At 70.2% G+C, this 57671-nt stretch carries 49 protein-coding genes, 2 tRNA genes, 1 pseudogene and 1 riboswitch; of the genes and pseudogenes, 44 read left to right on the top strand and 8 right to left on the bottom strand.

All coding sequences use genetic code 11. From position 1 onward, the window contains the following. The first annotated feature begins 317 nt into the window (after nt 1-317). The 3 genes from cimA to JGS22_RS00715 all read left to right on the top strand — a co-directional run bounded on the left by cimA (nt 318) and on the right by JGS22_RS00715 (nt 4291). The gene (gene cimA, locus JGS22_RS00725) at nt 318-1946 is read left to right on the top strand and encodes a citramalate synthase (RefSeq protein WP_211039607.1); all 1629 of its coding nucleotides are present in this window, start codon (nt 318-320) and stop codon (nt 1944-1946) included. A gap of 407 nt (nt 1947-2353) precedes the next feature. Next, nucleotides 2354-3937 carry an acyl-CoA carboxylase subunit beta gene (locus tag JGS22_RS00720; protein ID WP_211039608.1) on the top strand — a complete coding sequence of 528 codons (1584 nt, stop codon included), beginning with the start codon at nt 2354-2356 and terminating at the stop codon, nt 3935-3937. A gap of 144 nt (nt 3938-4081) precedes the next feature. Next, entirely contained in the window at nt 4082-4291 is a 210-nt protein-coding gene (locus JGS22_RS00715) for an acyl-CoA carboxylase epsilon subunit (protein WP_211039609.1), read from the top strand. A 108-nt stretch (nt 4292-4399) separates the two neighbouring features. On the opposite strand, the gene JGS22_RS00710 is transcribed toward JGS22_RS00715, so the two are convergent. Beyond that, the gene (locus JGS22_RS00710; RefSeq protein ID WP_211039610.1) at nt 4400-4582 is read right to left on the bottom strand and encodes a hypothetical protein; all 183 of its coding nucleotides are present in this window, start codon (nt 4580-4582) and stop codon (nt 4400-4402) included. 540 nt (nt 4583-5122) lie between these two features. Between JGS22_RS00710 and JGS22_RS00705 the strand changes: the two genes are divergently transcribed. From JGS22_RS00705 to JGS22_RS00650, 12 genes are all read left to right on the top strand, one after another. Beyond that, nucleotides 5123-8581 (top strand): sensor histidine kinase, encoded by a 3459-nt coding sequence (locus JGS22_RS00705; protein ID WP_211039611.1) that lies wholly within the window; start codon nt 5123-5125, stop codon nt 8579-8581. A 9-nt stretch (nt 8582-8590) separates the two neighbouring features. After that, the gene (locus tag JGS22_RS00700) at nt 8591-9004 is read left to right on the top strand and encodes a roadblock/LC7 domain-containing protein (RefSeq protein ID WP_211039614.1); all 414 of its coding nucleotides are present in this window, start codon (nt 8591-8593) and stop codon (nt 9002-9004) included. A 73-nt stretch (nt 9005-9077) separates the two neighbouring features. Then, complete coding sequence (locus JGS22_RS00695) at nt 9078-9491, top strand: DUF742 domain-containing protein (RefSeq protein ID WP_211039612.1); 414 nt, start codon at nt 9078-9080, stop codon at nt 9489-9491. Further along, the gene (locus JGS22_RS00690; protein ID WP_211039613.1) at nt 9472-10050 is read left to right on the top strand and encodes a GTP-binding protein; all 579 of its coding nucleotides are present in this window, start codon (nt 9472-9474) and stop codon (nt 10048-10050) included. Before JGS22_RS00695 ends, JGS22_RS00690 begins: the two co-directional genes overlap by 20 nt. A gap of 505 nt (nt 10051-10555) precedes the next feature. Beyond that, nucleotides 10556-14197 carry a nitrate- and nitrite sensing domain-containing protein gene (locus JGS22_RS00685; RefSeq protein WP_308405447.1) on the top strand — a complete coding sequence of 1214 codons (3642 nt, stop codon included), beginning with the start codon at nt 10556-10558 and terminating at the stop codon, nt 14195-14197. A 10-nt stretch (nt 14198-14207) separates the two neighbouring features. Further along, on the top strand, nt 14208-14621 hold the full coding sequence (locus JGS22_RS00680) for a roadblock/LC7 domain-containing protein (RefSeq protein ID WP_211039614.1): 414 nt from the start codon (nt 14208-14210) through the stop codon (nt 14619-14621). 113 nt (nt 14622-14734) lie between these two features. Continuing rightward, on the top strand, nt 14735-15355 hold the full coding sequence (locus tag JGS22_RS00675) for a DUF742 domain-containing protein (protein ID WP_211039615.1): 621 nt from the start codon (nt 14735-14737) through the stop codon (nt 15353-15355). After that, nucleotides 15336-15914 (top strand): GTP-binding protein, encoded by a 579-nt coding sequence (locus JGS22_RS00670; protein WP_211039616.1) that lies wholly within the window; start codon nt 15336-15338, stop codon nt 15912-15914. The genes JGS22_RS00675 and JGS22_RS00670 overlap by 20 nt, the downstream gene beginning before the upstream one ends. A 152-nt stretch (nt 15915-16066) precedes the next feature. Further along, entirely contained in the window at nt 16067-16849 is a 783-nt protein-coding gene (locus JGS22_RS00665) for a fumarylacetoacetate hydrolase family protein (protein ID WP_211039617.1), read from the top strand. Then, a complete protein-coding gene (gene gltX / locus JGS22_RS00660; protein WP_211039618.1) occupies nt 16776-18359 on the top strand; it encodes a glutamate--tRNA ligase in 1584 nt (527 codons plus the stop codon). Before JGS22_RS00665 ends, gltX begins: the two co-directional genes overlap by 74 nt. 341 nt (nt 18360-18700) lie before the next feature. Continuing rightward, a riboswitch (cyclic di-AMP (ydaO/yuaA leader) is annotated at nt 18701-18854 on the bottom strand. Between the two features lie 161 nt (nt 18855-19015). Next, nucleotides 19016-19087 (top strand) — tRNA-Gln (locus JGS22_RS00655). Nucleotides 19088-19113: 26 nt separating this feature from the next. After that, a tRNA-Glu gene (locus JGS22_RS00650) sits at nt 19114-19186 on the top strand. A 229-nt stretch (nt 19187-19415) separates the two neighbouring features. Here JGS22_RS00650 and JGS22_RS00645 read toward each other — a convergent pair. Next, on the bottom strand, nt 19416-20057 hold the full coding sequence (locus tag JGS22_RS00645) for a MerR family transcriptional regulator (protein ID WP_211040137.1): 642 nt from the start codon (nt 20055-20057) through the stop codon (nt 19416-19418). A gap of 247 nt (nt 20058-20304) precedes the next feature. Here JGS22_RS00645 and JGS22_RS25770 point away from each other — a divergent pair. Next, a pseudogene (locus JGS22_RS25770) lies at nt 20305-20481 on the top strand (monooxygenase family protein); the annotation flags it as partial. A 57-nt stretch (nt 20482-20538) separates the two neighbouring features. Here the strand turns inward: JGS22_RS25770 and JGS22_RS00635 are convergent. Beyond that, nucleotides 20539-21264: an IclR family transcriptional regulator gene (locus tag JGS22_RS00635; protein ID WP_211040135.1), complete on the bottom strand. Its 726-nt coding sequence runs from the start codon at nt 21262-21264 to the stop codon at nt 20539-20541. A gap of 161 nt (nt 21265-21425) precedes the next feature. Here JGS22_RS00635 and leuC point away from each other — a divergent pair, with 161 nt between their 5' ends. The 5 genes from leuC (at nt 21426) to JGS22_RS00610 (ending at nt 25195) form a co-directional block, all read left to right on the top strand. Further along, nucleotides 21426-22856: a 3-isopropylmalate dehydratase large subunit gene (leuC, locus tag JGS22_RS00630; RefSeq protein WP_211040134.1), complete on the top strand. Its 1431-nt coding sequence runs from the start codon at nt 21426-21428 to the stop codon at nt 22854-22856. A gap of 6 nt (nt 22857-22862) precedes the next feature. Next, nucleotides 22863-23456 carry a 3-isopropylmalate dehydratase small subunit gene (gene leuD, locus JGS22_RS00625; RefSeq protein ID WP_211040133.1) on the top strand — a complete coding sequence of 198 codons (594 nt, stop codon included), beginning with the start codon at nt 22863-22865 and terminating at the stop codon, nt 23454-23456. A gap of 234 nt (nt 23457-23690) precedes the next feature. Next, complete coding sequence (locus JGS22_RS00620) at nt 23691-23924, top strand: SCO5555 family protein (protein ID WP_211040132.1); 234 nt, start codon at nt 23691-23693, stop codon at nt 23922-23924. Between the two features lie 124 nt (nt 23925-24048). After that, nucleotides 24049-24678 carry an HU family DNA-binding protein gene (locus tag JGS22_RS00615; RefSeq protein WP_211040131.1) on the top strand — a complete coding sequence of 210 codons (630 nt, stop codon included), beginning with the start codon at nt 24049-24051 and terminating at the stop codon, nt 24676-24678. A 295-nt stretch (nt 24679-24973) separates the two neighbouring features. Continuing rightward, entirely contained in the window at nt 24974-25195 is a 222-nt protein-coding gene (locus JGS22_RS00610) for a hypothetical protein (protein ID WP_211040130.1), read from the top strand. Here the strand turns inward: JGS22_RS00610 and cofC are convergent. Beyond that, nucleotides 25167-25826, bottom strand: a complete 660-nt coding sequence (gene cofC / locus JGS22_RS00605) for a 2-phospho-L-lactate guanylyltransferase (protein ID WP_211040129.1) — start codon at nt 25824-25826, stop codon at nt 25167-25169. The genes JGS22_RS00610 and cofC overlap by 29 nt on opposite strands. Nucleotides 25827-25966: 140 nt before the next feature. Here cofC and JGS22_RS00600 point away from each other — a divergent pair, with 140 nt between their 5' ends. From JGS22_RS00600 to JGS22_RS00590, 3 genes are all read left to right on the top strand, one after another. After that, nucleotides 25967-26848, top strand: a complete 882-nt coding sequence (locus tag JGS22_RS00600) for a lysophospholipid acyltransferase family protein (RefSeq protein ID WP_211040128.1) — start codon at nt 25967-25969, stop codon at nt 26846-26848. Then, complete coding sequence (locus JGS22_RS00595) at nt 26845-27846, top strand: NAD(P)H-dependent glycerol-3-phosphate dehydrogenase (protein ID WP_211040127.1); 1002 nt, start codon at nt 26845-26847, stop codon at nt 27844-27846. Before JGS22_RS00600 ends, JGS22_RS00595 begins: the two co-directional genes overlap by 4 nt. A 158-nt stretch (nt 27847-28004) precedes the next feature. After that, nucleotides 28005-29150 (top strand): D-alanine--D-alanine ligase family protein, encoded by a 1146-nt coding sequence (locus tag JGS22_RS00590; protein WP_211040126.1) that lies wholly within the window; start codon nt 28005-28007, stop codon nt 29148-29150. 530 nt (nt 29151-29680) lie between these two features. Here JGS22_RS00590 and JGS22_RS00585 read toward each other — a convergent pair. After that, nucleotides 29681-29914 carry an Lrp/AsnC family transcriptional regulator gene (locus JGS22_RS00585; protein WP_211040125.1) on the bottom strand — a complete coding sequence of 78 codons (234 nt, stop codon included), beginning with the start codon at nt 29912-29914 and terminating at the stop codon, nt 29681-29683. 382 nt (nt 29915-30296) lie between these two features. Here JGS22_RS00585 and JGS22_RS00580 point away from each other — a divergent pair, with 382 nt between their 5' ends. After that, nucleotides 30297-31292: a thiamine-phosphate kinase gene (locus JGS22_RS00580; RefSeq protein WP_211040124.1), complete on the top strand. Its 996-nt coding sequence runs from the start codon at nt 30297-30299 to the stop codon at nt 31290-31292. After that, nucleotides 31289-32092, top strand: coding sequence for a bifunctional hydroxymethylpyrimidine kinase/phosphomethylpyrimidine kinase (gene thiD, locus JGS22_RS00575; protein ID WP_211040123.1), 804 nt, complete (start codon nt 31289-31291; stop codon nt 32090-32092). Before JGS22_RS00580 ends, thiD begins: the two co-directional genes overlap by 4 nt. Nucleotides 32093-32216: 124 nt before the next feature. On the opposite strand, the gene rpmB is transcribed toward thiD, so the two are convergent. Continuing rightward, the gene (rpmB, locus tag JGS22_RS00570) at nt 32217-32402 is read right to left on the bottom strand and encodes a 50S ribosomal protein L28 (protein WP_028426177.1); all 186 of its coding nucleotides are present in this window, start codon (nt 32400-32402) and stop codon (nt 32217-32219) included. A 409-nt stretch (nt 32403-32811) separates the two neighbouring features. On the opposite strand from rpmB, the gene JGS22_RS00565 reads away from it, so the two are divergent. From JGS22_RS00565 to mutM, 10 genes are all read left to right on the top strand, one after another. Beyond that, nucleotides 32812-34503 carry a DAK2 domain-containing protein gene (locus tag JGS22_RS00565; protein WP_211040122.1) on the top strand — a complete coding sequence of 564 codons (1692 nt, stop codon included), beginning with the start codon at nt 32812-32814 and terminating at the stop codon, nt 34501-34503. 78 nt (nt 34504-34581) lie between these two features. Then, complete coding sequence (recG, locus tag JGS22_RS00560) at nt 34582-36831, top strand: ATP-dependent DNA helicase RecG (protein ID WP_211040144.1); 2250 nt, start codon at nt 34582-34584, stop codon at nt 36829-36831. Between the two features lie 205 nt (nt 36832-37036). Then, nucleotides 37037-38167 carry a serine hydrolase domain-containing protein gene (locus JGS22_RS00555; protein WP_211040121.1) on the top strand — a complete coding sequence of 377 codons (1131 nt, stop codon included), beginning with the start codon at nt 37037-37039 and terminating at the stop codon, nt 38165-38167. Between the two features lie 74 nt (nt 38168-38241). Beyond that, nucleotides 38242-38868 (top strand): 16S rRNA (guanine(966)-N(2))-methyltransferase RsmD, encoded by a 627-nt coding sequence (gene rsmD / locus JGS22_RS00550; protein WP_211040120.1) that lies wholly within the window; start codon nt 38242-38244, stop codon nt 38866-38868. Between the two features lie 26 nt (nt 38869-38894). Beyond that, the gene (gene coaD / locus JGS22_RS00545; RefSeq protein WP_211040143.1) at nt 38895-39374 is read left to right on the top strand and encodes a pantetheine-phosphate adenylyltransferase; all 480 of its coding nucleotides are present in this window, start codon (nt 38895-38897) and stop codon (nt 39372-39374) included. Nucleotides 39375-39470: 96 nt separating this feature from the next. Beyond that, the gene (locus JGS22_RS26900) at nt 39471-40925 is read left to right on the top strand and encodes a cell division initiation protein (RefSeq protein WP_216814796.1); all 1455 of its coding nucleotides are present in this window, start codon (nt 39471-39473) and stop codon (nt 40923-40925) included. Between the two features lie 235 nt (nt 40926-41160). Beyond that, nucleotides 41161-41769 carry a YceD family protein gene (locus JGS22_RS00535; protein WP_211040119.1) on the top strand — a complete coding sequence of 203 codons (609 nt, stop codon included), beginning with the start codon at nt 41161-41163 and terminating at the stop codon, nt 41767-41769. 2 nt (nt 41770-41771) lie between these two features. Then, nucleotides 41772-41945, top strand: a complete 174-nt coding sequence (rpmF, locus tag JGS22_RS00530) for a 50S ribosomal protein L32 (RefSeq protein ID WP_211040118.1) — start codon at nt 41772-41774, stop codon at nt 41943-41945. A 19-nt stretch (nt 41946-41964) separates the two neighbouring features. Further along, complete coding sequence (gene rnc / locus JGS22_RS00525; RefSeq protein WP_236072982.1) at nt 41965-42786, top strand: ribonuclease III; 822 nt, start codon at nt 41965-41967, stop codon at nt 42784-42786. 166 nt (nt 42787-42952) lie between these two features. Next, nucleotides 42953-43831: a bifunctional DNA-formamidopyrimidine glycosylase/DNA-(apurinic or apyrimidinic site) lyase gene (gene mutM / locus JGS22_RS00520; RefSeq protein ID WP_211040117.1), complete on the top strand. Its 879-nt coding sequence runs from the start codon at nt 42953-42955 to the stop codon at nt 43829-43831. Between the two features lie 149 nt (nt 43832-43980). Here mutM and JGS22_RS00515 read toward each other — a convergent pair whose 3' ends face one another. Further along, nucleotides 43981-44886: a CAP domain-containing protein gene (locus JGS22_RS00515; RefSeq protein ID WP_211040116.1), complete on the bottom strand. Its 906-nt coding sequence runs from the start codon at nt 44884-44886 to the stop codon at nt 43981-43983. Nucleotides 44887-45215: 329 nt separating this feature from the next. Here JGS22_RS00515 and JGS22_RS00510 point away from each other — a divergent pair, with 329 nt between their 5' ends. The 5 genes from JGS22_RS00510 to ftsY all read left to right on the top strand — a co-directional run bounded on the left by JGS22_RS00510 (nt 45216) and on the right by ftsY (nt 52844). Further along, on the top strand, nt 45216-45479 hold the full coding sequence (locus JGS22_RS00510; protein ID WP_236073251.1) for an acylphosphatase: 264 nt from the start codon (nt 45216-45218) through the stop codon (nt 45477-45479). A 365-nt stretch (nt 45480-45844) separates the two neighbouring features. Continuing rightward, on the top strand, nt 45845-46051 hold the full coding sequence (locus tag JGS22_RS00505; protein WP_211040114.1) for a hypothetical protein: 207 nt from the start codon (nt 45845-45847) through the stop codon (nt 46049-46051). Between the two features lie 188 nt (nt 46052-46239). Further along, nucleotides 46240-49794, top strand: coding sequence for a chromosome segregation protein SMC (smc, locus tag JGS22_RS00500; protein ID WP_211040113.1), 3555 nt, complete (start codon nt 46240-46242; stop codon nt 49792-49794). 310 nt (nt 49795-50104) lie between these two features. Continuing rightward, on the top strand, nt 50105-51472 hold the full coding sequence (locus tag JGS22_RS00495) for a sugar porter family MFS transporter (RefSeq protein ID WP_211040140.1): 1368 nt from the start codon (nt 50105-50107) through the stop codon (nt 51470-51472). Nucleotides 51473-51632: 160 nt separating this feature from the next. Continuing rightward, nucleotides 51633-52844: a signal recognition particle-docking protein FtsY gene (ftsY, locus tag JGS22_RS00490; RefSeq protein ID WP_211040112.1), complete on the top strand. Its 1212-nt coding sequence runs from the start codon at nt 51633-51635 to the stop codon at nt 52842-52844. 54 nt (nt 52845-52898) lie between these two features. On the opposite strand, the gene JGS22_RS00485 is transcribed toward ftsY, so the two are convergent. Beyond that, a complete protein-coding gene (locus tag JGS22_RS00485; protein ID WP_211040139.1) occupies nt 52899-53588 on the bottom strand; it encodes a bifunctional DNA primase/polymerase in 690 nt (229 codons plus the stop codon). A 542-nt stretch (nt 53589-54130) separates the two neighbouring features. Between JGS22_RS00485 and nsdA the strand changes: the two genes are divergently transcribed. The 3 genes from nsdA (at nt 54131) to JGS22_RS00470 (ending at nt 57608) form a co-directional block, all read left to right on the top strand. After that, nucleotides 54131-55705: a transcriptional repressor NsdA gene (nsdA, locus tag JGS22_RS00480; protein ID WP_236072981.1), complete on the top strand. Its 1575-nt coding sequence runs from the start codon at nt 54131-54133 to the stop codon at nt 55703-55705. A gap of 308 nt (nt 55706-56013) precedes the next feature. Beyond that, entirely contained in the window at nt 56014-57273 is a 1260-nt protein-coding gene (locus JGS22_RS00475; protein WP_211040111.1) for an ammonium transporter, read from the top strand. Beyond that, nucleotides 57270-57608, top strand: coding sequence for a P-II family nitrogen regulator (locus JGS22_RS00470; RefSeq protein WP_211040110.1), 339 nt, complete (start codon nt 57270-57272; stop codon nt 57606-57608). The genes JGS22_RS00475 and JGS22_RS00470 overlap by 4 nt, the downstream gene beginning before the upstream one ends. The last annotated feature ends 63 nt before the right edge of the window (nt 57609-57671 follow it).

Genomic DNA, 57671 nt, shown 5'->3' with positions numbered 1-57671 from the left:
CGCCTCGCGCCGGCCCGGCCGCGTTCCGGATGATGAGACGTCGTCCCCGGTGCGGGTGCGGTGTGCAAGAATCCCCGTGTGCTTTCGACCGTCATGATTATTGGCGACAGCGCGCCGGTCCGCAGTGACCTCTGACCGCCGGGAATCCCAGGCGGCAGCGGACACCGTGCCCCAGACCCGCGCGCAGACCTCTCGCACCCGCGAGGGGTCTTTTCGTTTTACGGCCCACCTTCGCCGTACCGGGAAGCGCGCGGGATGATGGGGCAAGTGGAGCCATCTATTCCGGTCCCACTCTCATCCGTAGGAGCCAGAGCAGCATGACCACGGACGTCACCGACTCATTCCACGTCTTCGACACCACGCTTCGCGACGGCGCGCAGCGCGAGGGCATCAATCTCACTGTCGCGGACAAGCTCACCATCGCCCGCCACCTCGACGACTTCGGCGTCGGGTTCATCGAGGGCGGCTGGCCCGGCGCCAACCCGCGCGACACCGAGTTCTTCCAACGGGCCCGCCAGGAGATCGACTTCCGGCACGCCCAGCTGGTCGCCTTCGGCGCCACCCGCAGAGCCGGTACGCGCGCGGCGGACGATCCGCAGGTCGTGGCGCTCGCGGACTCCGGCGCCCCGGTCGTGACCATCGTCGCCAAGTCCCACGACCGTCATGTGGAGTTGGCGCTGCGGACCACGTTGGAGGAGAACCTGGCGATGGTCGCGGACACGGTCGCCTATCTCCGCGAGCGCGGCTGCCGGGTCTTCGTGGACTGCGAGCACTTCTTCGACGGCCACCGGGCCAACCCCGCGTACGCCACCGAGGTCGTCGCCACCGCGCACCGGGCCGGCGCCGACGTCGTCGTCCTGTGCGACACCAACGGGGGGATGCTGCCCTCCCAGGTCCACCGCGTCGTCGCCGAGGTGCTGGCGGACACCGGCGCCCGCCTGGGAATCCACGCACAGGACGACACCGGCTGCGCGGTCGCCAACACCCTCGCCGCGGTCGAGGGCGGCGCCACCCACGTCCAGTGCACGGCCAACGGCTACGGCGAGCGGGTCGGCAACGCCAACCTCTTCCCGGTCGTCGCGGCGCTCCAGCTCAAGCACGGCCGCACCGTCGTGCCGCCGGCCGCACTGCCGGAGATGACGCGCATCTCGCACGCCATCGCAGAGGTCGTCAACCTCACCCCCTCCACCCACGAGCCGTACGTCGGCGTCTCCGCCTTCGCCCACAAGGCCGGCCTCCACGCCTCCGCGATCAAGGTCGACCCCGACCTCTACCAGCACACCGACCCCGAGCTCGTCGGCAACTCGATGCGCATGCTGGTCTCCGACATGGCCGGCCGCGCCTCCGTGGAGCTCAAGGGCAAGGAGCTCGGCTACGACCTCACCGGCGACCGCGACCTCGTCGGCCGCGTCGTCGCCCGGGTCAAGGAACAGGAGCTCAAGGGGTACACCTACGAGGCCGCCGACGCCTCCTTCGAGCTGCTGCTGCGCGACGAGGTGCACGCGAGCCCGGAGAGCGGCGGCAGCCGCCACGGAGGAGCCAAGCGCTACTTCAGGGTGGAGTCCTGGCGCGCCATCGCCGAGGAGCGCCCCGACGGCTCGCACGCCAACGAGGCGACCGTACGGGTGTGGGCGAAGGGCGAGCGCGCGGTCGCCACCGGGGAGGGGAACGGCCCGGTGAACGCGCTGGACCGCGCCCTGCGCGTGGCGCTGGAGAGCGTCTACCCGCAGCTTGCGCGGCTGGAGCTGGTCGACTACAAGGTCCGCATCCTGGAGGGCAGGCACGGAACCAACTCCACGACCCGGGTCCTCATCTCCACCAGCGACGGAAGTGCGGAGTGGTCCACTGTCGGCGTCGCCGAGAACGTCATCGCCGCCTCCTGGCAGGCGCTCGACGACGCATACACCTACGGGCTGCTGAAGGCCGGCGTCGAGCCGACCGAGTGAGCGCAGGGGCCGGGCGTCGCGGGCGTCGCCGGGGAGAGGAGACGACATTTGTCAGTCCGTACCGCGGCTGGGAGTACCGGGCGCGGGGTCGAGCGGCTTGTCGGGCTCGGACAAAGGGCCGTCCGTCCAGGCAGGTACGGCGGCCCGGCCCGGCCCTCGGTGCGCACCCCGTATCCCGGGGCGCGGACCGAGCCCGCTCGGCGTACCCGACCAGGCAGAACCGTGGGTTACGACCCGGCGAGCAGCAGCTGTGGAACCCCTACAGCGCAGATGACAGCGAATCGCAGATGTCCGGCATCGGATGCCTGCCCGCGCGGCGGTTCTGTGCAGCACAGCCATGAAAGCCCGGCCGAGACTGTACGAATCTGACGAGGGCGTTTGGCGGGCCTGTTTCGTAGGGTCTGTACATGACCGATCTCGCCCAGGACACCGCCGCCCCGATCGACGCCCGTGGCCGCACCGCAGAGCTGCACGCCATTCGCGCGCAGGCCGTCGCTGGGCCCGGCGAGCGCGCCACCCAGGCGCAGCACGCCAAGGGGAAGCTGACCGTTCGGGAGCGGATCGCGCTGCTCCTGGACGAGGACTCCTTCCACGAGGTGGAGGCCCTGCGCAGGCACCGGGCGACCGGTTTCGGCCTGGAGGACAAGAAGCCGTACACCGACGGTGTGGTGACCGGCTGGGGCACCGTCCACGGCCGCACCGTGTTCGTCTACGCCCACGACTTCCGCATCTTCGGCGGCGCGCTCGGCGAGGCGCACGCGCAGAAGATCCACAAGCTGATGGACATGGCGATCGCCGCCGGCGCACCGCTGGTCTCGCTCAACGACGGAGCGGGCGCCCGTATCCAGGAGGGCGTCTCCGCGCTCGCCGGTTACGGCGGCATCTTCCAGCGCAACACCCGCGCCTCGGGCGTCATTCCGCAGATCTCGGTCATGCTCGGCCCCTGCGCGGGCGGTGCGGCCTACAGCCCGGCGCTGACCGATTTCGTCTTCATGGTGCGGGACACCTCGCAGATGTTCATCACCGGCCCGGACGTCGTCCAGGCGGTGACGGGCGAGGAGATCTCGCAGAACGGACTGGGCGGCGCCGACGTCCACGCCGGCACCTCGGGTGTGGCGCACTTCGCCTACGACGACGAGGAGTCTTGCCTGGAGGAGGTGCGCTTCCTGCTCTCGATGCTGCCGCAGAACAACCGCGAGAACCCGCCGGTCGTCGAGAGCGAGGACCCGGCGGACCGCAGCGGCGACTCCCTGCTGGAGCTGGTGCCGGCCGACGGCAACCGCCCCTACGACATGCACAAGGTGATCGAGGAGCTCGTCGACGACGGCGACTGTCTGGAGATCCACGAGCGCTGGGCCACCAACATCATCTGCGCGCTGGCCCGGATGGACGGCCAGGTCGTCGGCATCGTCGCCAACCAACCGCAGTCCCTGGCCGGGGTGTTGGACATCCACGCCTCGGAGAAGGCCGCGCGTTTCGTACAGATGTGCGACGCCTTCAACATTCCGATCCTGACCCTGCTGGACGTGCCCGGCTTCCTGCCCGGTGTCGACCAGGAGCACGGCGGCATCATCCGCCACGGCGCCAAGCTGCTCTACGCGTACTGCAACGCCACCGTGCCTCGTATCTCGGTGGTCCTGCGCAAGGCGTACGGCGGCGCGTACATCGTGATGGACTCCCAGTCCATCGGCGCCGACCTCACCTACGCCTGGCCGACGAACGAGATCGCCGTGATGGGTGCGGAGGGCGCGGCCAACGTGATCTTCCGGCGGCAGATCGCCGCCGCCGATGATCCGGACGCGATGAGGGCGCGGATGGTCAAGTCGTACAAGGCCGAGCTGATGCACCCGTACTACGCGGCCGAGCGCGGCCTGGTGGACGACGTGATCGACCCGGCGCAGACCCGGCACGTGCTCATCAACTCGCTGGCGATGCTCCGCAGCAAGCACGCGGATCTGCCGTCCCGCAAGCACGGCAACCCGCCGCAGTGAGCCCGTCCGGGGCAACCCCGCAGGAACAGGCAACAACGATCAGCACCAACAGCGATCAGCTGTACAGCTGAGAGCAGTGACCGCCGCGGCGCTCGGAGCGTCGCAGCACCGAGCACCATCACCGCCGCGCGAAGGAGAGCCGAAGTGAGCGTTCAGCAGACGTCCAGCCTGGTCCGGGTCGAAAAGGGCACTGCGAGCGACGAGGAGCTCGCCGCGGTGACGGCGCTGCTGCTCGCGAGGGCGGCGCACGGTCAGCCGACCGAGCCGCAGGGTCCGCACCGCCGCAGCGTCGCCGGCTGGCGTCGGCTGGAGCGTGCACGCGGCTTCCGGGCACCGCACAGCTGGCAGGGCTGAGCACCGGGACCACACGAAAGAGCGGTGTGCGACGGCTTCCCCGCAAGGGGCCGTCGCACACCGCTCTTTCGTGTTCCGCGAGCTCTGGGGCGCGGAGCCGAGGAGCTCTCAGCTGTCCGCCGGAGCCTCCATGAGTATGGTGCGCTCGGGGTTGGCCGTGGCGGCCGGCAGTACGACACCCGGGGCCTCGTACGGGCTCTGGTGCGGGGTGAGCTCGTCGGCATCGGTGAGATGGGCCAAGGTGGTGCGCCGGGGGTTGGCCGTGTTGCGCATGATCATGGTCGTCTTCACTGGGAGTTATGCCTTCGCTTGTCTATGCTGGGCGAGCTGTAAATCTCGAGAATATGCCCGCTTTCCCGCTCGCCGGGCGGCGCGGACGAATCCCCGTCTGTGAGCTTCCTCACCTGCACACGGGCATTCACGTCATTTCGGACGGTATCCCGGCGAGGTCAAAGCGACATCCCCATATCAATGCGCGCAGAACGCCGAGCGGTGTCGCTGCCGGGGCAGCTTGCCGTGCCGTCTGGTCGGTCGCAAACGCCCGAATTGCTCCTGGTTCCTATTGACTTAATGTCACGCTGTGACCTCGCAGGGTCACCTATGTCACAGGTCGATTCCCGGCCCTTGTTGGACATCCGGCACTGTGCTGGAATTCCACGGACCGCCGTGGGACATCAGTCGGCGCGCACGGGGCGCAGAGCAGCGCCGCGCGGCGGCCCTGGGGAAGCACGTAGGTCACTCACGACCGCCGGAAGGCCCTGTGAAAGCTTCCGGCTCAACACCGTCCTGCCGCACTCCGGCGGGACGCCCGGTCCAGAGGTTGCGACGCTAGTGCAGGGACGTTTCAAAAGGGACAGCAAGGCTGCAGCGGCTTCGGAGCTGCGCGGGTCCAACGACCGCGGCTCTGCTCCACAGCGTGCGCAGGACGACGACCAGTCACCGCTCGTGCGGAACCTCGACGGTGCGGGCGCGGAGAGCGCCGCTGCCGAGGAGGAACCCCAGGACGGCGCCACGGCCGAGGCGGAGCCCAGCGCGGGCTCCCGGCTTCTGCTGCGCAATTGGCGGATCAGTACCCGGCTCGTCTCCCTCCTCACACTGCCGGTCGTCGCAGCGACCGCCCTCGGTGCCTTCCGGGTCGTCGACGCCAACGAAGAGGCCGCGCAGCTCAAGAACATGCAGCTGCTGACGGAGATGACGCAGCAGGCCACCGCGCTGGCCGCCGCCCTCCAGGAGGAGCGCGACCGCTCCGCGGGCCCGATGACGGCGCACGGCAACGCCAAGGACGACGCGGTCGCCGCCCCCAGGGAGCGCAGCGACCAGGCGAAGAAGGCCTTCGACGAGAAGAGCAAGGAGTTCTCGGGCGACAGCGAGGAGCTCGCCGGCGTCCGGGCCACGGTCGTGAGCATCGGCAGCCAGCTGGGCCTGCTGAAGGACATCCGGGACCGCTCCTACGAGAACGACGACGCGATCGCCGAGACCGTCAGCGACTACAACCGCATCATCGAGTCCCTGCTCACGCTCTCGCAGGACATGGCGCAGGCCACCAGCAACCCCGACATGATCAACAGCACCCGGGCGCTGGCCGCGTTCTCCACTTCCAAGGAGTACGCCTCCATCCAGCGCGCGATCATCAGCGCCGGACTGGCCAACCCCGACGGTGCGAAGCTCTCGGAGAACGACCGCCGTTTCGGCGGCACCGCCAAGGACAACGAGGACGCCGCTCTGGCGCGGTTCACGGTGATCTACGGTGACGGCGCGGAGCAGCTCATCAAGTCTCTGACCGGCGGAATCGTCAATATCGTCTCCGCGGACGCGTACGCCAGCCGGGTCTTCAAGAGCGCCGACGGCATCAGGGCCGACCAGCGCTCGTACATGGACTGGTACGACCAGGACCGGACGAAGATCGACGAGATGGAGAAGATCGAGACCACTCTCCTGACGGAGATGGAGCAGCAGGCCCGTCAGCTGGGCAAGGAGGCGGAGCGGGAAGTCATTCTCAACATTGCCTTCATCGTCCTGGTCCTCGGTATCTCGCTCATCGGCGCCTTCGTGGTGGCCCGCGCGATGGTCAAATCGTTGCGCCGTCTCCAGGACACCGCGCAGGAGGTCTCGCGCAGGCGGCTGCCCGAGCTGGTCAAGCAGCTCTCGGAGTCGGACCCGCAGGAGGTCGACACCACCGTCGAGTCCGTCGGCGTGCACAGCAGGGACGAGATCGGCCGGGTCGCCGCGGCCTTCGACGACGTGCATCGCGAGGCCGTGCGCCTCGCCGGTGAGCAGGCCCTGCTGAGGGGCAACGTCAACGCGATGTTCACCAACCTCTCGCGCCGCAGCCAGGGGCTCATCCAGCGCCAGCTCTCGCTGATCTCCGAGCTCGAGTCCCGCGAGGCCGACCCCGACCAGCTGGCCTCGCTGTTCAAGCTGGACCACCTGGCGACCCGTATGCGCCGGAACGGCGAGAACCTGCTGGTCCTCGCCGGCGAGGAGCCCGGGCGCCGCTGGACCCGTCCCGTACCGCTGGTCGACGTGCTGCGCGCCGCAGCATCCGAGGTGGAGCAGTACGAGCGCATCGAGTTGAGCGGGGTGCCGACCATCGAGGTCGCCGGGCGCGTGGTCAACGACCTCGTGCACCTGCTCGCCGAGCTGCTGGAGAACGCCACCTCGTTCTCCTCGCCACAGACCAAGGTGAAGGTCACCGGGCACGCGCTGCCCGACGGGCGGGTGCTGGTGGAGATCCACGACACCGGCATCGGCCTCTCTCCCGAGGACCTCTCCGCGATCAACGAGCGGCTCAACAGCCCGCCCACCGTGGATGTTTCGGTCTCTCGTCGCATGGGCCTGTTCGTGGTCGGCCGGCTCTCGCTGCGGCACGGCATCCGCATCCAGCTCCGTCCCTCGGACTCCGGTGGTACGACGGCGCTGGTCATGCTGCCCGTCGACGTCACCCAGAGCGGCCAGGTGGCCAGGGACAAGGGCGGGCCCGGCGGTGCCGGCGCGCCTGCGCCCCGGCTCCAGAAGCCACAGGGCGGCACCCCCGGCACCAGCCGGCTCGGCGCACTGCCCACACGCGGCCAGGTCGGCGGTGGCGGAGCGCGCCCCGCGCTGCCCGGTGCGGGACGGCTCGGTGGTGGTCCCGGTGGCCCGGGCGGGCCCGGCGGGCCGCAGCGTCAGGGCGGCGGGAGCCAGGCGGCGCCGCTGTTCGGCGGCCGTCCGGCCGGCAACACTCCGGCGCCCGCCACGCCGTCTCCCGCGGCCCCGGGCCCCGCGCCCGCGATGCCCAGGGCCGACCAGGGCGTGGACAGGCCGCGGCTGCCCGCCCGCGGCGGGCCGGCAGGCGAGCTGCCGGCCAGGCTGCCGCAGCGCGGCGGGGCGGACGAGAGTCAGAGGCAGGAGACCGCGCGGAACGCGGAGTCCGCTCCGCTGCCCGGAGCGGGTGAGCGTCCCGGTCTTCCCGCGCCGTCGCAGGGCCGCCCGCAGCTGCCCCAGCGCGCCCAGAACGCCCGTCCTGCTCAGCCGCAGCATTCCGACGAAGCTGCCGGTGGCGCCCAGCGCCCCAGCTGGGCCAGTGGTGAGGCCACCGCCGAGCAGCAGCGGGTACGGGCCGCGGACGACCGGCCGCGCGGCCACGAGGAGTCGGTGTTCGACGGTGGTTTCGGTCGCCCCGGGACCAACGGCGGTGCTCCGGCAGGGCCGCCGCAGCCCGACTCCTACGCGCGCCAGGACCCGCTTTCGCCGCACGGGTACGCGCCTCAGCCGGTGCACGACGACACCACCGAGCTGGACATCCCGATTCCGGCGACCGCCACCGCGGAGACCCGTACGCCCATCTTCGAGCAGATGGAGACGAACTGGTTCAGCCGCGACCCGCAGTCGGTCGAGCCCGCCCCGTCGGAGCCGGGCCCGCAGCAGACGCGCCCGTCCGGAGCGGCCTCACCGATCGCACCCCAGCGGCAGGCGGGGCCGGAGGAGACCGGGCAGCAGCCCCAGGCCTCCGTCGGCAACGGCTCGGCCAACGACGAGCTGTGGCGCAGAGCCGAACGACTGCGTACACCCGCCGCCGGCGGCGTCACGACCTCGGGCCTGCCTCGGCGGGTTCCCAAGGCAAACCTGGTGGAGGGGGCCGCGCAGCAGCAGTCCGTGCAGGTGTCGGGGCCGCAGGTTTCCCGCGCGCCCGACGCGGTGCGCGGTCGCCTCACCAACCTCCGTCGGGGGATCGCGCAGGGCCGTCAGGCCGGCGGGGCCCCCGGCAGCAACGACCGGGGCAACCGCCCCACCTACCAGCAGGAGCGTTAGTTGAGTCCGATGAGCCAGGCGGCGCAGAATCTGAACTGGTTGATCACCAATTTTGTGGAGAACACCCCTGGGGTGTCGCACACGGTGGTGGTTTCCGCCGACGGTCTTCTTCTGGCGATGTCGGAGGGTTTTCCGAGGGATCGTGCCGATCAGTTGGCGGCGGTTGCTTCGGGTCTGACGTCGTTGACGCAGGGGGCTTCGCGGATTTTCGAGGGTGGGGCGGTGAACCAGACCGTGGTGGAGATGGAGCGTGGTTTCCTCTTCATTATGGCGGTTTCGGATGGTTCGTCGTTGGCTGTTCTCGCTCATCCGGAGGCTGATATCGGTCTTGTCGGTTACGAGATGGCGCTGTTGGTGGATCGGGCGGGCACTGTTCTGACCCCGGAACTCCGCTCGGAACTGCAAGGAAGCCTCCTCAACTGACCGCAAGCTCCCCGTACTTGAGCTCGAGCACGTCCCATCCGTCTCGTCGACCTTCTGCTTCGCCGGAGGAGCCATGACCACCCCGCCCCCCTCGCCCGGATCGTACGGAGCCGCTGATCACAGCGCGCCGTACGAAGGCGAGGGCGACCAGCCGCTGGTGCGCCCGTACGCGATGACGGGCGGCCGCACCCGGCCGCGCTATCAGCTCGCGATCGAAGCGCTCGTCAGTACCAGTGCCGACCCGACCCAGCTGCCCGGCCTGTTGCCCGAGCACCAGCGCATCTGCCACCTCTGCAACGAGGTGAAGTCGGTCGCCGAGGTGTCCGCGCTGCTGGCCATACCTCTGGGCGTTGCCCGAATCCTTGTCGCCGACCTTGCCGAGGCCGGGATGGTGGCCATCCACCAGCCGGGCGGCGGCAGTGAGCCGGGCGGCGCACCGGACGTGACTCTGCTTGAAAGGGTGCTCAGTGGACTTCGGAAGCTCTAGCGGTGCGGCCCGCTCCACCACCTCCGCGAAGATCGTGGTGGCGGGTGGGTTCGGCGTGGGCAAGACGACCTTCGTGGGCGCCGTGTCGGAGATCAATCCGTTGCGTACCGAGGCGGTGATGACGTCGGCGTCGGCGGGCATCGACGATCTGACCCACACCGGCGGCAAGACCACGACGACGGTGGCGATGGACTTCGGTCGGATCACCCTCGACGACGACCTGATTCTGTATTTGTTCGGTACGCCGGGTCAGGATCGTTTCTGGTTCATGTGGGACGACTTGGTGCGTGGTGCGATCGGTGCGGTGGTGTTGGTGGACACGCGTCGGTTGGCGGACTGTTTCCCGGCGGTGGATTACTTCGAGAACAGTGGGCTGCCGTTCGTGATCGCCCTCAACGGCTTCGACGGCCACCAGCCGTACAGCCCGGACGAGGTCCGCGAGGCCCTGCAGATCGGACCCGACGCTCCGATCATCGTCACCGACGCCCGCCACCGCGCGGACGCCAAGACCGCACTGATCCAGCTGGTGGAGCACGCGCTGCTGGCCCGGCTGCGCTGACCCCGCAGCCTCGGAGGCAGGCCCGTCCGCTTGGGCGGGCGCGCCGTAGACCGGCAACCGTGCGGCTGCCTGCCCGCAGATGCCCCGTCAGTCGGCCCCGCCGAAGTGCCCACCCGAGCGATCAGCCGCGGGGGCCGGGCGGCAGACCGTGGCGCGCAGGGGGCGGAGAGCACGGGGAGCCAGGAGCACAGGAGCACAGGAGCACAGGAGCACAGGACAGGGTTCATCAGATCGATGCACCCTGTCCTGCGAGTTCATAACGGTTCGACAGAGATAGCACCCACACCGAACACGAACAGTGGGTGAATCGTTGCGTTCTGCATCCAAGCTCGGTCGCTTTGGTGGAGATTAAGGGATATGTCCTATTGAGTCTCTCCGCTACGTGCTGGTCATCTCACTTTCAAGTGCTTGGAATGCGCCCGTCGGTCGTGCTGGAATTCGCTGAACTCAGCAGTAGTTAAGGCACCACAAGCAGTCGGTGCCGACGCCGAGAGGGTTTGGTCGAGTGAGGCGAAGCAAGACGGCATCTCCGCCGCCGGAGTCGCGGGGAAATTTCACGCCGCCGCGCGGTTCGGCGACGTCAGCCGAGCCTCCGGGTGCGCAGGAGGAGGGCAGCGGCAGCCGGTTCGCGCTGCGCAACTGGCGCGTGGCGACCAGACTCAACGCGATTCTGCTGATCCCCGTCCTGGTGGCGCTGATCTTCGGCGGGCTGACTGTCCGCAACTCCGTCCAGACTCTGAACGCCGCCGAGGACGCCGAGAAGACCGCCGAGCTCGTGCGCGCCGCCACCGCGTACGGCCACGCCCTCCTCGACGAGCGAGATCGCACCGTCGCTCCGCTGCTCAAGGGTGAGCAGGACGCCGCCGAGGTCGTTGAGTCGCGCAAGGCGACCGACGAGGCCGCCGACGCTTTCCACGCCGCCGCCGATCGGGCGCCGAAGACCGCGAGCCTCCAGCACCGGCTCGACGGCGTGGCCGAGGCGGAGCCCAAGCTCGACGAGCTCAGGCAGGGCGCCTACACCAAGGCCCTGAGTGGTGTGAAGACGCAGCTGGGCTACGTCGAGGTGCAGCACCCGCTGATGAACCTCGCCAACGAACTCAGCCTCGACTCCGGCAACATCACCTCCTACGGCCGCACCGTCTACGCCGTCTCCCTCGCCAAGGCCGCGGAGTCGCTCACCCGCTCCATCGGCACCCATCTGCTGGTGAAGCCGGGGCCGGGCGAAGAGGCGAAGAAGGAGCAGGTCACCGCCTTCGGCTCGTACGCGTACCTGGAGAACATCGCGCTCACCGAGGCGTTCGCCGCCGGTACCGAGGAGGACAACGCCCGACTGCGCGCCGACCTCGAAGGGCTGCAGAAGAAGGCCGAGGAGGAGAAGGCGAAGGCGGAGGAGGCGGACGAGGACGTCGTGGCGCCGCCCGGCATGCAGGCCATGACCGACCTCATCGCCACCGGCGCCTCGCCCTCCGCGCTCGCCAAGGACGGCGTCACCTCCGAGGTCTGGTACACCGCAGCCACCGCCAAGTTCGACGTGTACCGCACCGTCGAGCGCGATCTCGCCGACCGGGCGGTCAGCGAGGCCGGCGACATCGCCGCAGACGCCAAGCGTGAGGCGATCATCAACGGAGCCATCGTGCTCGCCGCGCTGCTGATCGCCTTCCTGGTCGCCGGTTTCATGGCCCGTGCGATGAGCCGCAACATGAACCGCCTGCGCAACGCCGCCTTCGACGTCGCCGAGCAGCGGCTGCCGTCGCTGGTCGAGCAGCTTTCGCGCACGGACCCGGGCAAGGTCGACACCGATGTGCGCCGGATCCCGATCGACAGCCGGGACGAGATCGGCGAAGTCGCCCGCGCCTTCGACCAGGTCCACCGTGAGGCTGTGCGGCTGGCCGCCGAGCAGGCCCTGCTGCGCGGGAACGTCAACGCGATCTTCACCAACCTCTCCAGTCGCAATCAGGGCCTGATCGAGCGCCAACTCGGCCTGATCACCGATCTGGAGAACAACGAGGCCGACCCGGACCAGTTGGAGAACCTCTTCAAGCTGGACCACCTGGCGACCCGTATGCGCCGCAACGGCGAGAATCTGCTGGTCCTCGCCGGAGAGGACTCGGTGCGCCGCTGGAACGAGCCGGTACCGCTGGTGGACGTCATGCGCGCCGCCTCCTCGGAGGTGGAGGCGTACGAGCGCATCGAGATCACCGGTGTCCCGGAGAGCGACATCCACGGCCAGGTCGTCACCGACCTCGTGCACCTGCTCGCCGAGCTGCTGGAGAACGCCACCTCCTTCTCCTCGCCGCAGACGAAGGTCAGGGTCACGGCGACGAGGCTTCCCGACGGCCGGGTGATGATCGAGATCCACGACAAGGGCATCGGTCTCACCGCCAAGGATTTCGCGGACATCAACCACAAGCTGGCCGATCCGCCCAAGGTGGACGCGGCGATCTCGCAGCGGATGGGCCTCTATGTGGTCGGCCGGCTCGCCGACCGCCACAGCATCCGCGTCCAGCTGCGGCCCTCCGGTGAGCAGGCGGGCACCACGTCGCTGGTCATGCTGCCCGAGGCGATCACCCACGGTGGAGGCGGCCAGGGGTACGTGGAGGAGGGCTTCAGCGTCTCCCGCATCGTTCCCGATCAGTCGTCCCCGGCCGGTTCGCCCCCGCAGATCGGAGGCCCGCACGTCGCCGGGGGGCAGGCGCCGGGCGATACCGCTTCGCTGGAGGCGGGGGGACCCGCGGCGCCCTTCGCGAACGGCGGCAGGGCCGCACTGGATCCCGGCGCGGGAGACCCCTTCGGGGCGGGCGTCCTCGGCGGCGACGGCCCGGATCCCGGCGGGTACGGCGACGGCCTCGAGGACGACCCGGACCACTACGACGCCTTCGCGCCGCCCCAGCGGCGGGGCTCGCCCCCGGCCGGGGGCGACGGCGGCGGCCGGGGCGAGACGTTCGCAGCCTTCGGGCAGTCGGACGCCTTCGGCAGCGAGTCGTACGGAGCCGGAGCGCAGAGCGGCCCGTACGCGTCGGAGCAGTCGTACCCCGGCGGGTACGCGCCGGACGAGCAGGGCCGGGGGTACGCCCCGTACGAGCCGGACCAGACGTACGCGTACGAGCCGGACCAGACGTACGCGCAGGGGCCGGACCAGACCTCTCCGCAGGGGCCGGACCAGACCTACGCGCACGGCCAGGGGTACGGCGATCAGCAGCACGGTGGGGGGCTCCCTCCGCCGCCTTCCGGCGACGGGCTGCCGCACGGCCCCGGAAGCGGCGACCGCGGCGGCTCGCAGGGCGCCCACCAGGGTCTGGGGTTCGATCAGGGCCTGGGGTTCGATCAGGGGCAGGACGGTGGTCAGGGCCCGGAGGGGCGGCATTACGACTCCGATCCGCTGACGGCCCGCGGGCTGCACACCCGGGTTCCCGGCCGAACCCTGGGTCAGAGGCCGGGCGGGCCGGTCACCGGAGAGTCCTTCGACGCCTTCGGTCAGGGCAGCCCCGCCTTCCGTGCCGGATCCGGCCTTCTCAGTGGCTCCACACGTCAGGGCGAGGGCCTCAACGCCCCCTGGAGTGCGGGAAGTTGGGCTGCGCAAGGAGTCCCCGAAGGCGGGGTACAGTCTGGCGGAGCAGGTGCCGCCGACGGGTCCGCGCGCGAACCTGGCCCCGGCGCTCCCGCTGACGGTCGGGAGCGCGTAGGCTTTGATCGTCCGGGATCTTCGTCGGACACTTCACCCTCTTTGACGAACGCGGGTCTGCCGCGTCGGGAGAGTGGCGAAGAGTCCCTCGAAGAGCCCGAGGCACCGCAGGTCCAGCCGGAGTCGGCCCCGGAGCCACCGCGGGAGTCCGGTTCCGACGAAGGCGAATGGCGCTCGACGAACGACGAGCGTTGGGAGCGGGCGGAAAGCGTCCGTCACCCCAAGGCCGGGGGCGTCACCATCTCGGGTCTGCCGCGCCGGGTACCCAGAGCCAATCTGGTCGAGGGCACCGCGGAGCAGACCCTGCAGGGAGGCCCCCAGGTGTCCCGTTCCCCCGAGGACGTCCGGGGCAGGCTCAGCAACCTGCACCGCGGTGTCCGTCAGGGACGGGCCGGCAGCCAGGGAGCAAGCCAGACCGACCAGCCGGGATCCAGCACCGGCAGCACCTACGATCAGGAGCGTTAGTGTGAGCCCGATGAGCCAGGCAGCGCAGAACCTGAACTGGTTGATCACCAATTTTGTGGAGAACACCCCTGGGGTGTCGCACACGGTGGTGGTTTCCGCCGACGGTCTTCTTCTGGCGATGTCGGAGGGTTTTCCGAGGGATCGTGCCGATCAGTTGGCGGCGGTTGCTTCGGGTCTGACGTCGTTGACGCAGGGGGCTTCGCGGATTTTCGAGGGTGGGGCGGTGAACCAGACCGTGGTGGAGATGGAGCGTGGTTTCCTCTTCATTATGGCGGTTTCGGATGGTTCGTCGTTGGCTGTTCTCGCTCATCCGGAGGCTGATATCGGTCTTGTCGGTTATGAGATGGCGCTGTTGGTGGATCGGGCGGGCACTGTTCTGACCCCGGAACTCCGCTCGGAACTGCAAGGAAGCCTTCTCAACTAGCAACCAACCCAGTGCTTCTTGCGTCCTCGCACCTTAAAGTGCGGTCACGCGAACGGCACTTGGGAGCGCCTCACGGGGGACGCTCCCGTTCATCGGCAGTCGGAGGAGGAGACGTGACAACGCCCCCAGGCGGTCCGTTCGGCAGCGCACAGCAGCCGCAGAGTGACCCGCAGTACCAGCGCTTCAACTTCCCCTCGACGCCGAGCCACCAGCAGGCCACACCGCCGCCCAGGCAGCGACAGGAGCCGCCGCGGGGCCGGCAGTCGTACCAGGGCGGTTCCGGTGAGCCAGCGGGCCAGGATGGCCGGCTCGGCCAGAACGGCCAGAACAATCAGAACAGCCAGAACGGCCAGGGCAGTCGACCGGCGCAGAGCGGCGGCAGCAGCGGCGGGCAGTCGCCGCTGGTGCGTCCGTACGCGATGACCGGTGGCCGCACCCGGCCGCGCTACCAGCTCGCCATCGAGGCGCTGGTGCACACCACGGCGGACGCGATGCAGCTCCAGGGCCAGCTCCCTGAGCACCAGCGCATCTGCCGCCTGTGCTACGAGATCAAATCGGTCGCCGAGATCTCGGCACTCCTCTCCATTCCCCTCGGCGTAGCCCGGATCCTCGTCGCCGACCTCGCCGAGGCCGGGCTAGTCGCCATCCATCAGCCCGGCGGCGACGAGTCCGCCGGTGGACAGCCAGACGTGACACTGCTCGAAAGGGTGCTCAGTGGACTTCGGAAGCTCTAGCGGTGCGGCCCGCTCCACCACCTCCGCGAAGATCGTGGTGGCGGGTGGGTTCGGCGTGGGCAAGACGACCTTCGTGGGCGCCGTGTCGGAGATCAATCCGTTGCGTACCGAGGCGGTGATGACGTCGGCGTCGGCGGGCATCGACGATCTGACCCACACCGGGGACAAGACCACGACGACGGTGGCGATGGACTTCGGTCGGATCACCCTCGACCAGGACCTGATTCTGTATTTGTTCGGTACGCCGGGTCAGGATCGTTTCTGGTTCATGTGGGACGACTTGGTGCGTGGTGCGATCGGTGCGGTGGTGTTGGTGGACACGCGTCGGTTGGCGGACTGTTTCCCGGCGGTGGATTACTTCGAGAACAGTGGGCTGCCGTTCGTGATCGCCCTCAACGGCTTCGACGGCCACCAGCCGTACAGCCCGGACGAGGTTCGCGAGGCCCTGCAGATCGGACCCGACACCCCGATCATCACCACCGACGCCCGCCACCGCGCGGACGCCAAGAGCGGTCTGATCACGCTCGTCGAGCACGCGCTGATGGCGCGGCTGCGCTGACGCCACCGGCCTCGCAGGCCGGCCGCAGAACCCTTGGGCCCGCAGGGTGCCGGAACACTTGAGTCCCGGTGCCCTGCGGGCCCGATACGCTGGAGTGTCAGTTTTCAGCGGTCAGTGCTGTGTGCAGCACCTCAGTTAGGGGCAGGCAAGCCGTGCGCATCGCCAGATTCTCCCTGGACGGAACCGTCGGTTTCGGCGTCCTGGAGGGAGATGCCAACACCGAGGGCGGCCCCGTCCTCGACATCATCAAGGGCCATCCTTTCGCCGAGTTCGAACGCTCGGGCCAGAAGATCCCACTGGACAAGGTGCGGCTGCTCTCCCCGACGCTGCCGAGCAAGGTGGTGGCCATCGGGCGCAACTACGCCGAGCACGCACGGGAGTTGGGCCAGGAGGTGCCCGACACTCCGGTGGCGTTCTTCAAGCCCTCCACCTCCGTCGCAGGCCCGGGCGACCCGGTCGGTTACCCCGCCTTCTCCTCGGAGGTGCACCACGAGGCCGAGCTGGCGGTGGTGATCGGCCGAATGTGCAGCCAGGTGCCCAGGGAGCGCGTTCACGAGGTGGTTCTCGGCTACACCTGCGCCAACGACCTCACCGCGCGCGACATCCAGCGCAGCGAGGCGCAGTGGGCTCGCGCCAAGGGTTTCGACGGGTCCTGCCCTCTCGGCCCCTGGGTCGAGACGGAGGTGGACCCGAGCGATCTGGCCGTGATGTGCACCGTCAACGGCGAGCAGCGACAGCTCGGGCGCACCAGCGAGATGATCAGGTCCGTGGAGGACCTGATCGTGCACATCACCGAGGCGATGACGCTGCTGCCCGGGGACGTCGTCCTCACCGGCACCCCGGCGGGCGTCGGACCGGTGAATGTGGGTGACGAGGTCGCTGTCACCATCGAAGGTATCGGCACTCTCACCAACAAGGTTGTCAAGCGTGGCTAGCGCACCCAACTCACCGTCCACGGACCAGAATTCGGCATCCGCGGTACGCGTGCGATTCTGTCCCTCCCCGACCGGCAACCCGCACGTCGGGCTGATCCGCACCGCCCTGTTCAACTGGGCGTTCGCTCGGCACCACGGCGGCACCCTCGTCTTCCGCATCGAGGACACCGACGCCTCGCGCGACTCCGAGGAGTCCTACGAGCAGCTGTTGGACTCGCTGCGCTGGCTCGGCCTCGACTGGGACGAGGGCCCAGAGGTCGGCGGCCCGCACGCGCCGTACCGGCAGTCCGAGCGCATGGACCTCTACCGCGACGTCGCCGAGCGCCTTCAGGAAGCCGGGCACGCCTACCGCTGCTACTGCACCGGGGAGGAGCTGGAGGCCCGTCGAGAGGCAGCCCGCGCCGCCGGCAAGCCCTCCGGGTACGACGGCAAGTGCCGCGACCTCAGCGCCGAGCAGCGGGCCGCGTACGAGGCCGAGGGACGCACCGCGATCGTCCGCTTCCGGATGCCGGACGAGTCGATCACCTTCCAGGACCTGGTGCGCGGCGAGCTGACCTTCAGTCCGGAGAACGTCCCGGACTTCGGGATCGTGCGAGCAAACGGCGCTCCGTTGTACACGCTGGTCAATCCGGTCGACGACGCGCTGATGGAGATCACCCACGTCCTGCGCGGCGAGGATCTGCTCTCCTCCACGCCCCGGCAGATCGCGCTCTACCGGGCGCTCGCCGAGCTGGGCGTCGGCAACGGCAGCACCCCGCTCTTCGGGCACCTGCCGTATGTGATGGGGGAGGGCAACAAGAAGCTCTCGAAGCGCGACCCGCAGGCCTCGCTCAATCTCTACCGGGAGCGGGGCTTCCTGCCTGCCGGCCTGCTCAACTACCTCTCGCTGCTCGGCTGGTCGCTCGCCGAGGACCGGGACATCTTCACGATGGACGAGATGGTCTCGGCCTTCGAGATCACCGCGGTGAACGCGAACCCGGCCCGGTTCGACCTCAAGAAGTGCGAGGCGATCAACGCAACGCACCTGCGTGAGCTGTCCGTTGAGGACTTCGTCGAGGCGTGCCGACCCTGGCTGCGCGCTCCGCACGCCCCGTGGAAGCCGGAGTCGTTCGACGAGTCGGCGTTCGTCGAGCTCGCTCCGCTCGCCCAGACTCGTCTCACGGTGCTTTCGGACATCACCCAGAACGTCGACTTCCTCTTTCTCGAGGAGCCGGTGTCGGACGAGGCATCCTGGAAGAAGGCGATGAAGCCGGGCGCCGCGGACCTGCTGCGGACCGCCCGTGCAGGCCTCGCCGAAGCCGCTTGGGACGCCGAGTCGTTGAAGGACGCGGTGCTGGCGGCCGGCGAGCAGCACGGGATGAAGCTGGGCAAGGCCCAGGCACCGGTTCGGGTCGCCGTCACCGGTCGCACGGTGGGGCTGCCGCTCTTCGAATCACTCGAAGTGCTCGGCCGTGAGCCTTCGCTGGTCCGGATCGATGCCGCCCTGGCGCGGCTGGAGCAGCAGGACTGACGTCACGCTGGGGGAGGGTGCGAGCATGGCTTCGGGGCTGTGCCGACGCCCTCCCCTCTGCTGTTCAGTGCCGGCTCCGCATCGGGGCGGTCGGGCTCAGCAGCGCTCTCCCCCTGGACGGTTTCGGGGTCGCGGAACGGCTGCGCGGCGCTCTGGGACCCCGTCGCTCCGGCGGCCCACGGGTGTGTCGGCAGCGGCCCGTGCGACCGCCCTGGAGTCGGCCGTTTCGTTGCTTCCCGGTAGGCCTTCGGGAAGGGGCAAACCAGCTTCGGTGCAGCCGCGTTGACGGAGCGGGGAGGGGGTGCGGGGGGTGGGGGCGGTGTCGTGGGGCCACGATCCGCAACTCCTTCCGTGGACCGCCTACCGGGTTAGCTGTCGGGTTCGGGCGTCGGAAGGCTGCCCTACGGGCTCGGCTCGCGCCTGCGCCCGATTCACCCCGGTGGTGCTCAGGTGGGTCCCCGGCTCCGGCTGGGCCGGACTCGGCGGAGCAGTCCGGGCCGGCGCTTTCACCGGCGGTGACGGGCTGCGTGGATACCCGTTTTGGAGCACCGTCCACCATCGGGTAATGTTCTTCCTGTCGCCGAACGGGACAGGCCGAAAGCCGAAACCGGGAAGCGCACACTCGGACAGAAGGCCCGGAAGGGCTTGATTCCCAGTGGGCTATGGTGTAATTGGCAGCACGACTGATTCTGGTTCAGTTAGTCTAGGTTCGAGTCCTGGTAGCCCAGCACGATCTTCGCTCAGAAGATCGAAGGCCCCCGTTGTGTAGCGGCCTAGCACGCCGCCCTCTCAAGGCGGTAGCGCCGGTTCGAATCCGGTCGGGGGTACTCGATCACCGAGCGGGGCCCGACATCCTCAGGGATGGCGGGCCTTCTCTGTTTCGCGGCGCTTCCGGAGATGTCGGCTGTTTCTCGGACTTTCCGGCTCAGATGCGCGACGGTTCACGAACGTCGGCCTGTTTCTCGCGGCTTTGACGGGCAGGCTCCGCGCAGCGTCGGGCGCCTGTCCGGCGCTGCACTGTGGCGCCTCCCCCTGCCCCTGCGGTCGGCGTGGGATCTACCCGCCCTCGGGCTCGCGGTAGCGACTGTCGGCCTCTCTCGCGTGTGCCAGCCGACGCAGACTGAGCAGCACCGGCTCGTAGAGCACGGTGAGAGCCACGGCGGCTTCCAGCCGAGTCGTGCCCTCGAACTCGGCCATGAGGTCCATGTCGCTGGTTGCCAGCTCGCTCGCCAGGCGGCCGTACGGGAGCAGGTGCGCGACCTCGCACGGGTAGCCGAGGCTCTCCAGGGCTGTGATCGCCGAGACGAGCGAGAGGTGGGACGGATCGTTTGGGTGCGGATCTTCCCAGCCGAGTGCGGTCAGCAGCTCGCGTGCGCGCTGCTGCGCGGACGTCGAGACGGGCTCGGCCTTCTCCTCCCGCACCACCGGCGGCAGTGAGCTCACCGCGGTGCCCAGCCGGCGGCTGAGGTCCAGCGATTCGTCGTCCACGGCCCGAAGGACTTCCCGCGCGGTGGCGACGGGGACCCGGCCGACCTGTATCAGCGCCCGCGCCAGGCCGAGTCTGCGCAGGTGCTCCTCGCCGTATCGGGCCTGGGTGGCGCTGATTCGCTCTCCGGGCGGCAGCAGGCCTTCCCGCAAGTAGTACTTGATCGTCGCGAGGGGAACGCCGCTGCGCTCGCTCAACTCCGCCAGCCGCACTGCCGATCCCTTCGACTCTCGCGGGCGCGCTCCGCGCTCCCACGGTCCTTGCGCGGTCCGGCGCTCGCCGCGGGACCGGTCACCGAGCAGGAGCCGAGATTTCTCGGATGCCCTCTTGCGCTTCGCTTTGGTGAGTGCCAGTATCCAATCATGGATAGCGCCGCTCTCCAATGGGTGTCGATGCAGCGAGTTCGGCGAGGGCTTGGGGCCCGGTGGGGAGATTGCTGTGAGCGTCGCGATCGAGGAGGGCCGGGTCGGCTTCTGGTACGAGACGTATGTGGTGCCTGCCGGTGCCCATGAGGCGGTGTACCTGAACATGCCGCGCTCCGGGCTGGGTGGGGCGCTCGGCGTCATACCTGTCGGGCGGCGTGGCGAGACGGCGGCCGGGCGGATGCGGGCGGCGCGGATGCGTGTGGCCGGCTGACGAGCTGACGACGCTGTCAGTGTTCGTCGGCGCGGCTGGGTGGGAATCGGGGGAGCGTCAGCCTCGGCGCAGCGACTCCGAGAGTCGGTTGGCGGCCTCGAGGATGGCCTGGGCGTGCATGCGGCCCGGGTGGCGGGTCAGTCGCTCGACCGGCCCGGAGACGGACACCGAGGCGACGACGCGATTGGATGGCCCCCGGACGGGTGCGGAGACCGAAGCGACCCCCGGCTCCCGCTCGCCGACCGACTGGGCCCAGCCCCGGCGCCGTACGCCCGAGAGCGCGGTCGCGGTGAAGCGGGCGCCCTGGAGGCCGCGGTGCAGCCGCTCCGGCTCCTCCCACGCCATCAGTACCTGGGCTGCCGAGCCGGCTTTCATCGGAAGCGTCGAGCCGACGGGCACGGTGTCCCGAAGGCCGGATAGGCGCTCCGCCGCAGCGACACAGATGCGCATGTCGCCCTGGCGTCGGTAGAGCTGCGCGCTCTCCCCGGTGACGTCCCGGAGGTGAGTGAGCACGGGGCCGGCGGAGGCGAGCAGACGGTCCTCTCCTGCTGCTGCGGCGAGCTCGGAGAGTCGCGGTCCGAGGATGAACCGCCCCTGCATGTCCCGGGCGACGAGGCGGTGGTGCTCGAGTGCGACCGCCAAGCGGTGAGCGGTCGGGCGCGCCAGTCCAGTCGCTCCGACCAGTCCGGCGAGTGTTGCCGGACCGGACTCCAGAGCGCTCAGTACGAGAGCTGCTTTGTCGAGAACGCCCACACCGCTTGAGGCGCCACTAGAGTTGTCCATGCGTCGATACTCACGTCTCACATTACGAAACGCAAGCTCAATTTCGGGAAGAAAGCGCCAGGCTTGAGTGACGGCCACCACCCGGCGTGATTACGAGGGGGTTTGGGTGGGGCGAAGGTCTCTACATGTGGTTGGCAGAGCTGCCGGCCGGAGGGAAAACGATGGGACGGACACTCGCAGAGAAGGTCTGGGACGACCACGTCGTCCGGCGAGCCGAGGGTGAGCCTGACCTCCTCTACATCGACCTCCACCTGCTGCACGAGGTCACCAGTCCACAGGCTTTCGACGGATTGCGGAAGAGCAACAGGACGGTTCGTCGCACCGATCTCACGCTGGCCACCGAGGACCACAACACTCCGACGCTGGACATCGACAAGCCGATCGCCGATCCGGTCTCCCGCATTCAGCTGGAGACCCTGCGGAAGAACTGCGCGGACTTCGGTGTCCGGCTCCATCCGCTCGGCGACGTCGAGCAGGGTGTCGTCCACGTGGTGGGCCCGCAGTTGGGACTCACCCAGCCGGGCACCACGGTGGTCTGCGGCGACAGCCACACCTCCACGCACGGCGCGTTCGGCGCCCTCGCGTTCGGGATCGGCACCAGTCAGGTGGAGCACGTGCTCGCCACCCAGACGCTGCCGATGTCGCCGTTCCGGACCATGGCGATCACCGTCAACGGGGAGCTGCCCGAAGGCGTGACGGCCAAGGACCTGATCCTGGCGGTCATCGCCAGGATCGGTACCGGCGGCGGTCAGGGCTATGTGCTGGAGTACCGCGGCGAGGCCATCGAGAAGTTGTCGATGGAGGCGCGCATGACGATCTGCAACATGTCGATCGAGGCGGGCGCCAGGGCCGGCATGATCGCGCCCGACGAGACCACCTTCGCCTATCTGCGCGGCCGTGAGAACGCCCCTCAGGGCGAGGACTGGGACGCCGCGGTGGAGTACTGGAAGACGCTGCGCACCGACGCCGACGCGGTCTTCGACCAGGAGGTGGTCATCGAGGCCGGCGAGCTCGCACCGTTCGTCACCTGGGGCACCAACCCCGGTCAGGGTGCGCCGCTCAGCGCCTCCGTGCCGGACCCGGCCACCTTCGAGGACGCCGGTGAACGCCTGGCGGCGGAGAAGGCCCTGGAGTACATGGGACTCTCGGCCGGGCAGCCTCTGCGGGACGTGGCGGTGGACACCGTCTTCGTCGGTTCCTGCACGAACGGCCGTATCGAGGATCTCCGGGCTGCCGCCGAGGTGTTGCAGGGTCGAACGGTCGCGGACAGCATCCGGATGCTGGTGGTGCCGGGCTCCGTCCGGGTGTCGCTCGAAGCGGTGGCGGAAGGACTGGACAAGGTGTTCACGGCGGCGGGCGCCGAGTGGCGCCATGCGGGTTGCTCCATGTGTCTGGGGATGAACCCCGACCAGCTGGCCCCCGGCGAGCGTTCGGCCTCGACCTCCAACCGCAACTTCGAAGGCAGGCAGGGCAAGGGCGGTCGTACCCATCTGGTCTCACCGCAGGTGGCCGCGGCCACTGCGGTCCTCGGGCACCTCGCCGCTCCCTCCGACCTGTCCGCACTGTCCGACGCCACGCCCGCGGGAGTCTGAACCGCCATGGAAGCCTTCACCACGCACACCGGCCGGGTCGTTCCGCTGCGCCGCAGCAACGTCGACACCGACCAGATCATCCCCGCCCACTGGCTGAAGAAGGTCACCCGGGACGGCTTCGAGGACGGCCTCTTCGAAGCCTGGCGCAAGGACCCGGAGTTCGTGCTGAACCAGCCCGCGCACAGCGGTGCGACCGTTCTCGTGGCCGGTTCGGACTTCGGCACCGGCTCCTCGCGGGAGCACGCCGTGTGGGCCCTCCAGAACTACGGCTTCAAGGCCGTCATCTCTTCGCGCTTCGCCGACATCTTCCGCGGCAATTCCCTCAAGAACGGCCTGCTCACGGTAGTTCTGCCGCCGGAGACGGTGGAGAGACTCTGGGAGCTGACCGAGGCCGACCCGACGGTGGAGGTCACCGTCGATCTGGTGGAGCGCAAGGTCCTTGCGCCGGGTGTTGACGCGGCCTTCGAGCTGGACGAGAACGCGCGCTGGCGCCTGCTCGAGGGGCTGGACGACATCAGCCTCACGCTGCGGGAGGCCGACTCCATCGCCGAGTACGAGGCCAACCGGCCTGTGCACAAGCCGAGAACACAGACTGTGTGAGACCTGAGCAGCTGCACTGGGTCTCACCCCGCGCCAACCACAGCGCCCCCGACCGTCGCGGTCGGGGGCGCTGTCGCGTGTCGCTCCACTAATCGCGCCCTGGCTTGAACTAGTCTGAAAACAGAGTGAGTTGGCGCGTAATCGGCTGGCGTCCTCCCGCTCCGACTCTGTGGTCGGAGGCGGTGTTGGTCCCCTCCTGAGGCGACAACTCGCCCTAGATGACACAATCGGTGCATGGAAGGCGACAGTCAACTCGAGTTGTACGACGCCGTCGCCGCCGGCTTGAAGGAGGCGCACCGCAAGGTGTGCAGGCTGCATCTCCCGGACCGTGAACGGGAGGTGCTTGTCCGGAGGCTGCTGGTCATCACGGCCGCGTCGAAGCACGATCTTGCCGCGGCATCTCGGCGACTTGATCGGCTGATGAAGGAGCTCGAGGAGATTGCGAGAGGCCGCTTCCCCTCTGCGTAACCGGCAGTTCGTTGCGGCACTAGGGTGATATGCCCGTTTCGTGTTTGATTTGCTGTGTATATCTGCCTACCGTGCGAAAAAGCTTGAACACATTCGTTCCGGCAATGTCTCCGAAGGGGAAGACGTGAACAAGGCGCAGCTCGTTGAAGCAATCCAAGACCAGCTGGGCGGCCGTCAGCAGGCAGCTGAGGCGGTCGATGTCGTACTGGACGCGATCGTGCGTGCGGTGTGCTCAGGTGACCGCGTCTCGGTCACGGGCTTCGGCTCGTTCGAGAAGGTCGACCGCCCTGCCCGCTACGCCCGGAACCCGCAGACCGGAGAGCGGGTGCGGGTCAAGAAGACCTCCGTGCCGCGATTCCGTGCGGGGCAGGGATTCAAGGACCTGGTCAGCGGTACCAAGAAGCTCCCGAAGAACGATGTCGCGGTGAAGAAGGCACCCAAGGGCACCCTCTCCGGCGGTACTTCCACCAAGAAGGCCGCCGCCAAGAAGGCGGCGAAGAAGGCGGCGGCGAAGAAGACCACCAGCACTGCCCGCAAGGCCGCGGCGAAGAAGACGACTGCCAAGAAGACCACCGCCAAGAAGGCGACCGCCAAGAAGTCTCCGGCCAAGAAGACCACGGCCAAGAAGACGACTGCCAAGAAGGCCACCGCCAAGAAGGCTCCGGCCAAGAAGAGCACGGCCAAGAAGGCTCCGGCTCGCAAGGCCAGTGCGCGCAAGACCACTGCGAAGAAGGTCACCGCGCGCAAGCGGTGACCGCCAACTCGTCATCGCCGGGTCGGACTCCCCGCCGGGGGGCCCGGCCCGCGGTGTGTCCGCACCACCTCAGGTAGCGTCGCGGTTGCGGCGCTCTGTGCCGGGCTGTGCAGGACTGCGTCGGGTGCGCAGCTACGTGAACAGTGGGGCGTGTGCTGCCAGACGGAAGCGCCGGAACGTCGGGCGGCCGGCTGTCGAGCGGATTGTCGGTCTGTCAGTCCGCCTTCTGTCCCTGCCCCGCCCGCCCGGTGGGACGGGGCGTCTGCCGGGCCCGGCCTGCGGCTAGGCTCTTTGCATGCAGGCCACCGCGTACACCTTCGACGCGCACACCCGTTCCGGCAGTGTGCTGCTCGACGACGGCACCCCGGTTTCCTTCGATGCAGCCGCTTTCGACGCCGGGGGCCTTCTGTTGCTGCGCCCGGGGCAGCGCGTGCGTATCGAGGTCGAGGACGACGACGCTCCCGCCAGGGAGGCCGTACGGGGGCGTGTCACCGTGGTGACGCTCCAGACGTTCTGAGCGTGTGCGGCCCGACGCCCAGAGCGAGGGCTGCGGTGAGGTCCTCTCCGGTGTCCACGTCGTGACGCACGCTCGCCACATCCGTCAGGTCCAGCTCCCGCGCGCCCGAGGCGAGGTGCGACAGCCGCGAGTTCGCGCCGAACGCCGGCACGAGGGGCTCGCCGGAAGCGGCCGACAGCAGCGTGGTGCCGCTGCCCGCCGCGTCGGTGAGGAACGAGCGCGGCGCCTGTGCGGCGGCGTTCAGTACCCGGCCGAGCTCCGCGGGACGCAGGGCGGGGAGGTCCGCGTTGAGCGTGGCGAGCGGCGCCCTCGGCGTGCGGGAGCGTACGGCGTACGCGCCGTGGGAGAGAGCGGCGTTGAGGCCGAGTCGTGGGGTGTCAGGTTCCACCCGGGCGCCCAGCGCGGCGAGTTCACGGCCCGCCAGCTCGTCGTCGGTGACCACCGTCACAGCTGCGACCTCCGGGCACTTCAAAGCGGCTGAGACGGTGTCGAGCGCGAACGCGAGGGCGAGCGCAGGGCGCAGCACCTCGTCAGCGGCGGTCGAGAGTCTGGACTTCGCCCTGGTCAGTGGCTTGAGGGGGACGATCAGAGTCCAGCCGGTCGCGACCCCCGCCTGTGCGTCACGAAGCATCGCGCCCATTCTTACCCGCGTCCGGCGCCCGGCGTTACCGTGAGGTCGACAGCGTGGGGTCGGAGCGCCACACTTGTGCGGTTGTCCTCGACCCGTTCGGTGGCAGCGGAAGCGCAACCTCAAGAGGAGATGGTGTTCGGGTGGCCCGCCGGAGAATCGGCTTCTGGTTCCGCTTTGCCGCGGCTTTGGTGAAGCCGCCGATGAACCTTCTCTTCAAGCGTGTCTGGCGGGGAATGGAGCATATTCCGGCCGAGGGCGGCTTTATCGCTGTCGTGAATCACAACTCGTATCTCGACCCGCTCTCCTACGCCCACTATCAGTACAACGCGGGACGGATGCCTCGCTTCCTTGCGAAGGTCAACCTTTTCGGCAGAGGCTTCGTCGGCAGCATGATGCGCAGAACGGGCCAGATCCCCGTCTACCGCGAGACTGCCAGTGCCATAGGCGCCTTTCGCGCCGCGGTCGAGGCCATCGACCGTGGTCAGGGAGTGGTGTTCTATCCGGAGGGGACGCTCACCCGAGACTCCGACCTGTGGCCGATGGACGGCAAAACCGGGGCTGCGCGCGTTGCGCTCCGAACCGGGGCGCCGGTGATTCCGGTCGCGCAGTGGGGTGCGCACGAGGTTGTGCCGCCTTATGCGAAGAGCAGGCGCGTATACCTGTTTCCCCGCAGGACGTTGCAGGTCAAGGCCGGTCCACCGGTCGACCTCTCCGCGTTCTGCGGCGTGGAGCCGACGGCCGAGGTACTGCGCGAGGTGACCGACCTGATCATGGAGGCGATCACCCGGCAACTGGCGGACATCCGCGGTGAACCCGCGCCCGCGAAGCGTTTGTCGGTCCACCGGGCCGAGGCGGCGGAACAGCACGGCGGCACCGCTCCGGAAGACGTGGACGCATGGGGCGTCGGACGGCGCCGGGAGCCGGGCAGCGACGGCAGTCGCAGCGACGGTGGCGACAATGACAGCGACAGCGACAAGAACAGCAGACACCGGAGCAGGACCTCCGAGGAGGAGAAGGCGTGACGAAGGCGGCCGTATTCGGCAGCGGTTCCTGGGGGACGGCGTTCGCGATGGTGCTCGCGGACGCGGGGTGCGACGTGATGATGTGGGGGCGCCGCGGCGAGATCGCCGAGGCGGTCAACTCGGAGCGCACGAACCCCGACTACCTCCCCGGTATTGAGCTCCCCGAGAACCTGCGAGCCACCACCGACCCGGCGGAGGCCGCCCACGAGGCCGAGTTCACCGTCCTCGCGGTGCCCTCCCAGACCCTGCGCGGCAACCTCGCGCTGTGGTCGGGCGAACTGCCCGCCGACACCGTGCTGGTCTCCCTGATGAAGGGCATCGAGCTGGGTACGGCGAAGCGGATGAGTGAGGTCGTCGCGGAGAGCGCGGGGGCCGACCCGAGGCGCATCGCGGTGCTCTCCGGTCCCAACCTCGCCAAGGAGATCGCCGTTCGCCAGCCCGCCGCCTCGGTCGTTGCCTGTCAGGACGAGAGCGTGGCCAAGCGGATCCAGGCTGCGTGCCACACCCCGTACTTCAGGCCGTACACGAACACCGACGTGGTGGGGTGCGAGCTCGGCGGTGCGGTGAAGAACGTGATCGGCCTTGCGGTGGGAATCGCCACCGGCATGGGGCTGGGCGACAACGCCAAGGGTTCGCTGATCACGCGAGGGCTGGCCGAGACCACTCGGCTGGGACTCGTGCTCGGTGCGGATCCCGCGACGTTCGCCGGATTGGCGGGGATGGGCGACTTGGTCGCGACGTGTTCCTCGCCGTTGTCGAGAAACAACACCTTCGGCACCAACCTCGGCCGCGGGATGACCCTGGAGGAGACGATCGCGGTCACCCGGCAGACGGCGGAGGGCGTCAAGTCCTGTGAGTCCGTGCTGGATCTGGCGCAGCGGCACGGGGTGGACATGCCGATCACCGAGACGGTGGTGAGCATCGTCCACGAGGGCAAGTCGCCGAAGGCCGCGCTGAAGGATCTGATGTCGCGTTCGGCCAAGGCCGAGGTGCGCTGAGCCCGAACCGTACGAGCGGCAGTTCGCGCAACGGATCCGCCGTTCGCGGCTCGCGGCCGGGTCGCGAGCCGCTGCGACGCGGACTTCGCGGTGCGCCCGGTTCCGGTTCCCGTGCCGTGACTGCCGAAGAGGCCCGGCGGGGCGGTAATCTCGAGGCGATGAGCACGTCTAACGCCTCCAGTCAGCCGTCCAAGCCGCGCGTCGCCGTTGTCTTCGGCGGGCGCAGCTCAGAGCACGGGATCTCCGTCGTCACCGCGGGCGCGGTACTCAACGCCATCGATCGGGACAAGTACGACGTGCTGCCGATCGGCATCACGAGGGACGGCCGCTGGGTGCGGGCCGTTGACGACCCCGCCGGAATGGCCATCGGCGGCGGCAAGCTGCCGGACGTCGACCGCCTGCCGACCCAGGGCAGCGGCAAGGTGCTGCTGCCGCTGGAGCCGACCGGCCGCGAGGTGCTCGCCTGCGAGCCGGGTGCCGTGCCCGAGGAGCTCGGCGACGTCGACGTCGTCTTCCCCGTGCTGCACGGTCCCTATGGCGAAGACGGCACGCTCCAGGGGATGTTGGAGCTCTCCGGAGTGCCGTACGTCGGTGCCGGTGTGCTCTCCAGCGCCGTCAGCATGGACAAGGAGTACATGAAGCGCGTCTTCACCTCCTACGGGCTGCCGGTGGGGCCTTACACGGTGCTCAGGCCCCGTGAGTGGGAGCAGGACCGGGCGGCGGCGCGCAAGAAGGTCGTCGACTTCGCCGGCGACCACGGCTGGCCGGTCTTCGTGAAGCCCGCCCGCGCCGGTTCGTCGATGGGCATCACCAAGGTGGAGGACGTCACCGGCCTGGACGAGGCGGTGGAGGAGGCGCGGCGCCACGACCCGAAGGTCCTGGTGGAGTCGATGCTGCACGGCCGCGAAATCGAGTGCGGTGTCCTGGAGTTCGGCGACGGGCCGCGCGCCAGTGTCCCTGCGGAGATCCCGCCGCCCGGACAGCACGACTTCTACGACTTCGAGGCGAAGTACATCGATGCCGCGCCGGGTGTCATCCCGGCTCCGCTGAGCGAGGAGCAGACGGCGGAGGTGCGCCGGCTCGCGGTGGACGCCTTCGAGGCGGTCTCCTGCGAGGGCCTGGTGCGCGCGGACTTCTTCCTGTTGGACAACGGGGAGTACGTGATCAACGAGGTCAACACGATGCCAGGCTTCACCCCCACTTCGATGTACCCGCAGATGTGGGGGGCGACCGGAGTGGGCTACTCGGAGCTGGTCGACCGTCTGCTGCAGGCTGCGCTGCACCGTTCCACCGGTCTGCGCTGAACCCGGTCCGCTGCCCCGTCCGCTGCTGGGGCGGTCCGGTTCCGGCCTGCGCACGGCTGGGTACGGTCTGCGCACGAGCGGCGAACGGGCTGCGCATCGCCCGTACTCGGGGCCGGGTGCGCGCTGTGCACGGGCCGGGGGCGTGCGGCTTTAGGCGGCGCGCGGGCGGAGTCACACCGGCGCGAGCCCCCGGGGGACCGCGTTCGCGCGGGGACTTGGGGGCGAGTGCCGGTCGGGGGTTGTAGTCTCACTGCCGGGCGCGAGTCGTGGCCGCCGAAGGGCAGCCGTACAGCGACACCGAGGCCCAACTGCCGAGCCGGTGTGCGTCGGTGCCGCGACCGCGGCGCCCGCCACCCGTACGAACCGGCGGGGCGGTCTCGCGACCGCCTGCTCCGGGGGCGACGCGGACCGCGTACCGCCCCGTCCGCGGGTCGTGGAAAGCGGACCGACCGCCCGCCTCGCACGGGCCGGCGAATGCGGCAGGCAGGCCATCCGGCGAGAGGGAGCTCACCGGGCGAACACGCGGGGAGCTACAGATGGACGACCGGGCAGGTCAGCGTGCGGGTGATGCCGTTCACCTGCTGGATCTTGGCGACGACCAGACGGCCGAGCTCGTCCACCGACTCCGCCCGGGCACGCACGATGACGTCGTAGGGCCCGGTGACGTCCTCCGCCTTGACCACACCCGGCACCTCGGCGATCGTCTCGGCGACGGTCGAGGCTTTGCCGACCTCGGTCTGGATCAGGATGTACGCCTGTACCACGGGGCCTCCAGGGCGGCTTCACGGACCATGGGTGGAGAAGGGACGCCACGTTATCGCGTCGCCGCCACCAGCGGCGAGTGTCTCCCCGCCGTGAACCGGGGCGGGTTTGCGTACGACCGGCGCGCGCACCGGCGGTCGGCGCCGCCGGCCCGTACGGGTGTGCCGACGGCGTACCCGCCCCGAGCGGTACGAGTCCGCTGCGACCCGCACCACGCCGCCGCGCCGAGCCGTGGGAGACCGGAAGCCGGCACCACACGGTGGTTGCTCCGCCCGCGGTCGCCCCTGCGGCGGACGACGCAACCGCGACGACCGCCGCACCCATCGTGACCACCGCACATCTCGCGCACCAAGTCGCGCGCCACACAGCCGAAAGGGCAGACGGATGCTGAGTTCCACCGGGGGGCACCCCCGGACTCCCGCGACGGTCGGTGAACTGGGGGAGTTCGGGCTCATCCGGGAGTTGACCTCCCGGGTCACCGCCACTCCGGCCGTCCGGCTGGGCCCCGGCGACGACGCCGCCGTGGTCGCCGCTCCCGACCGCAGGGTGGTCGCGAGCACCGACATCCTCCTGGAGGGACGGCACTTTCGCCGCGACTGGTCCACGGCGTACGACGTGGGCCGCAAGGCGGCGGCGCAGAACCTCGCCGACATCGCCGCAATGGGCGCGGTGCCCACCGCGCTGCTGCTCGGGCTGGTCCTGCCGGCCGAACTCCCGGTGACTTGGCCCGCGGAGCTGATGGACGGCATCAGTGACGAGTGCAGGGTGGCCAGCGCTTCTGTCGCGGGCGGGGACGTGACCCGGGGAGACCTGATCACGGTCTCCATCACCGCGCTCGGCGATCTCCAGGGGCGTGAGCCGGTGACCCGCTCGGGCGCGCAGCCCGGCGACGTGGTCGCGGTGACCGGCTGGCTCGGCTGGTCGGCGGCCGGCCACGCCGTGCTGGCCCGGGGCTTTCGCTCTCCGAGGGCGTTCGTCGAGGCGCACCGCCGGCCGGAGCCCCCGTACCACGCGGGGCCTGCGGCGGCCGGGCTCGGAGCGACCTCCATGACGGACGTCAGCGACGGGCTCATCGCCGACCTCGGCCACATCGCCGATGCCAGCAGAGTGCTGATCGACGTGCGCTCGGCGGATTTCGACATCCCGGCGCAGATGCACGACATCGGCCAAGCGGTGGGCGTCGACCCGTTGCAGTGGGTGCTCACCGGGGGAGAGGACCACGCGATCGTGGCCACCTTCCCACCCGACCGCAAGCTGCCCGCGCGCTGGCGCAGGATCGGCGAGGTACTGCACCCCTCCGCCCAGTCGAGGGTCACCGTCAACGGGGTGGCCTGGGACAGGGCCGGAGGCTGGGACCACTTCGGAGAGGACAGGACATGAACACCACACCCGTACCCCCGCGGGTGCTGACCGTCGCCGGCTCCGACTCCGGAGGCGGCGCCGGCATCCAGGCCGACCTCAAGACGATGCTGGCGCTCGGCACCCACGGAATGAGTGTGCTGACCGCGGTGACCGCGCAGAACTCCCTGGGCGTGCAGGGGGCCTGGGAACTTCCTGTGGCGGCGGTGCGTGCTCAGTTCCGCAGCGTGGTCGACGACATCGGGGTGCATGCCGTGAAGACCGGGATGCTCTCCTCGTCACCGGTGGTGGAGGCCGTGGCGGAGCTGCTCTCGGAGTTGACGGTGCCGGTGGTCGTCGATCCGGTCGGCGTCTCCAAGCACGGGGACCCGCTGCTGGCGGCCGACGCGCTCGAAGCGGTGCGCGGCAGGCTGCTTCCCGCTGCGACTGTGGCGACCCCCAACCTCGACGAGGTGCGGCAGCTCACCGGAATCCGCGTCGAATCGGAGGAGGACATGAGGCGTGCGGCCGACGCCGTACTCGCCTTCGGGCCCCGCTGGGCGCTGATCAAGGGCGGCCATCTTGCCGACGGGGACGCGACGGACCTGCTGTGGGACGGTACGGCCGAGCACTGGCTGCGCGCGCCGCGTCACCGCGTCCGGCACACGCACGGTACGGGCTGCACGCTGGCCTCCGCGGTGGCGGCGGAGCTGGCGAAGGGGCAGGAGGTGCCCGAGGCCGTGGCGGCGGGCAAGGAGTACGTCACCGGTGCGATCGCCGCCGGTTTCCCGCTGGGGGCGGGGATCGGCCCGGTCGATCACGGCTGGCGCGCCCGGGGCTGAAGCGGTTCCCCGCCGGCCCGCCCGGCGGGGCCGCGTCCGGCGGCGGCGGAAATGACGAAGAGCCGGTCCACTCGAGGTGGACCGGCTCTTCGGCGACCGGAGAGGCTGCGCTGCGGAAACCGCTTCAGCGCGAGACCTTGCCGGCCTTGATGCACGAGGTGCAGACGTTGAGGCGCTTCGGCGTCCGACCGACCACGGCACGCACGCGCTGGATGTTGGGGTTCCAGCGACGCGGGGTGCGGCGGTGCGAGTGGGAGATGCTGTTGCCGAAGCCCGGCCCCTTGCCGCAGACGTCGCAGTTGGCAGCCACGGGTCACTCCAAAGACTTCAGATGCACGTACGGTGAATTCCGAGCGCGGCCGAGAACTCTTCCCGATGATCGGGAGAGACCAACAGCCCCGGGGTGGAAAGCCTGAACGGTGTCAGGCAACCGGAGCAGCATACAACGGCGAGCTCCCAACACCGAAATCAGGTCCGGTGACCCGTACCCGGGCCCGCCACCGGACGCGTACGGACGCCCGGACGGGTGCTCCACCGGCCGGCGGACGAAGCCCGCTCGCGCGCACCGACGCACCCGGGTTCGCCGCCGCGCCCCGCCGCGTCCGATCTGCTGCCGGATTTCGACGCACTGCCGTGCGACGGCGACCTTGCGGGCAGACTGACGGGACGAGAAGTGCCCCCGCGTCCAGCAGTTCAGTCCGCCAGGAGGTCCGAGACCCGTGCCGCACCCGCTCGACGCCCACACCGTGCGCACCTGGTGTGCCGAGGCACTGGAGGATCTGGGCCGGGCGCGCGAGACCATCGACGCGTTGAACGTCTACCCGGTCGCGGACGCCGACACCGGCACCAACCTCTATCTGACGATGGAGTCCGCCGCGCAGGCCGTCGAGGCCGCGTGGGCAGGGGAGCCGACCGCATCCGAGGCGCTGGGCGCGATGGCCCACGGAGCTCTGATCGGTGCGCACGGCAACTCCGGCACGATCCTTGCCCAGTTGCTGCGCGGTGTCGCCCGGACCGGCGCCGACGGCGGCACCTTCGCCGACGCGCTCGGAGGTGCGGCGCGCGCGGCGGCGGCTGCGGTGGCGCACCCGGTGGGCGGCACGATCCTCAGCGTCGCCGAAGCCGCCGCCGAAGCCGCCGCCGAAGCCGCCGCCGAAGCCGCCGCCGAAGGCGCTGCGGAAGCCGCTGCGGAAGCGGAGGGCGAAGCCGTCGGCCGGCCCGCGGGCCCTGTCGGCAGGGGAGCGGAGGACGTCGTGCGAGCCGCTTTCGAGGGGGCGCGCAGGGCCCTGGACGCCACCCCGGGACAGCTGGACGTACTGGCCCGTGCGGGCGTGGTGGACGCCGGTGGGTACGGGCTGGTCGTCGTTCTCGGCGCGCTGGTCAAGGCGGTCACCGGCAGCCGGCCCGACGGACCCGTCACCCACCACGTCTCCTGCCCGGGCCACCGGCAGGACGCGGCGGCCGACCCGACCGGCCCGCAGCCCGGGAACGGGAGCGGCGGCGCGGCGGCGAGCGGCCCCGCGTACGAGGTCATCTATCTGCTGGACGCCTCGGACGAGGCGTTGGAGCGGCTGCGCGGTCGGCTGGACTCGCTCGGCGACTCGCTTGTCATCATCGGCGGCGACGGGCTGTGGAACGTCCATGTGCACGTCGACGACGCGGGCGCCGCGATCGAGGCCGGGGTGGAGGCAGGGCGCCCGCACCGCATCAGGGTGACCCATTTCGAGGGGGTCGGTGCCGCGGTGGAGCCGGTCGAACGCGCGGTGGTGGCGGTCGTGCCGGGGGAGGGCCTGGCGGCGCTGTGTTCCGAGGCGGGCGCCACGGTCGTGACGATGGGCCCCGACGAGCCGCCGTCCAGCGGGGAGTTGGCAGCGGCCGTCGGGCGGGCGCACGCGCGGGAGGTGGTGCTGCTGCCGGGCAGCTCGGAGTTGCGGCACACCGCTGCCGCTGCCGCCGAGCAGGTGCGCGCCGAGGGCGTGCGGGTGGCGATCGTGCCTACGCGTTCGGCGGTCCAGGGGCTCGCCGCGCTGGCGGTGCACGAGCCCGGCCGACGGTTCGACGAGGACGTGGTCGCCATGACGGCGGCGGCCGGTGCCACCCGATTCGGTGAACTGGCCGTCGCTGAACGGGAGTCCTGGACCACCGCCGGCGTCTGCCAGGCCGGTGACGTGCTCGGTCTGATCGACGGGGACGTGGCCGTGATCGGCGCCGAACTCGCGGCCACCGCCGGCGAGATACTGGAGCGGATGCTCGCCTCCGGAGGTGAGTTGGTGACCCTGGTCCTCGGCCGGGACACCCCCGAATCGCTCGCCACGGAGTTGGAGAAGCGGGCCCGCGCAGGACATCTGGGCGTCGACACCGTCGTCTACCACGGGCACCAGAGCGCGCCTCTGCTCATCGGGGTCGAGTAGCGCTCCTGCGGATTCAGCGGTGTCCGTGCACGCCCGGCCCGCGGCGGCTCGTCCCGACTGTCAGTGGCGTACGCCAAGATGGACCCCGTGTCCGTACTGGCTGATCCCCTGCACAAGGTCGTGGGCGGCAGCACCGCCAAGGTCCTCGGCGAGCACCTCGGTCTGCACACCGTCGGTGACCTGCTCCACCACTACCCCCGCCGCTATGCCGAGCGCGGTGAGCTGACCAGACTCGCCGAGCTGCCGCTGGACGAGCACGTCACGGTCGTCGCCCAGGTCGCCGACGCCCGCATGCTGCGGTTCAACAACGGCAGAGGCCAGCGTCTGGAGGTCACGCTGACCGACGGCAGCGGGCGGCTCCAGCTGGTCTTCTTCGGGCGCGGAGCCTTCGCGCACGAGAAGAAGCTTCTGCCGGGCAGCCGCGGCATGTTCGCCGGCAAGGTCTCGGTGTTCAACCGCAAGCTCCAGCTCGCGCACCCCGACTACAAGCTGCTCGACGCCGAGAGCGGCCGGGACACCGTCGAGCGGTTCGCCGGCGAGCTGCTGCCGCTCTACCCCGCCTGCCGCCAGCTGAGCTCCTGGCAGATCGAGCAGGCGGTGGGCACGGTCCTCGACTCGTGGGAGGCGATGGGCTGGGAGGGCCTGGCGGACGCGCTGCCCGCCTCGCTGCGCGAGTCGCAGGGGCTGATCCCGTTGTCGCAGGCGCTGCGTGCGGTGCACCGGCCGTGCACCTGGGCGGAGGTCGCAGATGCCCGCGCCCGGCTGAAATGGGACGAGGCGTTCGTGCTCCAAGTCGCTCTGGCCCGCCGCAGGTTCGCGGAGCAGCAGCTGCCTGCGCTGCCGCGGCTCGCCCGCGCCGACGGTCTGCTCAGCGCCTTCGACGCCAGGCTGCCGTTCACCCTGACGGAGGGGCAGCACCGGGTCAGCGGCGAGATCTTCGAGGAGCTGGCGGGCAGCCACCCGATGCACCGGCTGCTCCAGGGGGAGGTGGGCTCGGGCAAGACGATGGTGGCGCTCCGGGCGATGCTCACCGTGGTGGACGCGGGCGGTCAGGCGGCGATGCTGGCCCCGACCGAGGTCCTCGCCCAGCAGCACCACCGCTCGATCGTCGAGATGATGGGGGATCTGGCCGAGGCGGGCATACTCGGCGGCTCCGAGCACGGCACCAAGGTGGTGCTGCTGACCGGGTCCATGGGCGCCGCGGCCAGACGCCAGGCGCTGCTGGACCTCGCCACCGGGGAGGCAGGCATCGTGATCGGCACCCACGCCCTGATCGAGGACCGGGTGGGCTTCTTCGACCTCGGGCTGGTCGTCGTGGACGAGCAGCACCGCTTCGGGGTCGAGCAGCGCGATGCCCTGCGGTCCAAGGGAAGACAGCCGCCGCATCTGCTGGTGATGACGGCGACCCCGATCCCGCGGACCGTGGCCATGACGGTCTTCGGTGATCTGGAGACCTCGGTGCTCGACCAGCTGCCCGCGGGCCGGTCGCCGATCGTCACCCATGTCGTACCGGCCGCCGACAAACCGCACTTCCTCGCGCGCGCCTGGGAGCGGGTCCGCGAAGAGGTCGGGGCGGGCCACCAGGCATACGTCGTGTGCCCCCGGATCGGGGATGAGAAGGACGGCGAGAAGCCGACGAAGGCCGGACATCGGGGCGGTTCGGAGGGTGGCGGCGAGGAGGTCGCGGACGGCGCGGAGGAGTCGGGCGAGGAGCGGCGCCCGCCGGTCGCGGTGCTGGAGTTGGCCGAGCAGTTGAGCGGCCCGCTGGCGGGGCTGCGGGTGGAGGTCCTGCACGGTCGTATGCACCCGGAGGCGAAGGACGACGTGATGCGTCGCTTCGCGGCGGGTGAGGTCGACGTGCTGGTGGCCACCACGGTCATCGAGGTCGGGGTGAACGTCCCGAACGCCACCGTCATGGTGATCATGGACGCGGACCGCTTCGGCGTCTCTCAGCTCCACCAGCTGCGCGGCCGGGTGGGACGAGGCGCCGCAGCAGGGCTCTGTCTGCTGGTGAGCGAGATGCCCGAGGCGAGTCCGGCGCGCGCCAGGCTGGCAGCCGTCGCGCAGACACTGGACGGCTTCGAGCTCTCCCGGATCGACCTGGAGCAGCGCCGGGAGGGTGATGTGCTAGGGCAGGCCCAGTCGGGTGTGCGGTCGAGCCTGAGGATGCTCACAGTGATCGAGGACGAGGACGTCATCGCCGAGGCGCGGAGGGAAGCGACCGCGGTGGTCGCCGCCGATCCGACTCTGGAGGCGTACCCCGAGTTGCGCACGGCGCTGGACGCGCTGCTCGACGAGGAGCGGGAGGAGTACCTCGACAAGGGGTGAACTCCCGCGTCGGCAAGAGGGGGGAACTCTCCGGCGAGAGGGGCGAACTCCCCGCGCCCGCAAGGGGGTTGACCCCAGTGCGGATGCGGGGGCATGCACCGTGGCGGACGGTGCCCCGGCGCGGAGAGGCTGAGTCGCACAGCCGAGAAGGGGGAAGAACATGCGGCTCACACACGGTCGTGCGGGGATCGTAGGTACTGCGCTGGTGGTCGCTTCGACGGCCGCGGCGTTGCTGGTGAGCGACGCCGGCGCGGGCGTCTCGCCGGGCGGCGCGCTGCAGCGGGACGCCGATGCGGTGCGCGACGCCGGCGCCATCGGGGTCCTCGCCGAGCTGCGGCACGACGGCGGCAGCGCCCGGGTGCGCAGCGGTCGCGCGGCTCTGGGCAGCGACGCACCGCCGCCGCCGCGTTCGCCGGTGCGGATCGGCAGCGCCTCCAAGACCTTCACCGCCACCCTCGTCCTGCAGCTGGTGGGCGAGGGCAGGATCGGACTGGAGGACACCGTCGAGAGCCACTTGCCCGGCGTCGTACGGGGCAACGGCAACGACGGACGCCGCATCACGGTCCGCCGGCTGCTCCAGCACACCAGCGGACTGCCCCAGACCTTCGACCTGCCGGGTGGCGAGAGCGAGGCCGAGTACACGAAGCACCGGTTCGACTTTCACTCCCCGCGCCACGCGGTGGACCTGGCGATGAAGCACCCGCCCAGCAGCAGGCCGGGCACCGGGTGGGAGTACTCCAACACCAACTACGCACTCGCCGTGCTGCTCGTCGAGAAGGTCACCGGGAACACCTGGGACCAGGAGCTCAGCCGCCGCATCACCATCCCGCTCGCCCTCACCGACACCTACGCCCCCGGCAACACCCCGTACCTCCCGGGTGCGCACATGAGGTCCTACCGCCAGTTCGCCGAGGGCGGCCGATGGACCGACACCACCGACCGCGTCGTGCGCCACATGGACGGCGAGGGCTCGCTGGTCAGCACCCCCTCGGACGTCAACCGCTTCCTCCGCGCGCTCCTGGACGGCGAACTCCTGCGCCCCGCCGAGCTGCACGAGATGCAGCGCACGGTGAAGGTGACGGGCCAGCCGATGCTGGAGGAGCTGGGAATGCGGTACGGGCTCGGTCTGATGCGCTTCGACCTCTCCTGCGGCGGCCACTACTGGACGCACTTCGGTGACGTCCTCGGCACCTCGACCCGGGGCGGCGTCACCGAGGACGGCGACCGCGCGGTCACCGTCGCCGCGACCGGCAACGGCGACCATCTCTACGAGGAGATGCATCGCGACGCCTTCGTGCCGATGATCGACCGCGCCCTGTGCGGCGCCGCGGAGTGACCGCAGGGCCATAATCGTCGGTGGGCGCCCGCGGGTGCCCGTCCCGCCCGTCCACCGACCGAAGGCGCCTCTCCATGCCCCGTGTGATCGCCGGCACCGCCGGTGGCCGCCGCCTGTCCGTACCGCCGGGCAACGGCACCAGGCCCACCTCGGACCGCGCGCGGGAGGGGCTGTTCTCCAGCTGGGAGGCGCGGTTGGGCTCCTGGGCAGGTGTACGGGTGCTCGACCTGTACGGCGGATCCGGCGCGGTCGCCCTGGAGGCACTCTCGCGGGGCGCGGTCGCGGCCCTGCTGGTGGAGGCGGACGCACGCGCGGCGAGGACCATCAAGGACAACATCCGCACGCTGGGGCTGCGCGGCGCCGAGGTGCGCACCGGGCGCGCCGAGCAGATCGTGGGCGGCCCCGCGCCCCTGGAGCCGTACGACGTGGCGTTCCTCGACCCGCCGTACGCCGTCGGCGACGCCGAGCTCGGCGAGATCCTGCTCACACTGCGTCGCGGGGGCTGGCTGTCGCCGAGGGCGCTGGTCACCGTGGAGCGCAGCACCAGGGGCGGCGATTTCGGCTGGCCGAGCGGCTTTCGGCCGCTGCGCTCCCGCCGCTACGGCGAGGGAACCTTTTGGTACGGTCGCGCGGCCGACGAAGTTGACGACGCGGTCGAGGAAGTCACCGACGCTGTCGACGACGAAGCCGATGTGCAGTGAGCCGTTCGGAGAGCGAGGAAAAAACAGTGCGCCGTGCCGTCTGTCCGGGGTCCTTCGACCCCGTCACCAATGGCCATCTGGACATCATCGCCCGGGCTTCGAAGCTGTATGACGTCGTTCACGTCGCCGTCATGATCAACAAGAGCAAGAAGGGACTCTTCACCGTCGACGAGCGGATCGAGATGATCCGCGAGGTCACCGCCGAGTACGGCAACGTCGAGGTGGAGTCCTTCCACGGCCTGCTGGTCGACTTCTGCAAGCAGCGCGACATCCCGGCGATCGTCAAGGGCCTGCGCGCCGTCAGCGACTTCGACTACGAACTGCAGATGGCTCAGATGAACATCGGCCTCTCCGGTATCGAGACCCTCTTCGTGCCGACGAACCCGACGTACAGCTTCCTCTCCTCGAGCCTGGTCAAGGAGGTCGCCGCCTGGGGCGGTGACGTGTCCCACCTGCTGCCGCAGTCCGTCCACCGGGCGTTGTCGGAGCGGCTGGCCGGCAAGTAGCAGCCGGCGCGGGGGACTTGTGCGGCGTTCCTCCCCGGGCGTCCGTTGTGCGCAGCGGCTGTCGCGTCGGGCGCGGCTGCCCGTACAGTCACCCCCGTGGACGTACAGCAGAGACTCGACGACATCGTCGCGACCGTCGAAGGCGCCCGTTCCATGCCCATGTCGGCCTCCTGCGTGGTCAACCGCGCGGACCTGCTCGACATGCTCGGCGAGGTGCGTGAGGCGTTGCCCGGCTCGCTCGCTCAGGCCCAGGAAGTCCTGGGAGGGCGGGAGCAGGTGGTCGCCGAGGCGCAGCAGGAGGCCAGGCGGATCATCGACGAGGCGCACCGCGAACGCGCCTCGCTGATCTCGCAGACCGAGGTCGCCCGGCTCGCGGAGCAGGAGAGCGACCGCATCCTCACCGAGGCGCGCAGGGAGTCCGAGGAGATCAGGGTCGAGGCCGACGACTACGTCGACAGCAAGCTCGCCAACTTCGAGGTCGTCCTCAGCAAGACCATCGGCGCGGTCGACCGCGGGCGCGACAAGCTGCTGGGCCGCGCCCCGGCCCCGCACGACGGTCCCGGGGGCGAGGAGTTCGAGGAGTCGCCGGACGCCCGAGCCCAGGACCCGGAGACGCGCAAACAGCAGGCGGAGGAGTACATCGAGGCGCAGTTCCGCGCCTTCGAGGCAGTGCTCGCCAAGACGCTCCAGGCAGTCGGGCGCGGGCGGCAGAAGCTCACCGGCCACCAGCCCATCGATGATCTCGCCGCACACATGGCCGCCCAGCCCGACGCGGCGCCGGACAACCGGCTGCGGGGCACCGACGAGGAGTACCTGGCCGGGCTGGTCGACAACTCCGAGGCTGCGGCGCCCACTTCGGTCCGGCCGCCTGCTCCGGCCCGGCCCGGCGGCGGTTCCGCCGGGTACCCGGCGCCGCAGCCCGCCGCGTACCCGCCGCAGCCCGCCGCGTACCCGCCGCAGCCCTGCGCGGACTACACCGAGCAGCCCGCGGCCCTCCCGCCCGGCGCGCCGAGCCCGTACGGTCACCCCGCGGACCGGATGCCCCCGGGAGGAACCGACGGCCAAGGCATGCCCACGCCGGACTACTACGCACCCACCGGCCACCAGGACCAGTACGCCGCGCAGGGCCACCAGGATCAGTACGCCGTGCAGAGCTACCAGGACCCCGGGTACGCGTCGCAGCACGACCCGTACCGGGACCCGCAGGGCTACCGGCCGGAGGGCTGGCCGAACCAGTACGACGCTCCCCCCGCCTACGAGACTCAGGGCCAGTACGGCTACGGCGATCAGCTCGGCGATCCGTCCCCCTACGGTGACCCCGGCGCCCCGCACGGCTATCAGGACCAGGGCATGTACGCCCCCGCGCCCGACCCGTACGCCCCGCAGCAGTCCGGCGAGTACTACCCGCAGCCCGACCGGCACGGGCACGGTCAACAGCACGGGCAGGGCCAGCAGCACGGCTCTCCCGCCGCCCTGGACGAGACCAGCTTTTTCGACACCAGCATGATCGACCTGGAGCAGCTGCGCCGCTACGAGCAGGGCCGGGAGTAGCCGGCGGAGGAGCCGGGAACCGGATTGGGCCGATCGGATCCCTTCCAGTACCCTGGCTCTTCGGCCGCGTGTATGTCCGCGGCTCTCGGCTGCCCTGGCGCGTCAGCCGTCCGTCGGCCCGAAGCCCCCGGCTTCCACCGGCGACGTGCGTGCCGTGGGTGGACCGCAGCACCACCTCACACTTCACAGAAAGCAGGAAGCCCTGAACGCCGCCCTGGATCACCGTGCCCCTCTCGTGTTCGACACACGTGAGCTGGGGCGGAGGCCCGGCGTGCACAAGCGGCTCTCCCGCACGGTGGAGGCCCCGAAGAACCTCGGTATCGAGGTCATCGGGGTGCCGCTCGGCGCCGAGGTGGAGATCGACCTCCGACTGGAGGCGGTCATGGAGGGTGTGCTCGTCACAGGCACCGGCCGTGCACCGCTGAAGGGGGAGTGCGTAAGGTGTCTGGAGCCGCTGGAGCAGCAGTGCGAGGCGGAGTTCCAGGAGTTGTTCTCCTACCCCGACGCCGACGACCGGAGCCGCCCCGCGGATACCGGCGACGACGCCGAGGACGAGGACGCCGAGGAGATGTTCTTCCTCGAGAACGACCTGTTCGATCTCGAACCGGTGCTGCGCGACGCGGTGGTTCTGTCACTGCCGATGCAGCCGGTGTGCCAGGAAGGCTGTCCGGGGCTGTGCGCCGAGTGCGGTGCGCGCCTCGCGGACGACCCGGACCACCACCACGAAGACGCCGTCGACATTCGTTGGGCGGCTTTGCAGGGACTCGCCGGCACCATCCGGGACGGCGAGAAGGACGACCATGACGGCGTCGTACGCGACGTCGGCGAGAAGCAGGAGAAGTAGCCGTGGCTGTTCCGAAGCGGAAGATGTCGCGCAGCAACACGCGCCACCGCCGGTCGCAGTGGAAGGCTGCGGCCCCCACCCTGGTGAAGTGCGAGCGTTGCCAGGAGCCGAGGCTTCAGCACATCGCGTGCCCCAGCTGCGGCACGTACAACAAGCGTCAGGTCCTCGAGGTCTGATCGGCGGGTGACAGACTCCATGTCAGACGCCGGCACGCCGGACACCGCATCCCGGGCATCCGGGGGTGGCAGGGCAGCGGCGGACCTGGGGTCCGCGGGGACGGACGCTTCCTCCCCCTCGGTTCTGGAAGGGCGGCTCGGGTACCACCTTGAGTCCGCCCTTCTGGTGCGTGCGCTCACCCACCGCAGCTACGCGTACGAGAACGGCGGTCTGCCGACCAACGAGCGGCTGGAGTTCCTCGGGGACTCCGTGCTCGGCCTGGTGGTGACCGACACTCTCTACCGCAACCATCCGGACCTGCCGGAGGGGCAGCTCGCCAAGTTGCGAGCGGCTGTGGTGAATTCCAGGGCGCTCGCCGAGGTCGCACGCGGGCTCGATCTGGGTGCGTTCATCCGCCTCGGGCGCGGTGAGGAGGGGACCGGCGGACGGAACAAGGCATCCATCCTGGCCGACACCCTCGAAGCCGTGATCGGCGCGGTCTACCTGGACCAGGGCCTTCAGGCCGCGGACGCGCTGATCCACCGGCTCTTCGATCCGCTGATCGTGAAGTCGTCGAGCCTCGGCGCGGGCCTCGACTGGAAGACCAGTCTTCAGGAGCTGACCGCTGCCGAGGGCCTGGGTGTTCCCGAGTACGTGGTGACCGAGAGCGGACCCGACCACGAGAAGACCTTCACGGCTGCTGCCCGCGTCGGTGGTGTCGCGTACGGCACCGGCACCGGCCGCAGCAAGAAGGAAGCCGAACAGCAGGCGGCGGAGGCGGCGTGGCGGGGAATCCGCGCCACGGCCGACGAGGCGGCGCGCGAGCAGCCGCCGTCGGACAGCGCCGTCGACGCCGGCTGAAGCAGTACCACCGCGCGCCTCACCGCATGTGCACTGTGCGGTGGGGCGCGTTCTTCGTCCCCGCTCACCGCGTCCTGCTTTGCCCACCGCAGCCCGCAGCCCGCAGCCCGCAGCCCGCAGCCCGCAGCCGTCAAGCGCCGGGCACTGCCGAGGAGTTGAGAGACCGATGCCAGAGCTCCCCGAGGTGGAGGTGGTCCGGCGCGGACTGGAGCGCTGGGTTGCCGGTCGTACGGTCCGCGAGGTCGCCGTGCTCCATCCTCGTGCCGTGCGGCGCCACGAGGCCGGCGGGGCCGACTTCGCCGCCCGGCTGAGCGGCAGCCGCATCGCGGAGGTACGCCGGCGGGGCAAGTACCTGTGGCTGCCGCTGGACAGCGGGACGGACGGCCCGGACTTCGCGGTCCTCGCCCATCTGGGGATGAGCGGTCAGCTGCTGGTGCAGCCGTCTGCCACCGAGGACGAGCGCCATCTGCGCATCAGGGTCGGATTCGCCGACGAACTCGGCACCGAACTGCGGTTCGTGGACCAGCGCACCTTCGGCGGACTCTCGCTCCACCCGCTCACGGCCGACGGACTGCCCGACGTGATCGCGCACATCGCCCGCGATCCGCTCGACCCGCTCTTCGACGAGACCGCCTTCGGCGGCGCACTGCGGGCCAAGCGCACCACGGTCAAGCGGGCCCTCCTGGACCAGTCGCTGATCAGTGGTGTGGGCAACATCTACGCCGACGAGGCGCTCTGGCGCAGCCGGCTGCACTACGACCGCCCGACCGCGGCGCTGACCCGTCCGAGGACCGCCGAACTGCTGGGACACGTGCGGGAGGTGATGCTCGCCGCGCTCGCGGAGGGCGGGACGAGCTTCGACAGCCTCTATGTGAACGTCAACGGCGAGAGCGGCTACTTCGACCGCGCCCTGGACGCGTACGGCCGCGAGGACGAGCCGTGCCGACGCTGCGGCACGCCCGTGCGGCGGCGGGCCTGGATGAACCGGTCGAGCTACTTCTGCCCGCGCTGCCAGCGGCCTCCGCGTTCCACCGAAGCCGCGTGATCCCGGTACGCGCGCGGTGTCCGCGGGCCGCGCGGAGCAGCCGGAACCGTGTGCACGGGAGGCCTCGCGCGTACCGCGCCGGGTGGTACGGCGCACCGTCGAGCCGCGGTCTGCGCTGCGGACACCGGGCGGCGGCCCGCGGGGACGGCTCAGAAACCGAACGCCTGGGTCCACCAGGGGCCGCCGGGCGCCTCGTGCGCACCGACGCCCAGGGTCTTGTAGTCGCAGTTCAGGATGTTGGCGCGGTGGCCGGGGCTGTTCATCCAGGAGTCCATGACCGCTCTGGCGTCGGCCTGACCGCGGGCTATGTTCTCGGCGCCGAGGTTCGTTATGCCGCGCGCGGCGGCACGGTCCCACGGGGTGTTCCCGTCGGGGTCGGTGTGCGAGAAGTAGTCCCGCTCGTCCATGTCCCCGCTGTGGTCGCGGGCGAGCGAGGCGAGTTCGGTGTCGGCAGTCACGGGCTGGCAGCCCGCCCTGGCGCGCTCCTGGTTGACGAGGTTCAGCACCTCGGCCTCGGAGGGGGAGTGGTTGTCCGGGGCGGAGGGCGGACGTGTGGGAGTCGGCGGCGTGGTGCGGTCCGGCGTGCTCGGGGAGGGCGACGGAGTGCTCGAAGGAGTGCTCCTGGGCGAGGTGCTCGGCGAGGAGGAGGGCTTGTCCGAAGCCTTGTCGCTCGCCTTCTTCTCCTTGCCGTCCTTGTCCTCGGAGGCGTCGCCGTCCTCGGACGCCTTCGGGTCGGGGGAGGCGGACCGCTTGTCGTCACGGCCGGCAGGGCTGTCGTCGTCCCGTTCCAGGGGCGGGCCCTGAAGCTCGAGTTCGGGTGCGGAGTCGGCCTGTACCCGGGTGCTGGCCTCGTCGTCCTTGAACGGGAAATCGCTGCCGACGCCCGGCACCATGCCGGAGGCGACCGCGACCGCGCCGAGGGCCAGCGCTCCGGTCGCGCCCAGCAGTCCGGTGCGCATCGGCGCGCCCCGGCGCTTGCGGCGGCTGCCCTGCGACCCCTCGTTCGAGGTGCTCGATGTGCTCGCGGCGAGTCCTGCCCGTCGGTGGCGTCCCATCGGCTGCTGTCCTCACATCTCGGCGAAGGGGTCCGCGGGACGTCACCCGAATGGGTGAGTCCGCTGTTGTCGGGTGACTGTAGAGCATGTCCGGGCGGCTTGAAGATCGTTTACGGGAATTGTCCGAATGGCGCTGAAAGCGCGCCGCCTGCACAAGGAGCACTGCACATAACCGGCGGAGAGGGTCGAAGCGGTGGCCCGGCCGGCTCCGGAAGGAGGGCGTGAGAAGGATGAGTGAAGGCGAAGGGTGGGCGCCGCGGGAGGGCGTGACGCCGGAGGGCGCCGTCGGTGGATCCGCGACCCCGGAGAGCGCCGGGGGCGCGGTACGGATGACGGCGTGGGTGCGCGGTCGGGTCCAGGGCGTCGGCTTCCGCTGGTTCACCCGGGCGAGGGCCCTGGGGGTCGGCGGCCTGAACGGCTTCGTCTCCAACCTGGAGGACGGCCGGGTCCAGGTGGTGGCCGAGGGGCAGCGGCGCGACTGTGACGCACTCCTCGATTGGCTTCGCACGGGCGACACGCCGGGGCGCGTCGACGGCGTCACGGAGATCTGGTCGGCGCCTCGCGGCGGCTACCCGCCCTTCGAGATTCGCTGAGTCGCAGATCGGGCTCGTCGCCGAAGCGTGGTCGGTGACCTGGAACTCTTCCCCGATACCGGTTGCCAATCGTGGCATTGACATGCAAGGCTGCGGCGGAAGTGATCTACCCCGCCCTGCGGGCCGCAGCTCCGGGACGTGCATGGTTTGGTGCCATGGGCCGACCGTTCAGAGCAGAGCCGCCCGTGCTCACGGCGTGTGATCGTGTTGACCGTCAAAACTTTTGGTGAGACGCTGGTTTCTCGGCGCACCTTGGTTGTTTGACCCTGAAAACCCAGAAATCTGGACACAGGCATTTTGGTGTGCTCATCGCTAGCGACCATCACCGACACGGTCGGTCACGTCACTGTGGAGGACCATCCATCATGGCAAAGGCGCTTCTCGGATACGTCGGCGGCTCAGACCCCCGAGTCCTCGCCGAGATGCGACGGCTGCAGCAGCGTGTTCAGGACCTGGAATCCGAGCTCGTACGGATGCAGGCCGAGAACGACGCACTGTCTGTAGCCGCGCGTCACGGCGACTCGCTGCTTGACAGCATCGACGTAACCAAGGGCGAGCCTGCTCTCACCTGACCGGTTCGGCCCTGCGGGGCCGTCCAGTTACGCGAGGGTGGACCACAGGCCCATCAAGTGCAGCACCGCGAGGGACGCTTCGGCGTCCCTTCGTCATGTCGTCCCCCGTCCGTCGGTCTCCGGTTACCGTCTGATGTGCCCCACGCCCTCAGAGGTGAAACCGCACTACCCCGGTAAAGTCACTCGCCGTGCACCTCAAGAGCCTGACCCTGCGAGGGTTCAAGTCCTTCGCCTCTGCCACGACGCTGCGCTTCGAGCCCGGCATCACCTGCGTGGTGGGGCCGAACGGCTCCGGCAAGTCCAACGTCGTCGACGCACTGTCCTGGGTCATGGGCGAACAGGGCGCCAAGTCCCTGCGCGGCGGCAAGATGGAGGACGTCATCTTCGCCGGTACCACGGGGCGTTCGCCGCTCGGTCGTGCCGAGGTCTCGCTGACCATCGACAACAGCGACGGCGCTCTCCCGATCGACTACTCCGAGGTGACGCTCACCCGGATCATGTTCCGCAACGGCGGCAGCGAGTACCAACTCAACGGTGACACCTGCCGTCTGCTCGACCTCCAGGAGCTGCTGTCGGACTCCGGCATCGGCCGGGAGATGCATGTCATCGTCGGCCAGGGCCAGTTGGACTCGGTGCTGCATGCCGACCCGATGGGCCGCCGCGCCTTCATCGAGGAGGCGGCGGGCGTCCTCAAGCACCGCAAGCGCAAAGAGAAGGCGCTGCGGAAGCTGGACGCGATGCAGGCCAACTTCGCGCGGGTGCAGGACCTCACGGACGAACTGCGCCGCCAGCTCAAGCCGCTCGGCCGTCAGGCCGCGGTGGCGCGGCGGGCCGCGGTCATCCAGGCGGATCTCCGCGACGCGCGGCTGCGGTTGCTCGCCGACGACCTGGTGACGCTGCGCGGTGCGCTGCAGGCCGAGCTCGCCGACGAGGCCGCGCTCAAGGAACGCAGGGAAGAGGCGGAGAGTGCCCTGAGCCGGGCCCAGCGCAGCGAGAACGAGCTGGAGCAGCGGGTGCGGTTGCTCACCCCGCGGCTGGAGAGCGCGCAGCAGACCTGGTACGAGCTCTCCCAGCTCGCCGAACGGGTGCGCGGCACCGTCTCGTTGGCCGACGCGAGGGTGAAGAGCTCCGCCGCCGCTCCCGCAGAGGAGCGCCGTGGACGTGATCCCGAGGAGCTGGAGCGCGAGGCGGCCAGGGTGCGCGAGCAGGAGGCCGAGCTGGAGGCGGCACTGGAGGCCGCCGCCGTCGCGCTGGACGACACGGTGGAGCACCGGAGCCGGTTGGAGGGTTCGCTCGCGGAGGAGGAGCGCCGTATCAAGGACGCCGCTCGCGCGGTGGCCGAACAGCGGGAGCAGCTGGCCAGGCTCGCCGCGCAGGCCGGCGCCGCCCGATCGCGGGCTGCTTCCGCGCAGGCCGAGATCGAGCGGCTGGGCCAGGCGCGGGAGGAGGCCTCCGCGCGGGCGAGCGCCGCACAGGAGGAGTTCGAGGTTCTGCGCGCGGAGGTGGAGGGGCTCGCGGGCGGCAGCGAGGAGTCCGCCGAACGGCTCGCCGCGGCCAAGGAGGAGTTGGCCGCTGCCGAGGCGGCGTTGGGCGAGGCGCGCGAACAGCTCACCGCGACCGACCGCGAACGGGCCGCGACGTCCGCCCGCCACGACGCGTTGGCGCTCGGGCTGCGCCGCAAGGACGGCACCGAGACGCTGCTCGACTTGCGCGGCCGGCTGGGAGGTCTGATCGGTCCGGCGACCGAACTCCTCACCGTTTCCCCCGGATACGAGGTGCCTGTCGCCGCGGCCCTCGGTGCCGCCGCGGACGCTCTGGCGGTCGGCGGCACGGCGACGGCGGCCGAGGCGTTGCGGCTGCTGCGCAAGCACGACGGCGGTCGGGCGGCGCTGCTGCTGGAAGGGGCGCCCGAGCCGCAGCCACCGGCCGAGGAGGACGGCCTGCTCCGGGCGGCCTCGTTGGTGGCGGCGCCCGAGGAACTGCTGCCCGCGCTCCGGCGTTTGCTGCGCGATGTCGTGGTCGTGCGCACACTGGAAGACGCCGAGGAACTGGTGGCCGGACGCCCGGAGTTGACCGCGGTCACCGCCGAGGGTGACCTGCTGGCCGCGAACTTCGCACACGGTGGTTCGGCCGGGGCACCGAGCATGCTGGAGACCCGGGCCGCGGTGGACGAGGCAGCCGCAGAGCTGGCGCGGCTCGCTGCGCGCTGCGAGGAATTGCGTACGGCCCAGCAGCTCGCCTCCGATCGGCGGGAGGCCTGCGCGGCCGGGGTCGAGGAGCTGGCGGCGGCGGGCAGCGCGGCGGACCGGGAGCGTTCCAGGGTGGCCGGACAGCTGGGACGGCTGGGTGGGCAGGCCCGAGGGGCGCAGGACGAGGCGGAGCGGTGCGCCACCGCTGTCGACAAGGCGCAGCAGGCCCTGGAGGGCGCCACCGAGCAGGCTGCGGAGCTGGCCGAACGCCTCGCGGTGGCCGAGGAGTTGGCGGAGGAGCAGGAAGAGCCGGACACCGCGGTGCGCGATCGGCTCGCGGCCGACGGAGCCAACGCCCGGCAGACCGAGATGGAAGCGCGACTCCAGCTGCGTACCCACGAAGAGCGCGTACGGGCGCTCGCCGGTCGCGCCGATTCGCTGGACCGCGCGGCCCGCACCGAGCGGGAGGCCCGGGCCAGGGCGGAACGCCGGCGGGCACGGATGCGGTACGAGGCGGAGGTGGCCACCGCGGTCGCCTCCGGGGCCGGGCAACTGCTCGCGCATGTGGAGCTGTCGTTCGGGCGGGCGCAGGAGGAGCGTGCGGGGGCCGAGGCGGACAAGGCCGAACGGGAGCGTGAACTCGCCGCCGAGCGGCACCGCGGCAGGGAGCTGAAGTCCGAGCTGGACAAGCTGACCGACTCGGTCCACCGCGGGGAGGTGCTCGGCGCGGAGAAGCGGCTGCGGGTCGAGCAGTTGGAGGGCCGTTCGCTGGAGGAGCTGGGGGTGGAGCCCGCGGTGCTGGTCGCGGAGTACGGCCCCGAGCAGCCGGTCCCGCCCTCGCCGCCGGCCGAGGGCGAGGAGCTGCCCGAGGACCCGGAGCATCCCCGCAACCAGCCGGTGCCGTATCTGCGGGCGGAGCAGGAGAAGCGGCTCCGGGCCGCGGAGCGGGCGTACAACCGGCTGGGCAAGATCAATCCGTTGGCGCTGGAGGAGTTCGCGGCGCTGGAGGAGCGCCACCAGTTCCTCAGCGAGCAGCTGGACGATCTGAAGAAGACCAGGACCGATCTGCTCCAGGTGGTCAAGGACGTGGACGAGCGGGTGCGCGAGGTCTTCACCCAGGCGTACGAGGACACCGCCAGGGAGTTCGGGGGCGTCTTCTCGCGGCTCTTCCCCGGAGGTGAGGGGCGTCTTGTGCTGACGCAGCCGGACGACATGCTCACCACCGGGGTGGACGTCGAGGCGCGCCCACCGGGCAAGAAGGTGAAGCGGTTGTCGTTGCTCTCGGGCGGCGAGCGGTCGCTGACCGCCGTGGCGCTGCTGGTGTCGATCTTCAAGGCGCGACCGAGTCCGTTCTATGTGATGGACGAGGTGGAGGCGGCACTCGACGACACCAACCTCCAGCGCCTGATTCGGATCATGAAGGAACTCAAGGACAGCTCACAGCTGATCGTGATCACTCACCAGAAGCGCACCATGGAGGTCGCCGATGCGCTGTACGGCGTCTCCATGCAGGGCGACGGCGTCTCGAAGGTCATCAGCCAGCGGTTGTCCTGAGCCGGGGTCTGCTTCGTGCGGAGACGTCCGGAATCCATGCAATGGGTTCAGGTTTTGAAGTTTCGCGCTGGGCTCGTTCGCGTATTCCCTGTGGTTGTTCCTTCTGCGAGGAGCTATTGACTTCGCAACTTGAAGGCATAGTCTCTGCAGCGTCGCTTTCACCTTCAACTGGTGGTGCACGGTCAGGCGTGTGCCACTGGAGGAGTGACGTCCCCAAGCTCGGCACTGCCGCCGGGTCTCGCAGGAGAGCACCTTGACCAGCACGACACCGACCGGGGCACAGCCCGCAAGCGGCCGGCCCCCACACCTCATGTTCGTCGTCTTCATCGCCGCCTCCGCAGCGATGGGCGGTTTCCTCTTCGGTTACGACAGCGCGGTGATCAACGGCGCGGTCGAAGGAATCAAGGGCCGGTTCGACGTCGGATCGGCGACGCTCGGCGCCGTCATCGCGATCGCGCTGCTCGGCGCCGCGATCGGCGCGATGCTCGCGGGCCGACTGGCCGACCGGCTCGGCCGCCCCCGCGTGATGCAGATCGCGGCCGTCTTCTTCGCGATCAGCGGCCTCGGCTGCATGTTCCCCTTCTCGCTGTACGACCTCGCCGCCTGGCGGGTGCTCGGCGGCATCGCCATCGGTATGGCGTCGGTGATCGCACCCGCCTACATCGCGGAAGTCGCCCCGGCGAAGTACCGCGGCCGGCTCGCCTCCTTCCAGCAGGCCGCGATCGTGCTCGGTATCGCGGTCTCCCAGCTGGTCAACTTCGGACTGCTCAACTCCGCCGACGGAGACCAGCGCGGCACCCTGCTCGGCGTCGAGGCGTGGCAGCTCATGCTCGGCGTGGAGGTGCTGCCCGCCGTTGTCTACCTGCTGCTGGCGCTCCGGATCCCGGAGTCGCCCCGCTGGCTGGTGGCGCAGGGGCGCTACGAGGACGCCAAGGCCGTTCTGAAGGACGTCGAGCCCGCCGGCACCGATCTGGACGCCGAGGTGCGACGGATCGACGAGCGCATGAGCAGCGAGCACAAGCCGAAGCTGTCCGATCTGCTCGGCGGCCGGGCCGGGTTGCTGCCCATCGTGTGGATCGGCATCGGCCTCTCGGTCTTCCAGCAGCTCGTGGGCATCAACGTGATCTTCTACTACAGCTCCTCGCTGTGGCAGTCGGTCGGAATCGACCCCGAGAGCTCCTTCTTCTACTCCTTCACCACCTCGATCATCAACATCATCGGCACGGTCGTGGCGATGCTGCTGGTGGACCGGATCGGCCGCAAGCCGCTCGCCCTGATCGGCTCCGGCGGCATGGCGGTGTCGCTGGCGCTGGCCGCCTGGGCGTTCTCCTTCAAGAAGGAGGTGGACGGCGACTTCACCCTGCCCGATGCCCAGGGCACGGTGGCGCTGGTCGCGGCTCACTCGTTCGTGCTCTTCTTCGCGCTGTCCTGGGGCGTCGTCGTCTGGGTGATGCTCGGCGAGATGTTCCCCAACCGGCTCCGGGCCGCCGCGCTCGGCGTCGCCGCGGGTGCCCAGTGGATCACCAACTGGCTGATCACGGTGAGCTTCCCGACGCTCTCCGACTGGAACCTCGCCGGTTCGTACGTGATCTACGCGTTCTTCGCCCTGCTCTCGATCCCGTTCATCCTCAAGTGGGTGCCGGAGACGAAGGGCAAGGCGTTGGAGGAGATGGGCTGACCCACCCCGCCGCCCAACTCCTCGGGCACGACTGCCGCCCCGGCTCACCGAAGGTGCCGGGGCGGCAGTCGTTCGGACGCGGTGGCCGATACTGGTCGAGTCCCGCATCCGCAGGGGTGCGGGACCTGCCCACCACATCTGGCAACGCACTAGGGAACCGATGGAAATCCTCATCCTCGCTGTAGCCATCGCCGTGATCGCGGTCGCCGCGATCGGCGGGCTCGTGATCAGCGGACGCAAGAAGAAGGAACTCCCGCCCGAGCAGCGGTCCGCGCCACCGAGGACGAAGGCGCCGCCCGCCGAACCGTCGGTGGGCGAGGAGGCGGAGGGCCGGCCCGAGGCCCCCGGCCGGCCCGTCGAGGAGGTCGAACTTCCCCCCTCCGAGGCTCCCGACGAGGACGGCGCCACAGCCACCGCCCCGGCGCCCGAGCTGGAGACGCCCGAGCCGAGCGCCGGGCGGCTGGTACGGCTGCGCGCCCGACTCTCGCGCTCCCAGGGCGCGTTGGGCAAGGGACTGCTCACGCTGCTCTCCCGCGACCGTCTGGACGAGGACACCTGGGAGGAGGTCGAGGACACGCTGCTGACCGCCGACGTCGGCGTCGCGCCGACCCAGGAACTGGTCGAGCGGCTGCGTGAGCGCGTACGGGTGCTCGGTACTCGTACGCCCGACGAGCTGCGCACGCTGCTGCGCGAGGAGCTGCTCGCCCTGGTCGACCCGACGTTCGACCGGATGGTGCACACCGAGACCACCGGCGGCGAGGACCGGCCGGGCGTGGTGCTGGTCGTCGGCGTCAACGGCACCGGCAAGACCACCACCACGGGCAAGCTCGCGCGAGTGCTGGTCGCCGACGGCAAGTCCGTGGTGCTCGGCGCCGCGGACACCTTCCGTGCCGCAGCCGCCGACCAGCTCCAGACCTGGGGCGATCGCGTCGGAGCGCGTACGGTGCGCGGTCCCGAGGGCGGCGACCCGGCGTCGGTCGCGTTCGACGCCGTCAAGGAGGGCACGGCGGCGGGCGCCGACGTCGTGCTGGTCGACACCGCGGGGCGGCTGCACACCAAGTCCGGCCTGATGGACGAGCTCGGCAAGGTCAAGCGGGTCGTGGAGAAGCAGGGCCCGGTCGACGAGGTGCTGCTGGTCCTGGACGCCACGACTGGTCAGAACGGACTGGTGCAGGCCAGGGTCTTCGCCGAGGTCGTGAACATCACCGGCATCGTGCTGACCAAGCTCGACGGGACGGCCAAGGGCGGCATCGTCATCGCGGTCCAGCGCGAGTTGGGCGTACCGGTGAAGCTGGTGGGGCTCGGTGAAGGAGCGGACGATCTGGCGCCGTTCGAAGCCGAGGCCTTCGTGGACGCGCTCGTCGAGGGCTGAGCCGCGAGTCCGCAGGGCGGTTGACGGGGCGCGCCGCAGTGGTGGTGCGCCCCGTCAGACCGAGCGGTGGCTCACGTACGCGAGCGCGCCCAGCAGCAGCCTGGCCTGCGGCAGTCGGCCGGCGGCGTCCAGCGCGGGCGGCCGCAGCCACCGGACGGGCCCGAGCCCGGCGAGATCCGAGGGCGGCGCCGTCACGTAATGGCCGGGGCCCGGGCAGCGCAGGTCGAGTGCGGCGTCGTCCCAGCCCATCCGGTAGAGGAGCGCGGGCAGTTCGGCGGCGGCGCCCGCTCGCACGAAGAACCACGCCCGGCCCTGCGGCGTGACCGCGACCGGGCCGAGCGGGAGCCCCATGCGCTCCAGCCGCACCAGCGCCCGCCTGCCCGCGGTTTCCGAGACCTCCAGCACATCGAAGGCATCGCCCACCGGGAGCAGCAGCGCGGCGCCCGGGAAACTGCCCCAGATCGCCGCCGCCTCCTCCAGCGGGGTCCCGGCGACGATCCGCGCATCGGCGTCGAGCGGGTGCGCACCGGGCTCGGGGCAGTGCGCGTCACCGCAGGAGCAGCGGGTACGACCGCCCTCGACGACAGCGCGGGCACCGGGCGTGACGTCCCAGCCCCACAGCCCGGTGTACTCGGCGACGGCTGTGGCCTGCGAGTCGGCGGTCTGCCGCCGGGGGCGGCCGGAGCGGCGCTGGCCCAGACGCAGTTCTGCGAGATCCCGGATGCCGCCGATGGTGAAACCCATGCCCGTGAAACCCATGCCCTCTCCAACGGGTTCGGTGCGTCCCGGGTGACGCGATTCGGTGCCGGACTTGGTGGCCGGCAGGTCCCGCAGCCCGGTTCGGCGCGACCGTGACCACCGTGGACCGCGTCGGTGGTCGGAGTGCCGACCGACACTCGGGGTGGTGCGCCGGTGCGAACGCGCCCCCGGAGTGCTCCGCTTCACCTGTGGTCGTTCGCCACTTCCCAAGTGAAGCGCCTGCGCTCGCGGTTAGGTTCATGGGCGGGGGTGGCGAATGGTGGCGTTTACCGATTCCTCGTCGCGGACACCGTGATCGTAAGATTACTTTCGGTGCATGACGGGAGTTCGGGTCCGCGTTCGCCAACAGGCCCCGCAGCGGGCCGAGTTGGGGAGCGCCCCGGCGGCCGGCGACCGGTGGTCGAGCGCGCGGAGCGCGCGCGTCGGCGAGCAGCGGCCGGCACCGGCGAACGACCACGACCACTGGCACGGACCGACAACGGAAATCCGAGGGCGGACAGCCCCGGCCGGCCGTACGAAGAAGACAGATGCGTAGAGGTCCCGGGCGCGAGTGGGATGCCCGGCCGACCGACCGCGAGCGATGGAGTGGGGGCCTTCTGGTGGGCGGCAACGACAGCGGCAGCGTCGGTGAGAAGCGCCCCAACGAACAGCTGACGTCCTGGTTCGTGCGCAGCGGCTGGTCGAAGGGCGAGCTGGCGCGCCAGGTCAACCGCAGAGCGCGGCAGATGGGGGCCAACCACATCAGCACCGACACCTCCCGGGTGCGGCGCTGGTTGGACGGCGAGCAGCCAAGAGAACCGATTCCGCACATCCTCTCCGAGCTCTTCTCCGAGCGCTTCGGCGCGGTGGTCCCGGTCGAGGACCTCGGACTGCGGGCGGTGCGGCACAGCGCCGCGTCCTCCGGTGTCGATCTGCCCTGGGCCGGCTCCCACACGGTGGCGCTGATCAACGAGTTCACCCGTTCCGATCTGATGCTGGGCCGGCGCGGCTACCTCGGCACCTCGCTGGCAATGGCCGCCGGACCGGCGCTCGTCGACCCGATGCAGCGCTGGCTGGTGCCCGCGCCCCTCGGCCCGCTGGACCCGCCGACAGCCACGGCCACCGCCGGGCAGGGCGGCAGGCGGTCCGCGCCCCTCTCGGACCCGGAGCTCTCTCAGCTGGAACAGACCACGGAGATGTTCCGCGCCTGGGACGCACAGTGCGGCGGCGGGCTGCGGCGCAAGGCAGTGGTGGGTCAACTCCACGAGGTCACCGACCTGTTGAGCGACGCCTTCGCCGAGCCGGTGCGCCGCAGGCTCTTCTCCGTCACGGCCCAACTCGCGGAGCTCGCCGGGTGGATGAGCTACGACGTAGGCATCCAGCCCACCGCGCAGAAGTACTTCGTGCTGGCCCTGCACGCGGCCAAGGAGGCGGGGGACCGTCCGTTCGGGGCGTATGTCCTGGCCAACATGGCCCGTCAGATGATCCATCTGCGCCGCCCCGAGGACGCCCTGGAGCTCGTCCACCTCGCCCAGTACGGCAGCCGGGACGCCGCCACCCCCCGCACCCAGGCGATGCTGCACGCAGTGGAGGCGAGGGCGTACGCCAACCTCGGCCAGCCCAAGCAGTGCCACCGGGCCGCGCGGTTGGCGGAGGCGACGTTCGAGGACAGCGAGGCGCCGGGCGAGGACCCGGACTGGATCGGCTTCTTCTCGGAGGCGGAGCTCAACTCCGAGAACGCGCACTCCTACCGCGACCTCGCCTACGTCGCGGGCCGCAGCCCGACGTACGCCTCGCTGGCGCAGCCGGTGATGGAGCGGGCGGTACAGCTCTTCGCCCAGGAGTGCGCGGGCGCGGGGCCCGGCGTACACCACCGAAGCTACGCCCTCAACCTCGTCGGGATGGCGACGGTGCACCTGCTCCAGAAGGAGCCCGAGCGCTGCGCCGCCCGCACGGTGGACGCGATGCAGATCGCCAGGAGGCTGCGCTCGGAGCGGGTGAACACCAGAATCCGCAAGACTGCCGCGAACGTCGCGCGGGAGTACGGGAACGTCGCCGAGGTCATCGAGCTGAACGACCGGCTGCACAGCGAACTGCCCGAGGAGCCCGCGCTCGCCGGCTGACCGCCTCGGCGCGCTCCCGGCTGTGCCCTGCTGCTTCCTGCTGCTTTTCACGGCCGGCAGCCGGGAGTTTTCGCTGCTCGGTCACCTGCCGGGCGAACGACCAGGTGATTGGCGGAGGACAGGCAGCACGGAGCGGATTCCCCGGCACGCAATTCGAACCGGGATTCACGAACGCGTAACACGGACCGGCTCATTGTCACGTACGGGAAACAACGCCCGCCATCGAAGGAAACCGGCCTTCGGGAGTGTGTGCTCACCCGCACTTCAGCACCTGCCCGCAACAGGTCGTGACTTCGAGGAGACGTCCATTGAACGGCGCGGACACCGCATTCGTACTGATCAGCGCAGCGCTGGTCATGTTGATGACGCCGGGCCTGGCCTTCTTCTACGGAGGAATGGTCCGGGTCAAGAGCGCACTGAACATGCTGATGATGTCCTTCATCGCTCTGGGCATCTCCAGCGTTCTCTATGTTCTCTACGGCTACTCCCTTGCTTTCTCGGGCGACAACGCAGGACTGATCGGAAATCTCGATCTCGTCGGTCTGAAGGGAATCGGTGCGGAGACGCTCACCGGTGACGACGGAATCCCGGTGTTCGCCTTCGTGCTCTTCCAGATGCTCTTCGCGGTGATCACTCCCGCGCTGATCAGCGGGGCGCTCGCCGACCGCGTGAAGTTCAGCGCCTGGGCGGTGTTCGTCGCGCTGTGGATCTCCCTGGTGTACTTCCCCGTGGCGCACTGGGTCTGGGCCGAGGGCGGCTGGCTCTACGAGCTGGAAGTCATCGACTTCGCCGGCGGCACCGCCGTCCACATCAACGCCGGTGTCGCTGCGCTCGCAGCCGTCCTGGTGGTGGGCAAGCGGATCGGGTTCAAGAAGGACCCGATGCGCCCGCACAACCTGCCACTGGTCGTACTGGGCGCCGCCCTCCTGTGGTTCGGCTGGTTCGGCTTCAACGCGGGCTCCGCGCTCGCCGCCGACGGCACCGCCGCGAACATGGCACTCAACACCCAGGTCGGCACCGCCGCCGCCGTACTCGGCTGGCTGGTGTACGAGCGCATCCGGCACGGCGCGTTCACCACGCTCGGCGCCGCCTCCGGAGCCATCGCCGGCCTGGTCGCCATCACTCCCTCCGGCGCGCACATCAACGCCCTGGGCGCGATCGTCATCGGACTGGTCTCCGGACTGGTCTGCTCCTGGGCCGTCAGCCTCAAGTTCAAGCTGGGCTACGACGATTCACTCGATGTGGTGGGAGTCCACCTCGTGGGCGGCCTCATCGGAACCCTGCTGGTCGGCTTCCTGGCCACCGAGGGCGCCGGGCTGACCCAGTTCGGCAAGCAGGCACTCGGAGCGGGCTCCGTGATGGCCTTCACCTTCGTGACCACCTGGCTGCTGGCCAAGCTGATCGATCTCACCATGGGGTTCCGGGCCGCCGAGGACGACGAACTCGCCGGCGTCGATCAGGCGTACCACGCGGAGACGGCGTACGACTACAGCCAGGCGGGGCGCTCCTCGGGCGGACAACACACCGAGGCCGCAACCACCGGCGAGCAGAAGAAGGTTGACGCATGAGGCTCATCACCGCGGTCATCAAGCCCCACCGCCTCGACGAGGTGAAGGACGCGCTCCAGGCGTTCGGCGTACAGGGTCTGACAGTCACCGAGGCCAGCGGCTACGGGCGCCAGCGCGGGCACACCGAGATCTACCGGGGAGCGGAGTACACCGTCGACCTCGTACCGAAGATCCGTATCGAGGTCCTGGTCGAGGACGAGGACGCCGAGCAGCTGCTGGACGTGGTGGTGAAGGCCGCCCGCACCGGGAAGATCGGCGACGGCAAGGTGTGGACCAGCCCGGTCGAGACGGTGGTCCGGGTCAGAACCGGCGACCGGGGACCCGAAGCGGTCTGAAGCGGTGTGCAGCGGTACTCCGCAGTCTGAGGCGTGTGCGGCCCTCCCGATGGCGGGGAGGGC

The sequence above is a fragment of the Streptomyces tardus genome (genome assembly GCF_018101125.2).
GTDB classification, from domain to species: Bacteria; Actinomycetota; Actinomycetes; order Streptomycetales; family Streptomycetaceae; genus Streptomyces; species Streptomyces tardus.
Note: the sequence above shows the minus strand (reverse complement) of the source record. Positions and strands in the feature narration are given on the sequence as shown.

Coding starts and splice junctions, on each gene's coding strand:
- cimA (WP_211039607.1), top strand. CDS start 318: ATGACCACGGACGTCACCGACTCATTCCACGTCTTCGACACCACGCTT.
- JGS22_RS00720 (WP_211039608.1), top strand. CDS start 2,354: ATGACCGATCTCGCCCAGGACACCGCCGCCCCGATCGACGCCCGTGGC.
- JGS22_RS00700 (WP_211039614.1), top strand. CDS start 8,591: ATGAGCCAGGCGGCGCAGAATCTGAACTGGTTGATCACCAATTTTGTG.
- JGS22_RS00695 (WP_211039612.1), top strand. CDS start 9,078: ATGACCACCCCGCCCCCCTCGCCCGGATCGTACGGAGCCGCTGATCAC.
- JGS22_RS00680 (WP_211039614.1), top strand. CDS start 14,208: ATGAGCCAGGCAGCGCAGAACCTGAACTGGTTGATCACCAATTTTGTG.
- gltX (WP_211039618.1), top strand. CDS start 16,776: ATGTGGGTGACGAGGTCGCTGTCACCATCGAAGGTATCGGCACTCTCA.
- JGS22_RS00635 (WP_211040135.1), bottom strand. CDS start 21,264: ATGGACAACTCTAGTGGCGCCTCAAGCGGTGTGGGCGTTCTCGACAAA.
- leuC (WP_211040134.1), top strand. CDS start 21,426: ATGGGACGGACACTCGCAGAGAAGGTCTGGGACGACCACGTCGTCCGG.
- leuD (WP_211040133.1), top strand. CDS start 22,863: ATGGAAGCCTTCACCACGCACACCGGCCGGGTCGTTCCGCTGCGCCGC.
- JGS22_RS00620 (WP_211040132.1), top strand. CDS start 23,691: ATGGAAGGCGACAGTCAACTCGAGTTGTACGACGCCGTCGCCGCCGGC.
- JGS22_RS00610 (WP_211040130.1), top strand. CDS start 24,974: ATGCAGGCCACCGCGTACACCTTCGACGCGCACACCCGTTCCGGCAGT.
- cofC (WP_211040129.1), bottom strand. CDS start 25,826: ATGCTTCGTGACGCACAGGCGGGGGTCGCGACCGGCTGGACTCTGATC.
- JGS22_RS00590 (WP_211040126.1), top strand. CDS start 28,005: ATGAGCACGTCTAACGCCTCCAGTCAGCCGTCCAAGCCGCGCGTCGCC.
- JGS22_RS00580 (WP_211040124.1), top strand. CDS start 30,297: ATGCTGAGTTCCACCGGGGGGCACCCCCGGACTCCCGCGACGGTCGGT.
- thiD (WP_211040123.1), top strand. CDS start 31,289: ATGAACACCACACCCGTACCCCCGCGGGTGCTGACCGTCGCCGGCTCC.
- recG (WP_211040144.1), top strand. CDS start 34,582: ATGGACCCCGTGTCCGTACTGGCTGATCCCCTGCACAAGGTCGTGGGC.
- rsmD (WP_211040120.1), top strand. CDS start 38,242: ATGCCCCGTGTGATCGCCGGCACCGCCGGTGGCCGCCGCCTGTCCGTA.
- rnc (WP_236072982.1), top strand. CDS start 41,965: ATGTCAGACGCCGGCACGCCGGACACCGCATCCCGGGCATCCGGGGGT.
- mutM (WP_211040117.1), top strand. CDS start 42,953: ATGCCAGAGCTCCCCGAGGTGGAGGTGGTCCGGCGCGGACTGGAGCGC.
- JGS22_RS00515 (WP_211040116.1), bottom strand. CDS start 44,886: ATGGGACGCCACCGACGGGCAGGACTCGCCGCGAGCACATCGAGCACC.
- JGS22_RS00510 (WP_236073251.1), top strand. CDS start 45,216: ATGACGGCGTGGGTGCGCGGTCGGGTCCAGGGCGTCGGCTTCCGCTGG.
- JGS22_RS00505 (WP_211040114.1), top strand. CDS start 45,845: ATGGCAAAGGCGCTTCTCGGATACGTCGGCGGCTCAGACCCCCGAGTC.
- JGS22_RS00495 (WP_211040140.1), top strand. CDS start 50,105: ATGTTCGTCGTCTTCATCGCCGCCTCCGCAGCGATGGGCGGTTTCCTC.
- ftsY (WP_211040112.1), top strand. CDS start 51,633: ATGGAAATCCTCATCCTCGCTGTAGCCATCGCCGTGATCGCGGTCGCC.
- JGS22_RS00485 (WP_211040139.1), bottom strand. CDS start 53,588: ATGGGTTTCACCATCGGCGGCATCCGGGATCTCGCAGAACTGCGTCTG.
- nsdA (WP_236072981.1), top strand. CDS start 54,131: ATGCGTAGAGGTCCCGGGCGCGAGTGGGATGCCCGGCCGACCGACCGC.
- JGS22_RS00470 (WP_211040110.1), top strand. CDS start 57,270: ATGAGGCTCATCACCGCGGTCATCAAGCCCCACCGCCTCGACGAGGTG.